At 58.8% G+C, this 54,219-nt stretch carries 62 protein-coding genes and 2 tRNA genes (1 of these 64 only partly in view); 39 read left to right on the top strand and 25 right to left on the bottom strand.

Annotation, left to right across the window (positions count from 1 at the left end; all coding sequences use genetic code 11):
- The 4 genes in view from HK23_RS04745 to HK23_RS04735 are tightly spaced (at most 1 nt apart) and all read right to left on the bottom strand, a layout consistent with a single transcriptional unit that may run on beyond the window.
- Positions 1-113, bottom strand: partial view of a hypothetical protein gene (locus HK23_RS04745; protein WP_086653080.1) — the start only. 217 nt of this gene lie to the left of the window's left edge; 113 of the gene's 330 nt are visible here — the first part of the coding sequence; its start codon is at positions 111-113; its stop codon lies off the left edge, out of view.
- A 1-nt stretch (position 114) separates the two neighbouring features.
- Positions 115-321 (bottom strand): hypothetical protein, encoded by a 207-nt coding sequence (locus HK23_RS04740; RefSeq protein ID WP_086653079.1) that lies wholly within the window; start codon positions 319-321, stop codon positions 115-117.
- Positions 318-635 (bottom strand): hypothetical protein, encoded by a 318-nt coding sequence (locus HK23_RS14220; protein ID WP_143217485.1) that lies wholly within the window; start codon positions 633-635, stop codon positions 318-320. Before HK23_RS14220 ends, HK23_RS04740 begins: the two co-directional genes overlap by 4 nt.
- A complete protein-coding gene (locus tag HK23_RS04735; protein WP_143217484.1) occupies positions 632-823 on the bottom strand; it encodes a Cro/CI family transcriptional regulator in 192 nt (63 codons plus the stop codon). Before HK23_RS04735 ends, HK23_RS14220 begins: the two co-directional genes overlap by 4 nt.
- Positions 824-904: 81 nt before the next feature.
- On the opposite strand from HK23_RS04735, the gene HK23_RS04730 reads away from it, so the two are divergent.
- From HK23_RS04730 to HK23_RS04670, 14 genes are all read left to right on the top strand, one after another.
- On the top strand, positions 905-1,288 hold the full coding sequence (locus HK23_RS04730) for a helix-turn-helix domain-containing protein (RefSeq protein WP_086653077.1): 384 nt from the start codon (positions 905-907) through the stop codon (positions 1,286-1,288).
- A gap of 90 nt (positions 1,289-1,378) precedes the next feature.
- Positions 1,379-1,663, top strand: coding sequence for a hypothetical protein (locus tag HK23_RS04725; protein ID WP_086653076.1), 285 nt, complete (start codon positions 1,379-1,381; stop codon positions 1,661-1,663).
- Between the two features lie 311 nt (positions 1,664-1,974).
- A complete protein-coding gene (locus HK23_RS04715) occupies positions 1,975-2,274 on the top strand; it encodes a hypothetical protein (protein WP_086653074.1) in 300 nt (99 codons plus the stop codon).
- Positions 2,271-2,732 carry a hypothetical protein gene (locus tag HK23_RS04710; RefSeq protein ID WP_143217483.1) on the top strand — a complete coding sequence of 154 codons (462 nt, stop codon included), beginning with the start codon at positions 2,271-2,273 and terminating at the stop codon, positions 2,730-2,732. The genes HK23_RS04715 and HK23_RS04710 overlap by 4 nt, the downstream gene beginning before the upstream one ends.
- A 1-nt stretch (position 2,733) precedes the next feature.
- Complete coding sequence (gene bet, locus HK23_RS04705; RefSeq protein ID WP_086653072.1) at positions 2,734-3,588, top strand: phage recombination protein Bet; 855 nt, start codon at positions 2,734-2,736, stop codon at positions 3,586-3,588.
- A complete protein-coding gene (locus HK23_RS04700) occupies positions 3,585-3,770 on the top strand; it encodes a hypothetical protein (RefSeq protein ID WP_086653071.1) in 186 nt (61 codons plus the stop codon). Before bet ends, HK23_RS04700 begins: the two co-directional genes overlap by 4 nt.
- On the top strand, positions 3,767-4,024 hold the full coding sequence (locus HK23_RS14215) for a hypothetical protein (protein ID WP_143217482.1): 258 nt from the start codon (positions 3,767-3,769) through the stop codon (positions 4,022-4,024). Before HK23_RS04700 ends, HK23_RS14215 begins: the two co-directional genes overlap by 4 nt.
- The gene (locus HK23_RS04695; protein ID WP_086653070.1) at positions 4,021-4,734 is read left to right on the top strand and encodes a hypothetical protein; all 714 of its coding nucleotides are present in this window, start codon (positions 4,021-4,023) and stop codon (positions 4,732-4,734) included. The genes HK23_RS14215 and HK23_RS04695 overlap by 4 nt, the downstream gene beginning before the upstream one ends.
- A 157-nt stretch (positions 4,735-4,891) precedes the next feature.
- Positions 4,892-5,059: a hypothetical protein gene (locus HK23_RS14495; protein ID WP_179193798.1), complete on the top strand. Its 168-nt coding sequence runs from the start codon at positions 4,892-4,894 to the stop codon at positions 5,057-5,059.
- Complete coding sequence (locus HK23_RS04690; RefSeq protein ID WP_086653069.1) at positions 5,052-5,426, top strand: hypothetical protein; 375 nt, start codon at positions 5,052-5,054, stop codon at positions 5,424-5,426. Before HK23_RS14495 ends, HK23_RS04690 begins: the two co-directional genes overlap by 8 nt.
- A complete protein-coding gene (locus HK23_RS04685) occupies positions 5,423-5,794 on the top strand; it encodes a hypothetical protein (protein WP_086653068.1) in 372 nt (123 codons plus the stop codon). Before HK23_RS04690 ends, HK23_RS04685 begins: the two co-directional genes overlap by 4 nt.
- Before the next feature lie 189 nt (positions 5,795-5,983).
- Positions 5,984-6,448, top strand: coding sequence for a hypothetical protein (locus tag HK23_RS04680; protein ID WP_086653067.1), 465 nt, complete (start codon positions 5,984-5,986; stop codon positions 6,446-6,448).
- Positions 6,441-6,785 (top strand): helix-turn-helix domain-containing protein, encoded by a 345-nt coding sequence (locus tag HK23_RS04675; RefSeq protein WP_086653066.1) that lies wholly within the window; start codon positions 6,441-6,443, stop codon positions 6,783-6,785. The genes HK23_RS04680 and HK23_RS04675 overlap by 8 nt, the downstream gene beginning before the upstream one ends.
- Positions 6,786-6,886: 101 nt before the next feature.
- Positions 6,887-7,732 (top strand): tyrosine-type recombinase/integrase, encoded by an 846-nt coding sequence (locus HK23_RS04670; protein ID WP_179193794.1) that lies wholly within the window; start codon positions 6,887-6,889, stop codon positions 7,730-7,732.
- A gap of 108 nt (positions 7,733-7,840) precedes the next feature.
- On the opposite strand, the gene HK23_RS04665 is transcribed toward HK23_RS04670, so the two are convergent.
- From HK23_RS04665 to gatC, 4 genes are all read right to left on the bottom strand, one after another.
- Positions 7,841-7,932: transfer RNA gene (locus tag HK23_RS04665), tRNA-Ser, on the bottom strand.
- Positions 7,933-8,071: 139 nt separating this feature from the next.
- The gene (gatB, locus tag HK23_RS04660) at positions 8,072-9,526 is read right to left on the bottom strand and encodes an Asp-tRNA(Asn)/Glu-tRNA(Gln) amidotransferase subunit GatB (protein ID WP_086653064.1); all 1,455 of its coding nucleotides are present in this window, start codon (positions 9,524-9,526) and stop codon (positions 8,072-8,074) included.
- Entirely contained in the window at positions 9,523-11,007 is a 1,485-nt protein-coding gene (gene gatA, locus HK23_RS04655; RefSeq protein ID WP_086653063.1) for an Asp-tRNA(Asn)/Glu-tRNA(Gln) amidotransferase subunit GatA, read from the bottom strand. Before gatA ends, gatB begins: the two co-directional genes overlap by 4 nt.
- Positions 11,007-11,294 carry an Asp-tRNA(Asn)/Glu-tRNA(Gln) amidotransferase subunit GatC gene (gene gatC, locus HK23_RS04650; RefSeq protein ID WP_061490245.1) on the bottom strand — a complete coding sequence of 96 codons (288 nt, stop codon included), beginning with the start codon at positions 11,292-11,294 and terminating at the stop codon, positions 11,007-11,009. The genes gatA and gatC overlap by 1 nt, the downstream gene beginning before the upstream one ends.
- Before the next feature lie 75 nt (positions 11,295-11,369).
- On the opposite strand from gatC, the gene ruvX reads away from it, so the two are divergent.
- The 4 genes from ruvX to HK23_RS04630 all read left to right on the top strand — a co-directional run bounded on the left by ruvX (position 11,370) and on the right by HK23_RS04630 (position 13,818).
- Positions 11,370-11,837, top strand: a complete 468-nt coding sequence (gene ruvX, locus HK23_RS04645; RefSeq protein WP_086653146.1) for a Holliday junction resolvase RuvX — start codon at positions 11,370-11,372, stop codon at positions 11,835-11,837.
- Positions 11,838-12,080: 243 nt separating this feature from the next.
- On the top strand, positions 12,081-12,563 hold the full coding sequence (locus HK23_RS04640) for a Synuclein family protein (protein ID WP_218777689.1): 483 nt from the start codon (positions 12,081-12,083) through the stop codon (positions 12,561-12,563).
- A 399-nt stretch (positions 12,564-12,962) separates the two neighbouring features.
- Complete coding sequence (locus HK23_RS04635; protein ID WP_086653062.1) at positions 12,963-13,166, top strand: hypothetical protein; 204 nt, start codon at positions 12,963-12,965, stop codon at positions 13,164-13,166.
- 184 nt (positions 13,167-13,350) lie between these two features.
- Complete coding sequence (locus HK23_RS04630) at positions 13,351-13,818, top strand: hypothetical protein (RefSeq protein ID WP_086653061.1); 468 nt, start codon at positions 13,351-13,353, stop codon at positions 13,816-13,818.
- A 133-nt stretch (positions 13,819-13,951) separates the two neighbouring features.
- On the opposite strand, the gene HK23_RS04625 is transcribed toward HK23_RS04630, so the two are convergent.
- Positions 13,952-14,026 (bottom strand) — tRNA-Val (locus tag HK23_RS04625).
- Positions 14,027-14,092: 66 nt separating this feature from the next.
- Here HK23_RS04625 and HK23_RS04620 point away from each other — a divergent pair.
- A complete protein-coding gene (locus HK23_RS04620) occupies positions 14,093-15,016 on the top strand; it encodes an N-formylglutamate amidohydrolase (protein WP_086653060.1) in 924 nt (307 codons plus the stop codon).
- A gap of 28 nt (positions 15,017-15,044) precedes the next feature.
- Here the strand turns inward: HK23_RS04620 and HK23_RS04615 are convergent, their stop codons facing one another.
- Positions 15,045-15,926 carry a glycosyltransferase family 2 protein gene (locus tag HK23_RS04615; protein WP_218777688.1) on the bottom strand — a complete coding sequence of 294 codons (882 nt, stop codon included), beginning with the start codon at positions 15,924-15,926 and terminating at the stop codon, positions 15,045-15,047.
- A 201-nt stretch (positions 15,927-16,127) separates the two neighbouring features.
- On the opposite strand from HK23_RS04615, the gene HK23_RS04610 reads away from it, so the two are divergent.
- Together HK23_RS04610 and htpG are read left to right on the top strand one after the other, a co-directional pair.
- Positions 16,128-16,514 (top strand): putative hemolysin, encoded by a 387-nt coding sequence (locus HK23_RS04610; protein ID WP_256940076.1) that lies wholly within the window; start codon positions 16,128-16,130, stop codon positions 16,512-16,514.
- Between the two features lie 138 nt (positions 16,515-16,652).
- Positions 16,653-18,548 (top strand): molecular chaperone HtpG, encoded by a 1,896-nt coding sequence (gene htpG / locus HK23_RS04605; RefSeq protein WP_086653144.1) that lies wholly within the window; start codon positions 16,653-16,655, stop codon positions 18,546-18,548.
- Positions 18,549-18,608: 60 nt separating this feature from the next.
- Here htpG and mazG read toward each other — a convergent pair whose 3' ends face one another.
- The gene (gene mazG, locus HK23_RS04600) at positions 18,609-19,508 is read right to left on the bottom strand and encodes a nucleoside triphosphate pyrophosphohydrolase (protein WP_086653058.1); all 900 of its coding nucleotides are present in this window, start codon (positions 19,506-19,508) and stop codon (positions 18,609-18,611) included.
- A 244-nt stretch (positions 19,509-19,752) separates the two neighbouring features.
- Here mazG and argC point away from each other — a divergent pair, with 244 nt between their 5' ends.
- Together argC and HK23_RS04590 are read left to right on the top strand one after the other, a co-directional pair.
- A complete protein-coding gene (gene argC / locus HK23_RS04595) occupies positions 19,753-20,673 on the top strand; it encodes an N-acetyl-gamma-glutamyl-phosphate reductase (RefSeq protein ID WP_086653143.1) in 921 nt (306 codons plus the stop codon).
- Positions 20,674-20,714: 41 nt separating this feature from the next.
- Positions 20,715-21,446, top strand: coding sequence for an SDR family NAD(P)-dependent oxidoreductase (locus tag HK23_RS04590; protein WP_063907640.1), 732 nt, complete (start codon positions 20,715-20,717; stop codon positions 21,444-21,446).
- 112 nt (positions 21,447-21,558) lie between these two features.
- Here the strand turns inward: HK23_RS04590 and acuI are convergent, their stop codons facing one another.
- Positions 21,559-22,551 (bottom strand): acrylyl-CoA reductase (NADPH), encoded by a 993-nt coding sequence (gene acuI, locus HK23_RS04585; protein ID WP_086653057.1) that lies wholly within the window; start codon positions 22,549-22,551, stop codon positions 21,559-21,561.
- A gap of 203 nt (positions 22,552-22,754) precedes the next feature.
- Here acuI and HK23_RS04580 point away from each other — a divergent pair, with 203 nt between their 5' ends.
- From HK23_RS04580 to fdhD, 5 genes are all read left to right on the top strand, one after another.
- Entirely contained in the window at positions 22,755-24,071 is a 1,317-nt protein-coding gene (locus HK23_RS04580) for a hemolysin family protein (protein ID WP_062142055.1), read from the top strand.
- Between the two features lie 84 nt (positions 24,072-24,155).
- A complete protein-coding gene (locus HK23_RS04575) occupies positions 24,156-25,484 on the top strand; it encodes a histidine-type phosphatase (RefSeq protein ID WP_086653056.1) in 1,329 nt (442 codons plus the stop codon).
- Positions 25,485-25,621: 137 nt separating this feature from the next.
- Entirely contained in the window at positions 25,622-26,038 is a 417-nt protein-coding gene (locus HK23_RS04570; protein ID WP_086653055.1) for a glycine zipper family protein, read from the top strand.
- Positions 26,039-26,183: 145 nt separating this feature from the next.
- Positions 26,184-26,807: a molybdenum cofactor guanylyltransferase gene (mobA, locus tag HK23_RS04565; RefSeq protein ID WP_086653054.1), complete on the top strand. Its 624-nt coding sequence runs from the start codon at positions 26,184-26,186 to the stop codon at positions 26,805-26,807.
- The gene (gene fdhD, locus HK23_RS04560; protein ID WP_256940075.1) at positions 26,800-27,591 is read left to right on the top strand and encodes a formate dehydrogenase accessory sulfurtransferase FdhD; all 792 of its coding nucleotides are present in this window, start codon (positions 26,800-26,802) and stop codon (positions 27,589-27,591) included. Before mobA ends, fdhD begins: the two co-directional genes overlap by 8 nt.
- Before the next feature lie 163 nt (positions 27,592-27,754).
- On the opposite strand, the gene HK23_RS04555 is transcribed toward fdhD, so the two are convergent.
- The 4 genes from HK23_RS04555 to phoB form a co-directional block, all read right to left on the bottom strand.
- Entirely contained in the window at positions 27,755-29,476 is a 1,722-nt protein-coding gene (locus HK23_RS04555) for a porin (RefSeq protein ID WP_086653053.1), read from the bottom strand.
- Positions 29,477-29,673: 197 nt separating this feature from the next.
- Positions 29,674-30,696 (bottom strand): phosphate ABC transporter substrate-binding protein PstS, encoded by a 1,023-nt coding sequence (pstS, locus tag HK23_RS04550; RefSeq protein ID WP_086653141.1) that lies wholly within the window; start codon positions 30,694-30,696, stop codon positions 29,674-29,676.
- 105 nt (positions 30,697-30,801) lie between these two features.
- The gene (locus HK23_RS04545) at positions 30,802-32,085 is read right to left on the bottom strand and encodes a sensor histidine kinase (RefSeq protein ID WP_086653052.1); all 1,284 of its coding nucleotides are present in this window, start codon (positions 32,083-32,085) and stop codon (positions 30,802-30,804) included.
- Between the two features lie 27 nt (positions 32,086-32,112).
- The gene (gene phoB / locus HK23_RS04540; RefSeq protein ID WP_063907729.1) at positions 32,113-32,805 is read right to left on the bottom strand and encodes a phosphate regulon transcriptional regulator PhoB; all 693 of its coding nucleotides are present in this window, start codon (positions 32,803-32,805) and stop codon (positions 32,113-32,115) included.
- Positions 32,806-33,015: 210 nt separating this feature from the next.
- Between phoB and HK23_RS04535 the strand changes: the two genes are divergently transcribed.
- Positions 33,016-33,288, top strand: coding sequence for a hypothetical protein (locus tag HK23_RS04535; RefSeq protein ID WP_143217480.1), 273 nt, complete (start codon positions 33,016-33,018; stop codon positions 33,286-33,288).
- A gap of 123 nt (positions 33,289-33,411) precedes the next feature.
- Here the strand turns inward: HK23_RS04535 and HK23_RS04530 are convergent, their stop codons facing one another.
- From HK23_RS04530 to trpB, 6 genes are all read right to left on the bottom strand, one after another.
- Positions 33,412-34,701 carry an adenylosuccinate synthase gene (locus HK23_RS04530; protein ID WP_086653050.1) on the bottom strand — a complete coding sequence of 430 codons (1,290 nt, stop codon included), beginning with the start codon at positions 34,699-34,701 and terminating at the stop codon, positions 33,412-33,414.
- 72 nt (positions 34,702-34,773) lie between these two features.
- The gene (locus HK23_RS04525) at positions 34,774-35,979 is read right to left on the bottom strand and encodes an ATP phosphoribosyltransferase regulatory subunit (protein ID WP_082881681.1); all 1,206 of its coding nucleotides are present in this window, start codon (positions 35,977-35,979) and stop codon (positions 34,774-34,776) included.
- A gap of 30 nt (positions 35,980-36,009) precedes the next feature.
- Complete coding sequence (locus tag HK23_RS04520) at positions 36,010-37,494, bottom strand: helicase HerA domain-containing protein (protein WP_086653049.1); 1,485 nt, start codon at positions 37,492-37,494, stop codon at positions 36,010-36,012.
- Positions 37,491-38,771 carry a TIGR03862 family flavoprotein gene (locus tag HK23_RS04515; protein WP_086653048.1) on the bottom strand — a complete coding sequence of 427 codons (1,281 nt, stop codon included), beginning with the start codon at positions 38,769-38,771 and terminating at the stop codon, positions 37,491-37,493. The genes HK23_RS04520 and HK23_RS04515 overlap by 4 nt, the downstream gene beginning before the upstream one ends.
- Positions 38,772-38,790: 19 nt before the next feature.
- Positions 38,791-39,624: a tryptophan synthase subunit alpha gene (trpA, locus tag HK23_RS04510; protein ID WP_063907649.1), complete on the bottom strand. Its 834-nt coding sequence runs from the start codon at positions 39,622-39,624 to the stop codon at positions 38,791-38,793.
- Positions 39,621-40,865, bottom strand: coding sequence for a tryptophan synthase subunit beta (trpB, locus tag HK23_RS04505; RefSeq protein WP_063907650.1), 1,245 nt, complete (start codon positions 40,863-40,865; stop codon positions 39,621-39,623). The genes trpA and trpB overlap by 4 nt, the downstream gene beginning before the upstream one ends.
- Before the next feature lie 230 nt (positions 40,866-41,095).
- Here trpB and HK23_RS04500 point away from each other — a divergent pair, with 230 nt between their 5' ends.
- The 4 genes from HK23_RS04500 to rho all read left to right on the top strand — a co-directional run bounded on the left by HK23_RS04500 (position 41,096) and on the right by rho (position 45,445).
- Positions 41,096-42,046 (top strand): DUF4349 domain-containing protein, encoded by a 951-nt coding sequence (locus HK23_RS04500; protein WP_179193795.1) that lies wholly within the window; start codon positions 41,096-41,098, stop codon positions 42,044-42,046.
- Between the two features lie 148 nt (positions 42,047-42,194).
- On the top strand, positions 42,195-43,370 hold the full coding sequence (locus tag HK23_RS04495) for a magnesium transporter CorA family protein (protein WP_086653046.1): 1,176 nt from the start codon (positions 42,195-42,197) through the stop codon (positions 43,368-43,370).
- Positions 43,367-43,927 (top strand): hypothetical protein, encoded by a 561-nt coding sequence (locus HK23_RS04490; RefSeq protein WP_086653045.1) that lies wholly within the window; start codon positions 43,367-43,369, stop codon positions 43,925-43,927. The genes HK23_RS04495 and HK23_RS04490 overlap by 4 nt, the downstream gene beginning before the upstream one ends.
- A 222-nt stretch (positions 43,928-44,149) precedes the next feature.
- Positions 44,150-45,445 carry a transcription termination factor Rho gene (gene rho, locus HK23_RS04485; protein ID WP_043551267.1) on the top strand — a complete coding sequence of 432 codons (1,296 nt, stop codon included), beginning with the start codon at positions 44,150-44,152 and terminating at the stop codon, positions 45,443-45,445.
- 47 nt (positions 45,446-45,492) lie between these two features.
- Here the strand turns inward: rho and HK23_RS04480 are convergent, their stop codons facing one another.
- Positions 45,493-45,789, bottom strand: coding sequence for a sulfurtransferase TusA family protein (locus HK23_RS04480; protein ID WP_086653044.1), 297 nt, complete (start codon positions 45,787-45,789; stop codon positions 45,493-45,495).
- Between the two features lie 216 nt (positions 45,790-46,005).
- Here HK23_RS04480 and HK23_RS04475 point away from each other — a divergent pair, with 216 nt between their 5' ends.
- The 4 genes from HK23_RS04475 (at position 46,006) to HK23_RS04460 (ending at position 49,804) form a co-directional block, all read left to right on the top strand.
- Positions 46,006-46,428: a Fur family transcriptional regulator gene (locus HK23_RS04475; RefSeq protein ID WP_143217489.1), complete on the top strand. Its 423-nt coding sequence runs from the start codon at positions 46,006-46,008 to the stop codon at positions 46,426-46,428.
- On the top strand, positions 46,425-47,273 hold the full coding sequence (locus HK23_RS04470; protein ID WP_086653043.1) for a GNAT family N-acetyltransferase: 849 nt from the start codon (positions 46,425-46,427) through the stop codon (positions 47,271-47,273). Before HK23_RS04475 ends, HK23_RS04470 begins: the two co-directional genes overlap by 4 nt.
- A 147-nt stretch (positions 47,274-47,420) precedes the next feature.
- The gene (gene lnt, locus HK23_RS04465; protein WP_086653042.1) at positions 47,421-48,983 is read left to right on the top strand and encodes an apolipoprotein N-acyltransferase; all 1,563 of its coding nucleotides are present in this window, start codon (positions 47,421-47,423) and stop codon (positions 48,981-48,983) included.
- Positions 48,984-49,348: 365 nt separating this feature from the next.
- Positions 49,349-49,804 carry a helix-turn-helix domain-containing protein gene (locus HK23_RS04460; RefSeq protein ID WP_086653140.1) on the top strand — a complete coding sequence of 152 codons (456 nt, stop codon included), beginning with the start codon at positions 49,349-49,351 and terminating at the stop codon, positions 49,802-49,804.
- Between the two features lie 61 nt (positions 49,805-49,865).
- Here HK23_RS04460 and HK23_RS04455 read toward each other — a convergent pair whose 3' ends face one another.
- Positions 49,866-50,645, bottom strand: a complete 780-nt coding sequence (locus tag HK23_RS04455) for a DUF2076 domain-containing protein (protein WP_086653041.1) — start codon at positions 50,643-50,645, stop codon at positions 49,866-49,868.
- Positions 50,646-50,875: 230 nt separating this feature from the next.
- Between HK23_RS04455 and HK23_RS04450 the strand changes: the two genes are divergently transcribed.
- Entirely contained in the window at positions 50,876-51,760 is an 885-nt protein-coding gene (locus HK23_RS04450; RefSeq protein ID WP_086653139.1) for a glycine--tRNA ligase subunit alpha, read from the top strand.
- A 4-nt stretch (positions 51,761-51,764) separates the two neighbouring features.
- Positions 51,765-53,825 carry a glycine--tRNA ligase subunit beta gene (gene glyS, locus HK23_RS04445; RefSeq protein ID WP_086653040.1) on the top strand — a complete coding sequence of 687 codons (2,061 nt, stop codon included), beginning with the start codon at positions 51,765-51,767 and terminating at the stop codon, positions 53,823-53,825.
- 146 nt (positions 53,826-53,971) lie between these two features.
- Here the strand turns inward: glyS and HK23_RS04440 are convergent.
- A partial coding sequence (locus tag HK23_RS04440) for a tRNA-binding protein (RefSeq protein ID WP_143217479.1) occupies positions 53,972-54,219 on the bottom strand: 248 nt, incomplete at its 5' end.

Raw genomic sequence — 54,219 nt, 5'->3', positions numbered from 1 at the left:
TTCGGAACTCTGGTCCACTGTCGGACCGCCTCCCTTGAAACTCCAATAATACGAGCGATTTCAGCAGCCGCACCATATGTTTCCGCAATCCGCGCTTTCAGATCGTCGCTCACGCTATCTTGCCCTCACATAAATAACATCCTGACCACCCGGCGCGCCGTATTGCAGCCACACGTCCGGGTCGATGCCGGCACACCGCTCCAGATAGGCCGGGGCGCGAGGCTGAGTGCCGAACGCAACCCATTCGCTTTCTCCGCACGGGCGGGCGTAGGCGAGCTTGAAACCGGCTGGCGGATTGGCGGATTTTTTGGCGAGGGTCATAGCATCGCCCCTCGTGCGTTTGATCGGCATGTGGCGCACATGCGTAAGTATGGGCTTTCGACTGCTATCTTTGCGTTGCAGCAGAGGCAGTGGCGATGGAAGCGTTCAACCTTGCGCGTGCTGTTATGCGCCTGACTTCCCAACTCAGCTGCCGCAGTCACGTAGCTTCGGGCTGTATGAGGATTTACGCCCAGCTTCTGGGCGATCTTCGGGAAGCTCAGGCCTTCCTTGCGCAGATCAGCCGCAAGCGTAATACGGGCATTCCGCGCGATACGATGCGGCGCATTAGCTGTTTGGGAACCCTGATAGCTCACGACCGCACCTCCTGCTGGGATTGGGTGCGTTTCAGGATTTTGGCGACCGCATCCCCAAATCCCTTCGCGTGGCGCTCCGGAACCTTTTTCCACTGGCTGACCGCCGCCTGCGAGACCCCGCAAGCCTCAGCGATTGCCTTGCCTCCCCCTCGGCGGGACAGGACTTCATTCAAAAGTGTTTCCCTCATGAAAATATCCTTAAGCGGCTTAAGGATCATTTGCAAGCAAATTAAGGATGCCTCCCGAAAAATGGACTGCAACAATCCAGCATGAGCAAAAATCCTCCTAAGCGCATTGAAGATAGAGACCCCAAGAAGGTTGCCTTTGGCGTTCGTGTAAGAACGAAAAGAGAACAAAGGGGCTTCACACAAGCCGAGCTTGGGCGCATGATTGGCCTATCGGAAAACTCCGTCGTCCAATACGAAACGGGCCGTGCTGTTCCGAAAAGCGCCAATTTCCAACGTTTAGCGGAGGCTTTGGGGGTGTCATCTCGATATCTTCTTACGGGGGACGCACCCGATGAAATTACAAAAGCTCAAACCGAGCCGGAATTAAAAGCCCTCGAGATTTTGCGAGGCGTCCCGGCCACCCAGCAGGGCGCTGTTATTGATGCTCTGCGGGCCATAGCCGGGGCCATCGCTCCTAAAAAATAAAAAATCTTAAGGCGCTTAAAGTTTTCTCTTGCATCATTTTCCTTAAGGCGCTTAAGGTAGGCCCATCACAACGCAACAGGCGGATGGGCAATGACACAGACGGTCGAGCGGCAGGCTCCCTCTCTCCGAGAAGAAATTGAAGACGGCATCGTGGTCGTCGCATATGTGGCGGCTGAAATCTGGTGGACGGTTTATGACAGCGAGATCTGTCGAGGCCTGTTCTGCGCTGTGCTTCTGATTGGCGCGGCTGCAGGCGTATTCACAGACACCGGGTCTCTGGTAACTGGCGACCTGATCGCTGCCCTTCTCTGTACAGTAAATGCCTTTGCGGACCTCTTCGGCCTGCCCCGGATTGATGTTGGGGGGATGGTTTGATGGATGGCGACCAGAAGTTTTGGTTGGGGTTGTGGGCAATTGTGGCGACAACAATTGTCTCAATAGTTCTCATGATCTGCATCGCTGCAACGTACGGTAGCGCAAAGCAATGGAAGACTTTGCAGGAAATGGTCAGAAACGGCGCAAGTCCTATGGCCGCAGCATGCGCAATCGAAGGAAAAAATGGCAGCGATAATCAATACCCCATCGCTTGCTCAAAATACCCCTAACACCCCCGCGTCACCCGGTTTGCGGACCGGGCTTCGTGGCCGTGTTACCGGCATAATGTTCTCCAATCAGGAGTTTTTGAAATGTCTGAAACGCTAGAGCGTCCATTCATGACGGTGCGCCTCGAACCCAATCCAAATATCGATCCCATGCCTGTTCCGTATTGCGCTGCAATGGAGCGTCATGCGAGGGCTGATGAGGCTGAGTTGGTGAAATTCAGCGACATGCTCAAGGAGTGCCATAAGTTTGGCATGAAGCTCATGAGCGACTTGTATTTTGCCAAAGAGTTCGATGGCCTGCCAGAGAGCGTGCAGGCTTTGGCAAATGCCATTGCGGACACTGACAAGTCCGACATCCCCTATCTTTGGGATTTCATGTCGTGAGCGACCCCATCCTAACCGCAGTCAATCGTGTCTATGCCAAGTATCTCCATCAGGAAATCAGCGGCGTGAACCAGTGCATGAAGTCAATTCGTGCGCCGGGCGCGAACACAGACGGGCAGGCTCTGGAATTGATCGGCGTTCTGGAAAATATGGAACGGCGGGCGAAGCATGCACGGGATTTGCTGCGGGCAGAGTTGTCCAACCGGATGCAGGCAGATGGCGTCGTGTGCCTGGAGTCAGCCAACTGGAAAGCTACCGTGATGCGTCCAGCGCCAACAGCGCACATCACGGACGAAAAGGCTCTCAAGGCTGCCAGACCTGAGTTGTGGAAACCGCAGCCAGACAAGCTGGACCGAACAGAATTGAACAAACAGGTGCGCAACGGGCCGGTGCCCGGCGCAGCCCTCACGAATGGTGGTGCCCCCGCATTGCGGGTGAGTGCCCGGAAGGATGTTTGAAATGAGCAATGCTCTCGAAGTGCGCCAAGAGCAGGAACGCGAACTGATCCATGTTTTGAGGGATAGTCTTTATCCCGGCGCGACGGATGACAGCATCCGTATGGTAATTGGATATTGCCGGGCAGCATCGCTCGATGTGATGAAAAAGCCTGTGCATATTGTGCCCATGTGGGACAACAAGGCGCGGTCAATGCGTGATGTTGTCATGCCGGGGATTGCTCTTTACCGCATAGAGGCATCCCGCACAGGCGACTACATCGGCAAAAGCGAGCCAGAATTTGGCCCCTTGCAGAACGCCGAACTTGGCGGTGTGCGTGTTCGTTTCCCTGAGTGGTGTCGGATTACCGTTCGCCGCTTGGTTCATGGTCGGGAATGTGAGTTTACGGCCAAGGAATACTGGATCGAGAACTATGCCACAGCCAAGAAGGACACCGACGCACCCAACGCAATGTGGAAGAAGCGCGCCTTTGGTCAGTTGGCAAAGTGTGCTGAGGCTCAGGCGCTACGCATGGCCTTCCCCGAGCAGACTGGCGGCACAAATACAGACGATGAAATGGACGGAAAGTTTCTTGGCCCTGTTGTGGACGTTACGCCTCAACAGCCGCGTGTTGAACAGACCAGACCGCCAGTTGACCACATCGCGCTTTTCCGTGACCGCCTCACAAAATGCGATGACCTGCGCAGCGTCGATGGGGAATGGGGCCGCTGGCAGACAACCATCAAACGCGCCGAAGAGGCCGACCGCGCAATCAGTGAAGAGGTGCAGTCTGCCGTGCAGGACATGATTGCAGAACGCCGCGCCGAACTGGAAGCAACTGCCGCGCAGACACCCGTTGAGGAGCTTGTGGACGCATGATCACCAAAGAAAACGCCAAGAAGTATGACAACGCTCTTGCAGACGTCCTGTGCTGGCTGAATGGGCTTGAGGACGCGGCAACATTAATGGACCGGCGCATCAATGGTATGCCGTCTACCGACACTCTCAAGCGCCTGCGCGATGAGCTTGGTGCCATTGCTTATGACGGGGAAACGGCATGACCCAAAAAACCAAACTAAAAATCATCGGCGAGTATCGCGAGGACCATCCGGGGCCGTTTTGTACGCGGGATGGGAGGCCGGTTCGGTTGCTGACAAAAACTGATGGGCACCCAAACTTCCCCATTGTTGGCTTCAATGGGGCAGAAAAAACCCCGACTACTTGGTGTGCAAACGGACGCTTTATTGGCAATTCCCGCAAGGATGGCTGGAACCTCATGTGCGTCCGCGAAGTCCTGCCGGGAGAAGGCGCATGAGCGACAAATCCCAGACCCCCACAGGCGTTTTCGTGCGGTTGCCGTTGAGTGAGGATAGGGCACATGTATTCCTGAAAGAAAGCAGTCACACATGGGACGAGTACAATGGGGCGTCCGACGCTCTTGCTTGTGAAGCTGGCCTTATTGCCATCGGCACTCCTGTTGCGGGCGGTGAGTTTTATCCAGTTGGCTACATCGCTGAAGAAGCAATCGGCGGCCTTGCAGCCGGCATCTACCAGTCGGCATCTATCTTCCGCGATGAGGATAAAGAGCACCACGATATTGTTGCGCTAGTGCGATTGGAATACGCCCAATCTGCCCTTGCCGCTGCGCAGGCGGAGATTGTGCGGTTGCGCGCAGAGAATGAGCGCGAGGATAAGGCGCATACTCAAACAATCACTGAGCGCGATACTGCCGAAGAAATTATTGCAGAGATGTACCAGGCAGTTATGGGCGAGCCGCCAGAATGGCGCAGCAGTTTTGGATTTCGCGATGCTATTGATGACATTGTGGATTATGTGCGTGCCCTGCGCGAGCACCCTTTCCAAAAATTCCCTCAAATCCACTTAAACAACATCGCAACACTTACTGAGAGGGCGCGAAAAAACATCTCTATTGCTCACGGCGGCCGAAAAATGGCCCGTACTATTTCTCCTATTTTGGATGAAATTGATGCGGAAATCACATCCCTGAAAGGCCCGGAAGCATGAGCGAGGAATATATTTGGTCCTGCGATGATAAAGATTCACGCGGTAATTGCTGCAATCCCCACGGTTGTCATTGTCGTGAAATCACAGAGTTGGTCAGAGTCCGCGACCAACTCTTAGAGAAGCTCGAAAAACGGAACACCCGCGCAGGAGAGATGGCGTGAGCAGTAATTTTGAAAAATGGCTTTCTGATCTCAGTGCCATCTTTGCCGAAGAATGGGATGCCCCTGATTACGTTGACAGCACCGGTCATGAAGCTTGGGTTGGCTACTGGGAAGATGGTTATACCCCGCGTGAAGCCTTCAATGATGAGGCGTCCTATGCCTGATAATGCAACCACCAACTGGCCCAACCCCGAGCGGCCCGGTGTGCCGATGTTTCCTGAGCGGGATGGGTGGCATTGGCTGTCAAATAGGCCGAATGACGACCCGTTCCCTGCAGAATGGAGCCATGAAGATTACTGCAATGCAGAAACTGAATGGTCCTGGGATATGGGGGAAGAGCGGGAAGATGCTTACGAAATGAAGGGGCTTTACTATCACGGCCCCTGCCTCACCCCCACCCAGATCAGCGAGATGCTGGCGGGGGAGCGGGAGAGGTGCGCCACGGCATGCGATAAACTTGCAGATGATTTCTTGCCCTGTCACCCATCAGAATATGCGCGGGAAATCCGCAACCTAGGAGCCGCGTCATGAGGGCGAGAGAGGAGCAGATTGCAGATTTGGCAAACCTGTTCGGAGAAGAAGGCACATTTTCATTTGTGGACGATCTGGACGCTGCAACTAAACACATCCTCGAAGCCGAACGCCGCGCAGAAGAGCGCGTGAGGGCGGAGATTGCGCGGGATATCGAGAAAGCCTGCGAATCTGTGATGGGAATAGAAACGCCCATGATGCGAGGTGATAATCTAGCAGTAACACTGTGCAGTTACTTCGAGGATATGGAGGGAGAGGCCGATGACAACGGTTGGCACCCAAGGGCTATTGAAGGCCATGACCAAGTTCAGCGAGCTATCGAGACGCATTTTCTCAAAGCCATCGACGCAGCGCGGGAGGTGGGGTGATGCTGACAGCAATAGCGCCATACATTCTGGTTCTCTGGGCATATTCGCACGGGATGAAAACAGTAGAAATCCCCCAAGCAAGCGAAAGCGCATGCGAGAAGAATGGGCATCATTTTACGAGCGAACTGGGGTGGTCGGGAAATTGGGACGGCTACCAGTGCATCTCCACGGGATACAAGGAAACTCCCCATGACTGACCCGAGGATTGAGGCGGCTCTTGAAGCCGCATGGAGCCATACGACACAATACGCTGGTGGCATGTCCTTTGCTCAGTATGAGGACAAAAGCCTATATGAGGCTAATGAGTTTCGCAGGGCTATCGTGGCTGCCCTCGCAGCGGCAGATGCAAGCGACCCCCTTACCAACATCAAAGGCGTGCTCTGGTGTGTCATTATAACCGGTCCGGACGAAGTTCATGCCGTGCAGGATTACGCGACAGGCGTTCGTAAGGCGCGTGAACTGAACGAGTGGCTGGCCCGAAACAATAAGCCGGATGATGGCGCTCCGGTGATCTACGCACTCGTTGATGAATGGCCATGGGACGAAGAATCACACGCTAAAGATTTAGTGCGGCAGGAGAAGGAAGAAGCCGCCATGCAAAACCGGCGCGAGGAAAGGCGCATCGCTGAGCTGGAGGACAGGAAGGATGGGTGAGACGCTGCCTGCTATTGCCCGCGTTGATGCTGGCGAGGTCGCGGCCATGCTGGGCGTGCCGAAGCGCACCATTCAGACTATGGCTCAGCGCGGTGAAATCCCAGCCGCAAAGGTAGGGCGTCGCTGGACCTTTAGCCGGGCAAGAATTCAAGACTGGATTACGGAAAGAGAAAACAAAAACCTATGTCGCAGCCTCCCAAAAAGCGAAATAAAGCACAAGCGCCAAAAAACTGCTTCCTTCGCGGAGAAATTTGGTGGGCAGAAATTGTTGTCGGTGGCAAGCGCCACAGAGAGAGCCTACGCACAACTGATGCACGGGAAGCTGAAAGACGCATAAAAGCCATCAGGACCAAGATCGAAAGGACGGCCATTGGCGTCCCCGACGAAGAGTCCTGGCAGGAGGCCGTGGTGCGGTGGGCAACTGAGGGTCTGTCAGGCGTGAAGCCCTCGGTCCGCACCCGCTACCTTTCCAGCATCCGTAATTTCAATGATCGGTTTGGCTCCCTCCTAATCGCTTCCATCGGGACACGCGAGATCGCTGAATGGGTGCGGAGCCGGAAAGCGACCAAGAAAGTAACCCGGCTGGAGTGCGGAGAGGAAATATCCAACTCCTCCATTCAGCGAGATTTGACAGCCCTTTCTCGCCTCATGAGCTTCTGCTGCTCTATAGGCTGGCGCACCGACAATCCCGTCCAGTCTTTCGACAGGACCATTCTGCGCGTACGTAGGCAGCCCAAGCGGCCCCCTACCCTGCAAGAGATCGACATTGTCATGCAGGCCGCGCCTGCGGGGGTAGCTGGCGTCCTTGGTATCCTCGCCACAACAGGGATGAGGCTGGCCGAGGCCGTAAACCTTGACCGTGATCAGGTGGATTCCCGTAAGCGCCAAATCCTGCTCACCAAGACCAAGACGAGCAGGCCCCGCGCCATTGCGTGGGCAACGCCCGGCGGCGACGCCACGGCCTATCTAGAGGCCGGCAACAAAGAGGGGCTGCTCTACCCGAGCGAAACCACCCAACTTGCCTATGCGAATTTCTCGTCCAATGTCGGACAGGTTCAGAGGCGCATCCTGAAAGAGAATCCGTTCTTCCAGCGTTTTGGGGTCCATGACCTACGCCATGCTTTTGCCGTGCGCTGGCTCAAGGCTGGAGGGAACATCTACCGACTTGCTCGCCATCTTGGGCACAGCAGCGTCAAAGTCACGGAGCAAAATTATCTTGGGTATTTGACGGTGGAAGAACAGGAGCGCGTCCAGTTCAGTTCCGAGCAGGGTGCGCTTGATTGAGCGCCTCCCCACAAAATCCCCCACAGAAAGACTTTTCCATGTGGGGAGATACCCCACAATAACCGTTAGATTATTTTGAAAATAAACCAGAGAAATCAGGGATTTATGTGGCGGAGGGGATGGGATTCGAACCCACGATACAGTTTAACCCGTATAACGATTTAGCAAACCGTCGCCTTCAGCCTCTCGGCCACCCCTCCGCAAGAAGAGTATGAAGTTTACACGACGTTTGCAGGGATGCTTTTAGGGGGTTCTGAGCGTTCCGTCAAACCCCCTAAAAGACTTATTTGCAGGTTATTTTAACGCTCTGCAAAATTTTATGCGCCAGACCGGGGAGCCTTAAGCGTCCAGTTTGGACTTAAGTGCTCCGTTCACCAGCGCGGGGTTTGCTTTCCCCTTGGTTTCCTTCATCACCTGCCCGACAAAGAATCCGAACAGCTTGTCCTTACCGGAGCGATATTCGGCCACTTTGTCTGCATGTTTGGTCATGACGGACTCGATGGCGGCATCAATCACACCGGTATCGGTCACCTGACGCAGACCTTTTTTCTCCACAATGGCTTCCGGGCCTTCACCCGTTTCCACCATGTCTTCAAACACCTCTTTGGCAATCTTGCCGTTGATGGTGCCATCTGCAATCAGGTCCAGCATCTTGCCCAGTGCGTCTGCGCTGACAGGGCTGGTTTCAATGGTCTTGCCGGTGCGGTTCAGGGCCGCGAACAGGTCCCCCGTTACCCAGGAAACAGCCAGCTTGCCGTCACGCCCTTTGGCCACGGTTTCATAGAAATCCGCCACAGACTGCTCGGCCACCAGAACGCCGGCATCATAGAACGGAATGCCATATTCAGACTGGAAGCGGGCACGCTTGGCGTCCGGCAGTTCCGGCAGAGCGGCCTTCAGTTCGTCCACCCATGCCTGCTCAATAACGAGCGGCAGCAGGTCCGGGTCCGGGAAGTAGCGGTAATCATGCGCGTCCTCTTTGGAGCGCATGGTACGGGTTTCACCACGGGCAGGGTCAAACAGGCGCGTTTCCTGATCAACCTCGCCACCGCTTTCCCAGATTTCAACCTGACGGGCGGCTTCCACCTCAATCGCCTGCATGACGAACCGGATGGAGTTAACGTTCTTGATCTCGCAGCGCGTACGGAACGGCTCCCCAGCTTTACGAACGGACACGTTCACGTCCGCACGCATGGAGCCTTCTTCCATGTTGCCGTCACAGGTGCCCAGATAGCGCAGGATCTGGCGCAGCTTGCGCAGATAGGCCCCGGCTTCTTCCGGTTCCCGGATGTCCGGCTCGCTCACAATTTCCATCAGCGCCACGCCAGACCGGTTGAGGTCCACCATGGACTTGGTGGGATCCTGATCGTGAATCAGCTTGCCCGCATCCTGCTCCATATGCAGCCGCGTAATGCCGATTTTCCGGATTTCACCGTTGGACAACTCAATGTCAATCGTGCCTTCACCCACAATCGGGTGGGCAAACTGGCTGATCTGGTAGCCCTGCGGAAGATCCGCATAGAAGTAGTTTTTCCGGTCAAACCGGCTTTCCAGATAGATGCGGGCGTTTAGCCCCAGCCCGGTCCGCACGGCCTGCGCCACACATTCTTTGTTGATCACCGGCAACATGCCGGGGAATGCGGCATCAACCAGACTGACCTGAGAGTTTGGCTCAGCCCCGAATGTGGTAGACGCCCCGGAGAACAGTTTGGATTTGCTGACAATCTGGGCGTGGACTTCCAGCCCCACCACAATTTCCCAACTGCCGGTTTTGCCTTCAATCACGTAGCTCATACGCCTGCCTCCGCATGCAGGGTGGGCTTGTGGGCAAAGCCCGCAGCCGCTTCCAGCGCGCCGCCAACGGACAGCACGGTTTCTTCATCAAAATGTCGGCCAATAATCTGCAATCCAAGCGGCAGACCTTTGGAATCCAGCCCCACCGGCACGGACAAAGCCGGAACCCCGGCCATGCTGGCAGGCACGGTGAAGATGTCGTTCAGATACATCTGCACGGGGTCATCCATATTCTCACCCTGCGCAAAGGCGGCACTCGGTGCGGTGGGGGTCAGCAGCACATCGACCTGTTCAAACGCCTGCACAAAGTCACGCTTGATGAGCGTGCGGACTTTCTGGGCTTTCAGGTAATAGGCATCGTAATACCCGGCGGACAGCACATAGGTGCCCATCAGGATACGGTTACGTACTTCCGGGCCGAAGCCTTCCGCACGAGTGCGTTCATAAACACCATCCAGCGTGGCCGCATCCTTACGCTCACCAAAGCGAATGCCGTCGTACCGCGCGAGGTTGGAGGAGCATTCTGCCGGAGCAATAATATAGTAAGTCGCCAGACCATATTTGGTGTGCGGCAAAGAGACATCGACCACTTCACACCCGGCCTCACGCAGCCAGGCAATGCCCTGCTCCCACATTTTGGCAATTTCTTCCGGCATGCCAGGCGCGCGATATTCTGCCGGAATACCAACCCGTAGTCCCTTCACGCTCTTGCCAACAGCCTTGGAAAATGCCGGCACCGGGCGGTTGGAGCTGGTGCTGTCTTTTTCATCAAAGCCAGCCATGGCTTCCAGCATCAGCCCGGCATCTGCCACGCTGCGCGTCATGGGGCCTGCCTGATCCAGAGAGCTTGCGAAGGCAATTGTGCCCCAGCGGCTGCATCGGCCGTAGGTCGGCTTCAGCCCGACGATCCCGCAGAATGCGGCAGGCTGACGAATGGACCCACCCGTATCCGTGCCGGTTGCGGCCAGTGCCAGACCAGCCGCCACAGCAGCCGCAGAGCCACCGGAAGAACCACCGGGCACTAGAGCCGCATCATCACCCTGACGTCTCCACGGGTTCAGCACAGAGCCGAACGCGGAGGTGATGTTGGCGGACCCCATGGCAAATTCATCGAGGTTGGTTTTGCCCAGAAAGACCGAACCGGCGTCCAGCAGGCGAGCCGTTACGCTGCTTTCATAAGGCGGCACAAAATTGGCCAGCATTTTGCTCGCCGCGGTGGTTTTTACACCCTTTGTGCAGAACAGATCCTTCACGCCAACCGGCAGACCGTCCATCAGGCGGGCTTCACCCTTGGTATAGCGGGCATCGGCGGCATCAGCAGCGGCCAGCACATCCTGCTCGGGCAGAACCGTAATATAGGCGTTCAGCTGCGTATTCAGGCGGCCAATGGCGTCCAGATGCGCCTGAGCAAGCTCACGGGCAGAAAATTTACGGGCTTCAAGCCCAGCACGCGCTTCGGTGAGCGTCAGTCCGGTCAGCATTATTCAACAACCTTGGGTACTGTATAGAAGGGGCCGGATTTTTCCGGCGCGCAGGAGAGGATGGCGTCCCGGCAGTTGCCGTCCGTCACCACATCGTCACGCTGGCGCAGGGCCTCTGTCTCGGTGCCCACCATGGGGGGCACGCCCTCAACATCCACCTCAGAGAGCTGATCAACCCAGCCCAGGATGCCATCCAGCTTCTGGCGGACGGTTTCAAGCTCCGCATCTTCAAGGCCGATGCGGGCCAGTTTTGCAATACGTCGGGTGGTCGCGAGGTCGAGCGACATGAAAGCAGACTCTCTTCAGCTATGGAGGAAAAAAGCCCTAGCATAATCGGGCGCAAGGCAACATACCGTGCAGACATGGCTCTGTTCAACCTTACCGACCTCGCCGCCACTCTGGCCCGTGAAGCGCGCCTGCTGGGCATTGACCCCGGCCGCAAACAGGTGGGGCTGGCGCTGTCCGATGTCTCACGCATGGTGGCGACCCCGCTGGAGACCGTCAAACGCGGCAAGCTGGGGGCCATGGCGGAGCATATCCGTGCGCTGGCGGCAAAGCACGGCATTGGCGGAATGGTGGTGGGCATCCCCCTCTCACTGGACGGCTCCTTTGGCCCAGCGGCACAGGCCAGCAAGGACTGGGCCTCTGCCCTCTCCGACCAGACCGGCCTGCCCGTCTGCCTGTGGGATGAACGGCTTTCCTCCTCCGCCGTTAATCGCATGCTGATTCAGGAAGCCGACCTTTCCCGCAGCAAACGCAATGAAGTCGTGGATCAACTGGCCGCCGCCTATATTCTGCAAGCAGCTCTGGATTGCCTGCCACGCACTTGAAACCTTCTAACGCTTCAATGCGTTATGGCCCCGGAACAGACAATGAGGTCGCGCCATGCCCCCGGCACGGGCCGATCTCACATTTGCCATAAAGCCACGGCAAGACATTTGTAACGTAGCAAAAGACGTATGGAGGCCATTTTAATGACGTTTGCGACATTCCGGATCGCCCTGACCACAATGCTGGGGGCTGCTGCCTTCACGCTCAGCCTGCCCGCAGCTCATGCTGAAGATCAGGACCCGGTGAATCGCGCGTGGAACAACACGCGTCAGGCCACAGATACGGCGTGGGATAAAACCAAGAACGGATCCGAAAAAGCCTGGAACAAGACCAAAGAGGGCACCAATAACGCCTGGGATAAAACCAAGAACGGAACCGAAAAAACCTGGGACAAGACAAAAGAAGGCACCAATAACGCCTGGGATAAAACCAAGAACGGGTCCGAAAAAGCTTGGGACAAGACCAAAGAGGGCACCAACAACGCTTGGGATAAAACCAAAAACGGGTCCGAAAAGGCGTGGGATAAGACCAAAGAGGGCACCAACAACGCCTGGGATAAAACCAAGAACGGAACCGAAAAGGTCTGGGACAAGACAAAAGAAGGCACTTCTGACGCCGCTAAATCCACCAAAAACTGGGGCAAGCGGACCGGTAAAGCCATTGGCAACTGGGGTGACAAGGCTGGCAAAGATATCAGCAACACCTTCTCTGGCGACAGCAAATAAGCGCTTGGTGTCAGGGGTTTTGGCCCCTGCGCTTTACAAAAAAGCCCTGTCCTCTTTTGGAGGCAGGGCTTTTTTTGTATGCAGCACAATAAACGAGCGGCTCCCTATGAACAGGCGCGACGAGCCCCACGCCGCTGCGCCACCCGTGCCCGGGCTGACGCGCGCATTTTGCGGACAATAGCTTTCAAAGCCAGCCAGTACGCCCAAAATGCTGTCATGATAGCCTCCCAATACTGTGATATCACAAAATAATTAACAATAATGGCTCCAGTATGACGGCCATTCTCCAAATAGTCACAAAACGTTTTCCCTACATTTCATGGAAACGTCACATCTTGTCCGGTTGAAGGGTGCTAGAACGCCGTCAGTTCCGCTCACAAACGGCAGAAGACATTTGCTATGAAACGCTCTCTGACTCCCGTCGGCACAACGCCCTCCAATGAAAAATGGCGTGAAGCCGTGCATGAAACACTCCGTAAAACCTTGCTCTACATCTGGGAACAACCGGATTACACACCCCTTCAGGCACGTCGGGACGCGCAGAAGAGCAAGAACTGCTCTGCCTCCCCGACTCTTGCTCTGGCCAGCCATACCGGAGGCTAACGCACCGGGTGCGGTAGAGTTGGGCAGTCAGGTTTAAAGAATTTCCAAACTCCCGCAGCATACCCTGCGTGACGACAGCTTTATCTGTCCGCTACTCCCCCATGTGGGGAACGAAAGACCTCTCCAGACGTCTCTATGCGAACATGCGTGGACTGGACGCAGTCTGAGAGAGGAGAAGTTTCAGATGCACCATTTATCCCGCATCACATTTGCAATTGGCAGTATCATGCTGATGGTTCTGGCAGTGCTTCTGGCTGCCTTTGGTATGTCAGGACTGGTACAAACCCTTCTGCACTCCTGGCAGGACGGCCAGAAGGCAGTGGTGCATGCCATTAGCTATGTCGTGATTTCCATGGCCGTCTTTGACGTTGCCAAATATTTCATGGAAGAAGAAGTTATTCTCTCTCGCGGCAAACAGACGCTGGGGGAAGCCCGCACCAGTCTGACAAAATTCATCACTTCCATCATTATTGCGGTTTTTGTGGAAGGGCTGGTGGGAATTTTTGAAACCAACAAGGAAAATCCGGTCACCATTCTCTACCCGGCATCCCTGCTGCTTGTCGCTACCGGCATTGTGCTCGCTCTTGGCATTTATCAGAGACTGAGTGTCACAGCAGAACGTGAAAAGAAGCAGGAAAATCTAACGGACTAACGCGCTGGAATGCGTCCCCAGCTTTTAACCAGTCCAGATGCAATTCTGCCGATGAGCCACACACGCGTGCTTCTCTTCCTGAAAATTTCTTCAGAAAATTCGCCAAATGTAATGGAAAATCACCGGTCAAAGATGGTGGGCGCAACAGGGATTGAACCTGTGACCCCTACCATGTCAAGGTAGTGCTCTACCGCTGAGCTATGCGCCCATCTTTGACCGTGGGCCGCGTTCTATCGCGCTTGCGTTCAAAGTGCAAGCCCTCAATGATGGTCCGATGAAAAATATTACGCATAGCCTGATTCACCGGGGTCTGGCCCGTGTTTTGCCGGGCGTGCCAGCCAGCGTTCCAGAGGGAGCAGACCGCGTGCAGGCGCCCTCCCCCGTGCGGGTGTCGGGCCAGCCTTTAACCCCCGTCGTGCTGGCCTCCCCCCATTCCGGGCGCTTTTACCCGGAGGCCTTTGTGCAGGAGAGTCGCCAGCCTCTTGCCATTCTGCGCAGTGGGGAAGACAGCTATGTGGAAGAACTGGCCGCTGAGGCGCACACGCTGGGGCCGATGCTGGTCCACGCGACTTTCCCGCGCGTCTTCTGTGACGTAAATCGGGCGGCATGGGATCTGGACCCGCGCATGTTCAACACACCGATTCCCGCCTTTGTACGCGCCACGCATCGGGGGCTTGCCGGTCTGGGGTCAGTCCCGCGCATTGTCGCGGATAACCGGCAGATTTATCGGACGCGCATGCCGTTTATGGAGGCGGCGCTCCGAATCCGGGATTACTGGATGCCGTATCATGCCGCTCTGGCAGCCGCCCTGCGCGAGACCCACGCGCAACATGGCACGGCCCTGCTGCTGGATCTGCACTCCATGCCGGACGCGCCAGAGGCCGGAAATCCGGATTTTGTTCTGGGTGACGTCCATGGCGCAAGTTGCGCCTCTGCTCTGGCTAACACAGCGGAAGTGATTTTGCAGGATCTGGGTTTTAAAACGTCCCGCAATACGCCCTATGCAGGGGGTTATATTACGCAGCATTATGGCCGCCCGCGTGAAGGACTACATGCCCTTCAGATCGAAATGCGTCGCAGCCTGTACATGGATGAAAAAACACGCGAAAAAAACGGTGATTTTTCCATCCTTAAACAGACCATTTCTCGGCTCACAGAGGGGATGATAGCAACACTACGCACGCGGGGCGCCCCGTAATCCCTAATCCTTTCCAGACAGGCGGTGTTTAAAACGCCTTCAGAAAGCGATCCGGGATTCTGTGCAGGTCACTTTCCCCACCGGCCTCCACAAGGCTGGCCAGATCAAGGTCGGCCAGAGAAGTTTCTGAACGTGTTGCCTGAAATTTTCTTAGAAAATTGATCATACTCCGGTCAGGCACCCGATGAGACACCCCATGCTTCAAAGTGCGGGCGCGGGCACTCCATTGCAAAGACCGCGTGACACCGAGGCGCTGGAGAAGGTGAGTCTGATCAGCATATTTCAGGTGGAACATCCATAACGCTGTGTCCAGCGTGGCGGGTTCTTCGCACTCATGGAACCCTGCCGTCCACGTCAGCGGCACAGAGGCAAGCAATGTCTTACAGGACCAGGACCGCACCGCTCCGTAAGGGCGCTGAGCCAGCACCGGTTTGTCCCATTGCACAGGCGGCAGGTCGAGCGCGTAATCGATGACATCCACCCCTACACACCGGATGGCGGTATGCTGAGCGCGGGCAACATAGTCACCCAGCGACCGGTAGCGCGCAGGGTCAGCAACCAGAAATTCATCACAATCGGTGAACAGAACGTAGTGATACGATTCCAGAAGTTTCTTCTGGAACGCTTCAATCTGCGCACAGCGATCAACTTCGTCCAGTTCTTCCCGTGGGATGGGAACAATCTGACATCCCGGCAAATCCGGCAGGCTGTCGCTTCCGTGATCCAGCACAAAAAGATTTCCGGCTCCGGCCTGCCTGCGATAATAATTCGCCCACAACGGCAACATGCGATCTTCATTATAGACCATCGTAAACACGGCCAGCGGCTGACGGGTATCACGCGCCTTAAGACCGAACAGTCGCCTGAAGAGGCGTTCCCCGGTGGCCCGTAATCGTGTCCATCCCGTCATCATCGTATCCTTCCCTTCTGGGTTTGACGGGCAATGTATCATATTGCCTCGAGTGTACCTTTGCCCAATGATACCCCAACCTCACAAACGGGTCCTTCTGGTGACTTTTGGCGACCAGAAAGACTGGGGTGTTTGCATCCCTCTCGCCTGCTCATCGTGCATGGCGTGACCCAACATTCTCTTGCAGGAGACGACAGGCCTATGACCGGATCATTGTTCACACCGCACATGCCTTTTCATAAAAAATCCTCTGGCATGGCAGCCCTGAGTCTTGCCCTGCTGGGTCTGGCCGCATGCCAGCCTGCTCCGGCCAGCACAGCACTTCCCCACGGCCTTACTCCCCCAGGCAGCACGCCAGCAGCCACCACAGAGACGCCCTCCGCAAGCTCCCCGCAGCGGAGCAAGCTGATTGGCATGGCCAACCCTGCCTCTGTCCACTGTGTAAACGCAGGCGGCAAACTGGAAATCCGCACCGGATCCTCTGGCGGACAATATGGCGTCTGCCACATGCCGGACGGCACCAGTTGTGAGGAATGGTCCTTCTTCCGCACTGGCCAGTGCAAAGCGGAAACGCTGCAAAACCGATAATGTTCTGCTCCGGGAGATATTGAAAAATTCTCCCGTTCATCTCATGTCTTAAATGATGCAGGAGGTGGCAGCGTTTGGCCTGAGGGCAAAGGCTGCTGCGCTCATGATGCAGTGTCACGCATGAATGCGGGGAATGAGATGACTGAAACAGCCACGGGCGCCACGCCCGCACAGGGCAGCGAAACACGGGAATTTAGCGCGGAAGTCGGGCGGCTGCTCGATCTTGTGGTGCATTCGCTCTACTCCGAGCGGGAAATTTTTCTGCGCGAGCTGGTAGCCAACGCGGCCGACGCCACGGACCGCCGTCGCTTTGAGGCGCTGACCGATGGCGCACGCGCCCTGCCGGAAGATGCCAAGATCCGCATCAACCCGGAAAAAGATGCCCGCCTGCTGACCATCAGCGATGATGGCGCTGGCATGAGCAAGGAAGAGCTGGTGTCCAATCTGGGCACCATTGCCAAGTCCGGCACCCGTGCCTTTGGCCAGAAGCTTGAAGATGCAAAACCGGAAGACCGCCCGAACCTGATCGGCCAGTTTGGCGTGGGCTTTTATGCCGCGTTCATGGTTGCCGATAAGGTGGATGTCGTCTCCCGCCGCGCTGGCTCGGGTGAAGCCTGGCGCTGGACGTCTGACGGCAAGGGCTCCTACACGCTGGAACCCGCCACGCGCGAGAAAGCCGGGACTGATATTACCCTGCACATCAAGGAAGATGCTGACGAGTTCCTTGATAGCTGGCGTCTGGAAGCCATTATCCGCAAATGGTCTGACCACATTGCCTGGCCTGTCACCATCATCAAGGATGGCAAGGAAGAAGCCGCCAACGAGGGCACAGCCCTGTGGCGCAAGCCGCGTAGCGAAATTACGGACGACCAGCTGAACGAGTTCTATCGTCACCTCACCCACAATTTCGATACACCGTGGGACACGCTGCACTGGCGCGCAGAAGGGACGATTGAATTCTCGGCCCTTCTGTTCATTCCGGGCAGCCGTCCATTTGAATTTGCCGAGCAGACGCGTGAGAGCCGGGTGCGCCTGCATGTCCGCCGCATGTTCATCACGGACGAAGCCGAGATCCTGCCCTCATGGCTGCGCTTTGTGCAGGGTGTGGTGGATACGGAAGATCTGCCGCTTAACGTCTCGCGTGAAATGCTTCAGGCCACCCCGGTTCTGGCCCGTATCCGCAAGGCCGTAACTGGCAAGGTGATGGGTGAACTGAAAACCCGCGCCAAGGACGAAGAAGCCTATGCCGGCTTCTGGGAAAACTTCGGCCCCGTGCTGAAGGAAGGCATGTGGGATGATCCGGCACACCGCACGGAAGTGGCGGCACTCAGCCGGTTCCGCTCCAGCGCGGTAGACGGCCTGACCTCTCTGGACGCTTACATCAGCCGCATGAAGCCTGAACAGGACGCCATTTACTATCTGACGGGCGACAACGCGGAAACACTGGCAGCTTCTCCGCAGATTGAGGGTTTCAAGGCCCGTGGAGTGGAAGTCCTGCTGCTGTCTGACGCAGTTGATTCCTTCTGGCCGGAACGTCTGGGCACGTATGAAGGCAAAGCGCTGCGCAATGTCGCACAGGGTCAGACGGACCTTGAGAAATTTGGTGCTCCGGCAGAAAGCGACGCTGAAAAAGCCGATATGGACACGCTGGTGCCCGCGCTGAAAACAGCTCTGGGTGACACAGTGTCCGACATCCGCGCCACAGACCGTCTGGTGAACAGCGCCATGGTGCTGACCGCGCCGGAAGGCGGCCCGGATCTGCAACTGCAAAAGCTGATGCAGCGGAGCGGCCAGAACTTGCCGTCCGTCACCCCCGTGCTGGAACTCAACCCCGCGCATCCGATTGTCCACCATCTGGCGGGCCTCGTAAAAGCCGGGAAGCCGGTTGATGCGCTGGCTCACATTCTGCTGGACGTCGCCAGCATCCAGAATGGTGAAACACCTAAGGATGTTAACGCCTTTTCCCGCAGGCTAATGGACTATCTGGCTGGCGGTGTTGAAACCAACAGCACGGCAGAACCTGCCAAAGACTGATCAGAAAACCGGCTCCTTCAAGAGAGGGAGCCGGTTTTTTTTATGCTTTAGAGGCTGGGGTTAGCCATCACGCTTTTTCACGCGGTTCCAGACCTCGTCCAGATACGCAACGGGCTCGTCCTGCATGGAGCGGCCCTCTTCCGCCAGACAGGCTTCAACCGCCTGAAAGCGCCGGGTAAACTTATCACAGGCCTGCCGCAGACAGGCTTCCGGGTCCAGATCCAGCCGCCGGGCCAGACTGGCGAGCGAGAAGAACACGTCTCCCAGTTCATCCTGCATTTTGGCACGGTCATTTGCCTGCATTTCTACGGCAAATTCTTCCATTTCCTCATGCACTTTGGCCACAACGCCCTGCACATCCGGCCAGTCGAACCCGACACGGGCCGCACGAGACGCAATTTTGGAAGCCCGAAGCAATGCGGGCAAAGCAGGCGGAATGCCCGCCAGCGCACTGGATTTCTGGCCCGGCACGGTCAGCTTCTGGCGTTCCTTTTCTTTCAACTGTTCCCACTGCCCCGGCATGGCCGCGGAGGTTGTCTGTCCGGAAGCGGGAGCAACGGCATCCCCCTGTGTGCCCAGCACATCCGGCCCGAACGTAACATGCGGGTGGCGGCGGATCATTTTTTCCGTAATCAGACGGGCGACGGTCGCAAAATCAAAATGCCCTTCCTCTTCCGCCAGACGGGCCTGATACACAACCTGCAACAGCAAATCGCCCAGCTCATCAGGGAAGGCCTGCCAGTCCTGCTTCTGGATGGCGTCCAGAACCTCATAGGCTTCTTCAATCGCATAGGGCGCAATAGTCTCGTGCGTCTGCTCCCGGTCCCATGGGCAGCCATGCTCTGGATCACGCAGGCGGGCCATCAGCGCGACAAGGCGCGTCAGTTCACGGGCCGCATCTGTCTGCCCGGCTGTTTCGGCCAGCGTGGGTGCCGCAGTGGCTGTATGTTTTGCAACCATAAGATCCCGTGTTCCCTTTCAATCCTTTGTGTTTTCCCTCAGCCGGTCCGCAGAGCTATGCTCTATGCAGCTTCCCCGCATGTCAGCCCTGCACCGGTATGGTGTTTTTCGCGCATCCCCCTTCCGCCACAAGGGACTTACCCCGTATATGCGGAAGCAGAGAGACCGAACAGCCCACGCGCCACAGAACCGGGTGCCGGGCGAAGACAGGGAGCCTCCCGTTATCCGGGTGGAGTATGAAGGCATGACACAGCAGCCCGTTATTTTTATCGATGGGGAAGCCGGAACCACCGGTCTGGGTATTCGGGACCGCCTGTCTGCCCTGCCCGTAAGCATCCATTCAGTTGACCCGGCCCACCGGAAGGACCCGACAGCCCGTAAGGACGCCATGGCCGCAGCAGATCTGGCTGTGCTGTGCCTGCCGGACGATGCCGCGCGCGAGGCTGTGGCTATGGCGGAAACGCTCGGCCAGAACGCCCCACGCATTCTGGACGCCAGCACGGCGTTCCGCACAGCACCCGGCTGGGTCTATGGTTTTCCGGAACTCTCACCGGCGCAGAGTGAGGCCATTCAGGGCGCACCCCGCGTTTCAAACCCCGGCTGCTACCCCACAGGAGCCATTGCCCTGCTGCGCCCGCTGATTGATGCGGGCATTATGGAGCCGCATTATCCTGTCTGCATCAATGCTGTCAGCGGGTATTCGGGCGGAGGCCGCGCCATGATTGAGGCGCATACGCGCGACGGTGGTCCGGCCTTTGAGCTCTATGGGCTTGGACTGGAACATAAGCATGTGCCGGAAATCCATTTGCATGCCGGGCTGACCCGTCGCCCGGTTTTTGTGCCGTCCGTCGGGCATTTTGCGCAGGGCATGATTGTCTCCATCCCGCTGCATCTGGATGACCTGAACGGCGGCGTAACGGGGGATGACCTGCACACCGCACTGGCTGGCCGCTATGCCGGGCAGGACCGGGTGCATGTTCTGTCCGCAGAACCCAAACTGTCTGCGGAAGCACTGGCTGGCCGTGACACTATGGAACTGCGTGTGCATGGCAACCCGCATTCCCGACAGGCTGTGCTGACAGCACGGCTGGATAACCTCGGCAAAGGCGCATCCGGGGCCGCCTTACAAAATATTGCCCTGATGCTCGGGCTGCCACAGGCCTGAGCCTTTCCTTAATCAATCGCTTTTAACAGGACTTTCTAAGCATGACACAACGCGTAGCACTGGTAACTGGCGGCAGCCGCGGCATTGGGGCCGCCATTGCGGAAACACTGGCCAAAGATGGCTTTGATATTGCTCTGACCTACGCCCGCAATGCAGACGCAGCAGAAGCCGCCGCCGCCAAAGTGCGGGCACTGGGCCGTAAAGCTCTGAGCATTCAGGCTGATGGCACGACGGTTGAAGGCAATCAGGCTGGCATTGCCGCAACGGTTAAAGAATTTGGCCGCATTGATACACTGGTCTGCAACGCTGGCACCTATCCCTATGGGCCCATTAGCGAAATGAGCGTGGCTCAGATTGAGCATGTGCTGAACCTGAATGTACGCGCCGTGATGGTGGAAACCATGGAAGCCGTGAAGCACATGAAGGAAGGCGGCCGCCTGATTTTCATCGGCTCCGCTTTTGGGGCACGCGCGCCCTTCCCCGGTATTTCACTCTATGCTGCCACCAAGGCTGCTCTGCGTGGTTTTGCACAAGGGGTTGCGCGGGATCTCGGCCCCAAAGGCATTACCGTGAATGTGGTGGAACCCGGCCCCATTGATACGGACATGAACCCCGCCACCGGGGATGTGGCAAAACTGATCAGCAGCTTTGTGGCAACGGGCAAATACGGCACAGTGCACGACATTGCCAACATGGTGTCCTTCCTTGCCAGCCCGAAGGCTGGTTACATCACCGGGGCGGCTCTGCCTGTGGATGGTGGTCTGGAAGCCTGATTTCCTGATCTGACACTCCTTTAAAAACCGGAAAAACATCGTTTTTTCCGGTTTTTTAGTATCTTTCGTTTGTTCATCACGCGCGTGAATTAACAAGACGCCTCAGGCAGTCTTACCGGGACCCTGCCAGCCGGACCAGAATGCGACCCCGGATCTCTCCGTCCAGCAAATCAGAAGCCGCTTTTTTGACCTCGGAAAGCGAAATTTCCGTAATAATGCCGTTCAGTTTTTCCGGATCAATCAGCTGCGCCAGTTGCTGCCAGGCTGCAAGGCGCTCCTCTTTGGGGCAGTGGACGCTATCAATCCCAACGAGTGTGACGCCGCGCAGAATGAACGGCGCAACCGTTGCAGGGAAGTCCATCCCGGCAGCAAGACCGCAAGCCGTCACCACCCCCTGATACTGCATGGATGCACACAAGGCGGCCAGCACAGCGCCCCCGGCAACATCCACAGCCCCGGCCCATTGGGCTTTTTCCAGCGGGCGGGTCAGGCGTAACAAAGCCTGTCGCGGCAGAATGTCCGTAGCTCCCAGTTCCCGCAAAGCGGGCTCTTCTTCGGGGTGGCCGGTAATGGCTGTCACCTGATAGCCCAACCGGTTCAGCAGCATCAGGGCAACACTGCCCACGCCACCGGAAGCCCCCGTCACCACAATCGGCCCACTTTTGGGCGTGACACCCTCCCGGATCAGGGCGCGTACGCACAACATGGCCGTATAACCGGCTGTTCCCAGCGCCATGGCCTGACGCGCACTCAGCGCAGAGGGCAGAGGGACCAGCCAGTCTCCCGGCACCCGTGCCCGTTCCGCCAGACCGCCCCAATGGCTTTCCCCTGCTCCCCAGCCATTCAGCACGACGTGCTGGCCTACAAACAGACCGGGGTGAGAAGACGCCTCAATCGTCCCGGCAAAATCAATACCCGGCACCATCGGGTAGGAGCGGACAATCGGCCCCTTGCCGGTTATAGCCAGCGCATCCTTGTAATTCAGGCTGGACCACTCCACCCGCACCGTGACATCGCCCTCCGGCAGTTGGTCCTCTGCCAGAGAATGCTCATGGACGACCTGATCTCCATCGGCGTTTTTTTCGATCAGCAAGGCTCGGAACATCGACTGTCTCCTTCAGCACTCCCAACGCCCCTCTTGCGCCGGAGATCATCCCCCTACGCCATTTTTGAGAAATCGCTGATCACAAAGACGCGGGCCGGCCCGGAGCTGCTCGGCCAAGTTTGGGAAAATAAATTAGGATTTTAAAAAGGCAGCAGATATAACCTTGTCCAATAAGCTATTTCTTATTGAACTCCGAGCGTGTCTTGATTCTTTTTCTTACCGGTTTTCTCGCCCTCTTTCTGCTGATTGCGGTCAGCATCCTGATTTCTCTCTCCGAGATTTCCTTTGCCGCCGCCCGTGATGTGCGGCTTCGGTCCCGGGCAGAAGCGGGCGATAAACGGGCACAGGCTTTTCTGGCGCTGCGGCGCAACAGTGGTCAGGTCATTACCGTTCTCCAGATCTGCCTGAACGGGGTTGGGATTCTGGGCGGTATTGTCAGTTCAGAAATGCTGTCCCCGCCCTGCGGAGACCTGCTGCGCTACTGGGGGCTGCCGGACGGACTGGCGGAAAAAACCGGCTCGGCCATCAGCTTCATTATGGTCACCGGCCTGTTCGTGCTGTTTGCCGACCTGTTGCCCAAACGTGTGGCCATGAACGCGCCGGACAAAGTGGCACTCTCCATTGGCTGGTTTCCCAAGCTGGCCCTGCGGGTGTTGTATCCGTTTGTGTGGATTTTTTCCAAGGTGTCTGACGCCGTTCTGCGCGCCATGAAAATCCCGGCAGCCTCCGCCGTGGAGCCGGTCACCCCGGAAGACCTGCGGGCCATTCTGGCCGCCGGCACCGCCTCTGGCGTGCTGCTGGAGCAGGAACACCAGATGATCCAGAACGTACTGGGCCTGCAGGACCGCTCGGTGACCTCCGCCATGACCCCGCGGGACGAGATTGTGTATCTGGACGTGCAGGACAATGCGGAGAACAATCACGAGAAGGTCCGAGCCAAACCGTATTCCCGTTACCCGCTGTGTGATGGCGGGCTGGATAAGGTGATTGGCTCCATCCGTGCGGAAGACGTTCTGGCCTCGGTTGTGGACCCGGCCAGCATTCCGGAGGGTCCGGCCCTGCGTGGCAACCCGATTTTCCGCATGCGGCGGGATGTGCTCTCCGTGCCGGAAACGCTCAACCTGTGGGACACACTGGCCCAGTTTGATACCCACGGTGTGGGCTTTGCCCTGATTGTGAATGAATACGGGCTGGTCGTCGGGTTGATTACCTTCAAGGACATCATGGGCGCGCTCATGGATGGTCTGGCTAATCCGTTTGAAGAGCAGGCTATTGTCCGGCGCGATGAAAATTCCTGGCTGATTGATGGCGCCGCCCCGATTGGCGACGTGATGCGGGAACTGCATATCATCGAACTGCCTGACAGTGCTCAGTTTGACACCATTGGCGGCTTTGTCATGCACCGCCTGCGCCGCATGGCCCGCAAGGCCGACCGCGTGGATGCCGGCGGATTCCGGTTTGAAGTCGTGGACGTGGAAGGCTTCCGCATCAACCAGTTGCTGGTCACCCGCCTGACCTGACTCGTCCCGCAGGCTTGTGCCCCTGTAAGAGCGGAGGCCATGCCTGCATTCTCCCGAAGCAGACCGCCTGTGCTATGCAGGCGCATGTTTCGTATCCGCTTTCTCTCCTGTATGTTTCTTTCCTGCTGCTTTGCGGGTCTCGCCGCGCCTTTAGGTGTTCGTGCTGAAACGGCCCGACCAGTTCCGGCCCCGGCTGCCTCTGGCGCTGTTCTGGAAAAAGTCCTGCTGGTCTCCCGGCATGGCATCCGCAGCCCGACCAAACCGCTCGCCACACTGGAAAAAAAGACAGGCCGCACATGGTCGGCCTGGCCTGTGCCGCCGGGGGAACTGACGGACCATGGCCGGGCAGATCTGGCCCTTATGGGGCAATTTCTCCAAAGCTGGTATGCGCCCCTCCTGCCGCAGGCCTCGGCACCCTGTGCCTCGGCCAGAGCAGTTTTTGTCTGGGCAGATTCTGCGGACACCCGTACACGCCAGAGCGGCGACATTCTCACCCATGCCCTGACGCAAGGCTGCACCAGCACGGCACAGAGTTTACCTGCCGGCCGGCATGATCCGCTATTTAATGCACTGGCCGCCGGGCGGGAGCATCGTGACCAGCAGCGCGTCATGCGGTCCCTCACGCGCGCTTTTCAAGAAGACACCGCACCGGGCAGGCCCGGAGCACAGGCTGCCTCTGCCCTGCAAGCCGTGTTTGCGCCCACTGGATGCCAGCAGCAGAAAGGCCCCTGCTTTTCTGCCCCGACTGTTCTGTCCTGGAAAAAAGGTCTGCCGCATGCGGAAGGCGGCCTGAACCTGAGCGCCTCGACTGCGGAAAACCTGCTGCTGGAATATGTGCAAGGTTTGCCTTCCACGGTTTTTGACGACGCACGAACTGCACCGGACAACAATGCCGCCAGAACACGCCAGCTTCTGGAGGTCGTGCTGCCCGCCCATGCTTTACAGAGTGACAGATTGAGACGCCTACCTGCCCTCGCCGTTCCACGTGGGCATGTTCTGGCTGAAACACTCCTCGTCGCGCTGGCAGAGCAGACTGTCGCGCTCCCGGATGGCTCCACACTCCCGCCGTCTGCCCGGCTGATCCTGTTTGCCGGGCATGACACAACGCTGGACATGCTGGCCACGCTCTTCGGGCTGGACTGGGCCTTTGCTGACCAGCCGGATCGCACCGCACCAGACACCACGCTGGCCTTTGAACTCTGGCGGCGGCCTGATGGGCAAAAGGACGTGTGCTTCCGGGTGTTCCACCAGTCTCTGGAGCAGCTACGGCAGACGCAGCCCATGAGCCGCCAGATCGGGCAAGGCGCGCCCCAGTTGCTCCACAGCCGGTTCTGCCCCGCCCCAGCACAGGCGGCCTGCACTGTGGAGGACCTGACCCTCAGCCTGAATAAGCTCAAAGAACAGGATCTATGATTTCTTGAAGAAGCCGCCAGAAAAGCCGTCAAAAGCCTCCCTCACGCGGTCTGTGAATTAAAAGATTTTCGCCCGTTCCAAAAAATGCCAGAATTGGGCGCTTAACGAGTATCCCATTTCTAACAAGAGTGTTTGTCATGAGCTTCAAAAAAGCGTCTCTCTTCCTTCTCCCGGCGCTTCTGCTGGCAGCCTGCGCAGAAACACCAATGGGCCCGACCGCCATGGTTCTGCCTGGCCCGGGTAAGGATTATGCCACCTTCCAGCAGGAACAGAATTTCTGCCGGTCTCAGGCCACTGCCGCTGTGCAGGGGCAGGCTGGTAGCCAGAATCGTAAAGCTCTTTATGGCGGTCTGGCTGCCACAGCGCTGGGCGCTGGTCTGGGTGCCGCAGCTGGCGGCGGTGCTGGTGCCGGTATTGGCGCCGGGGCTGGCGCGTTGGGTGGCGCGCTGGGCGGTGGTGCTTATTCCAACAACCGGAACGGTGACATTCAGACCCAGTATAACAATGCCTATGTGCAGTGCATGGTGGCTTACAAGAACGTCCTGCCCCGCTAAAAACGGCCGACATTCTCCTTACTGTGTGCGTTCAGGTGGTTCGCTTCGGCGGGCCACTTTTTTTATGCAAAGCACGGGTTTTCCTGCCCCGGCAGTGACGTAAAAGCTCTTGCCACACCCCGGCAACAGGTCGATGCTCCGCTGCATGAGCGCCTCTCCTTCTCTCCCCCGTATTGCCGCCCTTGTTCTGGCAGGTGGTACCGGCTCCCGCATGGGCGGGTGTGACAAACCCCTTCTCCCTCTTTCCGAAACCGGGACGGTTCTGGATAATGTGCTGGCAGCACTCCGCCCCCATTGCGCAGCACTTGCTATTAGCGCCAATGGGGATGCTTCCCGCTTTGCGGCATGGAACCTGCCGGTTCTGCCCGATACGCTCGCGGATAAAGGGCCTCTGGCTGGTATTCTGGAAGGGTTACGCTGGGCGGAAAGCCAGAATTGCTCAGTTCTGATCACCGTGCCGGGAGATACCCCTTTTATCCCGGTGGATCTGCCACAGCAGTTATTACCAGCCCCGGCTGTCGCGGTGTCGGATAACCGGCAGCATCATCTGGTTGCCAGCTGGCCCACCACGTGTCGTGCGGCGCTGGAAGACTGGCTTAGCCAGCCCGACCATAAAGACAAGCTGCGCATTCGCTGTTTTGCCGCAACGCTGGGTGTGCACGATGTTGTCTTTCCTGCGCGCACGCCTGATCTGTTTTTCAATATCAACACACCCGATGACTACGCTTATGCCCGCAAGGTGGCCGGTGGAGGCCTGACCCATGTCTGATTTTGTCATGACCCGCTGGCCTGTCGAGCGTTTTACGGATGAAGATGCAGAGACCACCACACTGGCCATTGCTGAGGAAACCCCCATCAGCTTTGTCTATAACAGCGTGCCTTATGCTGTGATGATGGGTACGCTTCAGGATCTTGAAGATTATGCTTATGGGTTTTCCATTACGGAACGCCTTGTATCTAATGCAGCATCCATCCGCAGTGTTCGGACGGAACTGGGGGACGATGGCGTTACCCTCTCACTGGATATCGCGGGGGAGGACTTTCGCCGTCTGCTTCAGTCCCGTCGCGCCATGACAGGCCGGACAGGCTGTGGTGTGTGTGGCAGTGAAGATCTGAAAAGTCTCCACACCGCCCTGCCCGCTGTACCGGCTATGCCCCCGGTGCCGCTGGCCGCCATACGGCAGGCTGTAAAAACGCTGGCGGACCATCAAACTCTGAACGCGCAGGTGCATATGGTGCATGGCGCGGCATGGTGTGGCGCAGATGGCAGGATCCACATGATACGTGAAGATGTGGGCCGCCATAACGCGCTGGATAAATTGATTGGTGCCGGTCTTCGTCAAAACGTCTGTTTTGCAGAGGGATTTTGCCTGATTACCAGCCGGTGTTCATTCGAGATGGTGCAAAAAGCCATTCTGGCAGGTTTCTCCACACTGGTCGCCATTTCCGCCCCCACCACGCGCGCCTTGCGTCTGGCGCAGGAGGCAGGCCTGACCATTGTGGCACTGGCACGGCGGTCTTCCCAGCATCTGTTTACAGGGGCTGTTGGCTAAAAATCTTTAACCAGACACTCTGTTTTATCCTGCTCCACACAGGATGGCGCACCATGAAAAACCCCTTTCAGACTAATCTGGAAGGGGTTTTTTCATCATATCAAAGCAAACTTTCTGAAAAGAGGCCGCTCAGACCTCCTTCAGAATGATGTTGGGACGGAGCTTAGAAGCCTGCCTGAATACGGGCGGCAACGGAGTTACCCGTGCGGCCATAAATGTTGGTGGCCTGCTCGCTACGAGACACGATGAAGTGGCTGTAATCGAGCATGAGGCGGAAGTGGCGGTTCGGATACCAGTTCAGACCACCCGTCCACACCGTCTGCTGGCCGCCGCGGATCACGTTCTTGGCGTTCGCGTCGTTCAGGCGGCTGTTCAGATCAATCACGCTGTAATGGCCGACAACTTCCAGCGCACCCCAGTGGTTACGGGCGGGATCAAATTCTTCAGCTTCCGGAACGCCCGGCGCACCAAAGGCCCCTTCTTTTTCATTATACAGACGCGGATTGCCGAACAGCGTATAGGCTGCGGACCCATACCAGCCCTGGAAGCCAGCAGACTTCAGGCCCGGCGCATCGCGCTGGACGCCAACGTGATAGTATTCACCCTTCACAATCAGGCGTTTCCAGCGGACACCCAGTTCCGGACCAGCTGCCCAGACCTGTGCCGCGTTGCTGATGCCACCGGTTGCTGCCAGATTGGCTTCCCCAATATCGAACTCAGGACGCTGACCAAAAGACGTCGAGCGAGAGCAGGACGTGGCTGATGTAGAGTTACACGCCAGACGGAATGCGGAAATACCGGATGCGCCCATGTGGACATCCCAGTCTTTCGTAGCAACCGGACGACCAGCAACACGCAGCGTCGCACCCGTCTGGCTGTCCATGGTCGTGCCGCTGCCGCCGCCGTAATAGGTGCTACTCATATCAGAGGCGTTGCGATGACCCCACTCCTGACCTGTGAAGTAACCTGCAATCCACCAGCGTTTTTCATAATGCAGACCACCAACACTGAAGCGAGCATCACCCGCAGCGATGTTACGCACCATGTCGGTGATGCTCGGACGTTCGAGCGTAAAGAAGTCGTTGGAGCTTTCGGAATCTTCTTCCGTCACACGCGGCTGGAAGTAACCAACCGTCAGGATGGTGTTATGCAGACCGGTGTAGTTCAGGTTGCCTTCATACAGGCCAACGTAACCATCGTTATGGTTTGCGCCAAAGTCAGGTGTGACGGCAGCAACCCAGTTTTTATAGCGGAAGGTGAACGGAATACGCAGGCGGCGCATGTTGGTGGTAAAGCTGTTGAAGGCGCCACGTCCTTCACCCGCACGCGGCCCGGAGTTGAAGAAGCCACCGAAATCCTCATGGAAGGCCAGACCGATGGACAGGCCATAAGCGCCATCTTCAGACGCCACCGTAAAGCGGCCCTTCGGGAAGCCGACGATCATGCCGCCGACATGCACGTTCTCATCACTCTTTGTGGCAGCGCGGAAAGATTTCCAGGACATGACATCGCCACGGTCCGATGTCGGGGTGCCTGCGTTGGCCAGATGGATGCGCGTCGCGGAGGCTGGCGGTTCATTAAACTGCACGCTCGGATCTACCGGGCCGGAGGCAATCTCATGATGGCTGGTGGCGCGACCGCCATGAGCTGATGCGGTGCTCATGCGGTCCTGCCTGCGCGAAACAGTTTCGGTCTTGGCCAGCCGGCTTTTAAGCGTGGTGATCTGCCCCATCATCTCTTTGCGCATCTGCGCCATTTCAAGGCGGAGAGCACGGATCTGTGCGTCTTCAGCAGATGATGCCATTGCGACAGGTGCCGCGCCACCCATCAGAAAAGAAGCAAACGCGAGAGATGAAATAACCGGTTTACAGCGCATCATTGCCATTCCAGAGGAGAGAAGATGAACGCTGAATATCCCGCCCAACGCCTTTTGTGCGTGATGGTTTCGTGATGCTTTCGTTACAGTTATATGACAGAAAAGGCGGACTGAATGACTCAGCCCGCCTTGCTTATAAAAAGACTTTTTTAAGAAGGAATTCTCAAAAAGTATTCTCAAAGGTATTTATAGAATAATAGAGTTTCTTATTTTGCAATTTTCCATGCAGACAGAATGCTGGTTTTCACAGACTGCGGCAGAGCCACATAGTCCAGCTTCTGCGCAGTGGCATCACCGTTTTCAAACGCCCAGCTGAAGAACTTATGCACGGCTTCACCGCGTGCAGCATTTTTCGGGGCAACCGGGGTCAGCACGTATGTGGCAGAAACGATCGGCCATGCGCCTTTACCCTGCGTGTCCAGCAGATTCACCGCAAAGTGAGAAGCGTGCTGCCAGTCGGCTGCTTCTGCGGCATGCGCAAAGCTGGCCTGGTTTGCGGCAACATCTTCACCCGCACGGTTGTGCAGCTTAACAGTCGTCAGATGGTTGCGGCTGGCATAGGCATATTCAACATAGCCAATAGCGCCTTCCGTATTCTGCACAGTTGCTGCAACGCCATCATTCCCGCGGGCACCCAGACCACCGGGCCAGGAGATGGACGTGCTTGCACCCAGAGAATCATGCCAGGAGGCAGAAGACCCGGACAGATAAGACGTGAAGACAAACGTGGTGCCGGAACCGTCTGCGCGGTGCACGGGGGCCACAGGCATGTCCGGCAGGGTCACACCCGGGTTCAGAGCAGCGATTTTCGGGTCATTCCATTCCGTGATTTCACCGGAATAAATACCAGCCAGCACCGCACCGCTCAGGCGCAGCGTGTCAGCTTTCATGCCCGGAATGTTAATGACGGGAACAATGCCGCCCATCACGGTCGGGAACTGAAAAAGACCGGCAGATTCAATCTTTTTCGCATCCATCGGTGCATCGGATGCCCCGAAATCAACCGTTCCTGCCAGAACCTGATTCTGCCCGGCGCTGGAGCCAACACTCTGATAGTTTACCGTGACGCCTGCGGCTGTCTTGGCGGTTTCACTCCAGGCTTCGTAAATCGGAGCGGCAAAGCTGGAACCCGCGCCAGTGACGCTTTCGGCCCGGGAGGCGCTCGGCAGTGCAGCGGTCAAGCACGTTGCAGCAAGCAGACACAGAGCAGGCCTGAAGGAAAGACGCATTTCGGTTTTATCCCTGGACATCATAAATAACGACGTAACTCGCCACGTCGGGGACAACCCTTAACGGGTTTGGCGCTTTCCGCGGATGACATGTTGAAGACTGTTTTATGAAGGTTTTATGACAGCCGTTGCAGCCGCACACGGCAGCCAGATTTTACAGGTTGTGCCCTGCCCCACCGTGCTTTCCACCACAAAACGCCCCCCGTGCCGGGTGACGACATGCTGGACAATGGCCAGCCCCAGCCCGCTGCCCTGCACCGTGGCCGCAGTTTTGGGCACGCGATAGAAATGCTCCGTCAGGCGGGGCAGATGGCGCGCGGCAATCCCCGGCCCGTTATCCGCAACGCTCAGCACCACCCCCGGCACGGCGGGCCAGCGAGAATCGGGCGGCGCAGGCGTGCAGGACACCGTAACCTGCAAGGATGGAGCCCCCGCTGCATCCGGCAAAGTGCCGTATTTAAAAGCGTTTTCGATCAGGTTGATGAGAACCTGCACAAGCTGACTGGTATCCGCCGCCACGCATAAGGCGGGGTCGGGCACAGGCTCAATTGTCAGTTTTGCTTTTTTCAGGCGGAACAGAGCCTGAGACTCGGCCTTCAGGCGACCAAACAGGTCCTTGATTGTCACAGAGCCACGCGGCCGCTGATGTTCCACGCGCTGCACACGGGACAGATAGAGCAGATCATCCAGCAGATGCTGCATCCGCTTCCCCTGTGCGGCCATGATACCAAGAAATTCCTGCTGGGCTTCCGGGTCATCCGCCGCCGGGCCTTGCAGTGTTTCCACAAACCCCATCAGCGCGGCCAGCGGTGTGCGCAGTTCGTGACTGGCATAGGCCACAAAATCCGTATGCTGGCGCTCGGTATTGTCCGCTTCTGTTTCATCACAGAGCGCGACAAACACCAGCGCATGCTGGGAGCGGTCAGACGAGACGCTCAGGCCTCTGGCCCCTGCGAATAATGTGGCGGGGAGAACATGCTGCTGGAACCGGGCGCTGATCACCCGGTGATGGGGAACATCCAGCACAATACGGGCTGTTTCTGAGCAGACTGGTGCATCCACGCCTTTTTCAACCAGCCGGTCCAGCGCTGTCTGAAAGGCCGGGTGGCGTTTGATGCTCCCCAGATTATCTTCAAAAATCCGGTATGCTTCCGGCGAGGCATAATGCAGCCGCCGTTCCTCATCCAGCACCATCGTGGCGGCGGGCAGACAGGCCATGACCTGCTCCACCCCTTCCGGCACGGCTGTTCTGGAAGAGGCCGGGCTTTCTTCCTGATGATAGCTCGGGATCTCTATTTTTTCGGGCCGCAGGCGGGCCGCAAGCAGGCTGGCTGTCAGCCCGCTGCCCACAAGGATGCCCGCAACAGCAACGAGTGCCTCATGCATCATCAGGCACTCCGTCGCGCCAGAACGGCCTCAATCCTGTGGCATATCAAGCGCATATCCCCGGGCACGGACGGTTCTGATCAGGTCTTTCTCATCCCCTGCGTTCAGCGTTTGCCGCAGCCGTCTGATATGCACATCCACTGTGCGTAATTCCACACAGGAGCTGCGCTCCCATGCCTGTTCCAGCAGTTCCTCGCGCGAGAAAACCTGACCCGGATGCGTCATCAGGAATTCCAGCAGGCGATATTCCGTTGGCCCCAGCGGCAGGAGCCGCCCGTTGCGCTCCACCTTATGGGCCACACGGTCCAGCACCAGTGAATCAAACTTCAGCACGTTGCCAGACGGCGGCAGCCGACGCAGCATGGCCTTGACCCGCGCAAAGAGCGTTTCCATGCCGAAGGGTTTGATCAGATAATCATCCGCCCCAATTTCCAGCCCGCGCACGCTGTCAGTCTCCTGCCCGCGCGCGCTGAGCATGATGATGGGTATGGACTTTGTTTTTGGCTGTTCTCTCAACTGCCGGCAGACTTCCAGCCCCGAAATACCGGGGAGCATCCAGTCCAGCAGGACCAGATCAGGCGCACGGCGGCTAATCTGATCGAGGGCTGTGTGACCGTCTCCGGCCAGACGCACATCGTAGCCCTGTTTTTCCAGATTATAGCAGATCAACCGGGACAGTGCCGGGTCATCCTCAACAACGAGAACGCTTGCATTGTGTGTCATGAGCATCCCATAGCGGTTCGCGGCGCAGGATAAGCTGGAGGCCACAGAAAAAACAACCAGTGTCATAAAAGTTACACACTTTACGACCCTTGCTTGGAAAGCTCTGCTGGCCTGCAAAATCCCGCTATGCAAAAGCCAGAATTCTGGATTATGGAGCGCTCAGGAGCTGGACCGGCAATTGTGCCGGATGCACCTCCAGGAAACGCTCGCATGAGTATTTTTCGCACTCTTCTGCCGCAAACCTGCAGAAGCCTTCCCCTGTCCCTGAAAACGCGCTTTCAAACGCTCCAGAGCCAGATCTCCCGTTCCTTTTCTGAACGTGGATTACTCGAGCTGGGGATGCTGGAAGGCATTTGCACCACGCTGGAAAACAAGGCGCAGAAGGAGCGTATTCGTGCCCTGTATCCTGCCGCGGGTGTTTTTGGGGCGTTTGCCGAAGGCGACACCGCCACGGCCATGCAGCAGAATCCGCTGAGCCACTAAATCCGCGACGCTCGGCCCGCAGCACCAGCGCAAAAGAGGCGAAAACAAAAAGACCCGCCTTGTGGCCCTTTGTTAAAGGATCACAAGGCGGGTCTGAATGCCATCTTAAAGACGGGTGTTTAATCAGTCTTCAAACGGGTCGCGCATCAGGATGGTGTCATCACGATCCGGGCTGGTGGACAGCAGGGTGACGGGTGCGCCAACCAGCTCTTCAATACGCCGGACATATTTGATGGCCTGTGCCGGAAGGTCCGCCCAGCGGCGTGCGCCGTGCGTGGTTTCTTTCCAGCCTTCCATGGTTTCAAAAATCGGCTTGATGCGCGCCTGTGCTGCCGGAGAGGACGGGAACCGGTCGGTCTTTTTGCCGTCTAGTTCATACCCTACGCAGATGCAGATTTCATCCAGACCATCCAGCACGTCCAGCTTGGTCAGTGCCAGACCATTCACGCCACCCACGCGCACGGCGTGACGCACCAGAATGGCGTCAAACCAGCCACAGCGACGCGGACGACCCGTCACTGTGCCAAATTCATGCCCGCGTTCACCAATCTTGCGGCCAATATCGTCAAACAGTTCGGTCGGGAACGGCCCCTCACCCACGCGGGTGCAATAGGCTTTGGCAATGCCGAGCACGAACCCGGCAGCGTTCGGGCCCATGCCCGCGCCGGTGCCGGCATTGGCGGCAACCGTGTTGGAGCTGGTGACGAACGGATACGTTCCGTGGTCCACATCCAGCATGACGGCCTGAGCGCCTTCAAACAGGATACGGCGGCCACCCCGACGGGCATCATCCAGAATGTCCCATGTGGGAGCCATGAACGGCAGAACTTTGGGGGCGATGTCCGTCAGGAAGGCCATCAGCTCTTCCTTCTTGAACGTGTCAGCGCCCAGACCGGCCAGCAGCGTGTTGTGGTGCAGCAGCAGTTCGTCCAGCTTCCAGTCCAGCGTTTCCGGCTCGGCCAGATCACACAGGCGGATGGCACGGCGGGCCACCTTATCTTCATACGCCGGGCCGATGCCGCGGCCTGTGGTGCCAATTTTACGGTCGCCACGGGCCGCTTCACGCGCGCGGTCCAGCGCGCCGTGCACCGGCAGGATCAGGGGGGCGTTTTCTGCAATTTTCAGGGTGTCGGGGGTCACTTTCAGACCCTGTTCCTGAATACGACCAATTTCAGCCAGCAGCGCCTGCGGGTCCACCACCACGCCGTTGCCGATAATGCCCAGCTTGCCGCTCACCACGCCAGAGGGCAGCAGAGAAAGCTTGTAAACCTGATTGCCGACAACCAGCGTATGCCCGGCATTGTGGCCGCCCTGAAAGCGCACAACAATGTCTGCCCGGCTGGCCAGCCAGTCTACAATCTTACCTTTGCCTTCATCGCCCCACTGGGCGCCGATCACCGTGACGTTGGACATAAACGGTCTGCTCCTGGAAAATCTGCCTGAAAACCCTGCCGAGAGGCGACCCTGCCCCTCTGCCGCACGTGGTTAGTCAAGCTTTGTGCACGTTGCACCAGAAAGAATGTGGCTGCACCCCAAACGCAGCGCCTCGGCCCGGTCATGCTCCGGGCCTGTAAGGTGGGGGGTGCCAGATGGCAGGGCGGCCAGCGTGGCGTGCCCTTCTGCCCGCAGACGGGCCGCACTCTGTGCGTCCGCATCCGGGGCGAGATAAATGCGCTGCCGGGCCTGCGCAGGCGGAATGGTGCGGAACAGCACATCCGGCCGGAAAGTCAGGCCACAGGCGGGTTCATTATCACTGGAAAGATAACGCCCACCGCGCCCGAGTTCCTCCGCACGGCCTACGGCAAAAACCGTGACGCACACGCCGGTATGGTATTTCCAGCCGCGGAATTCGACCGGATCGACCGTCAGCCGCAGCGCGGGATTGGCTTTGCGCACGGCGGCAACCGTTGCGGCCAGACGCTCACTAAAGGCGCGGGCCCGTGGCGGCAGGCTGATATGGGCAAGCTGCTCAAGCGCCTGCTCGGCCGGACCAGCAGCGCGCAAGAGGGCGATCAGCGTGTCAGACAGTGTCCCACCCAGTTCAGCCACAGCCGCCGCATCCTTGCGGTCCAGCGCACGCATCAGAACGGGGCGGACACTGGCGGAAATATTAGCTTCTTCCAGCAGAGCGGGAACCAGCGGCGGCATGGTGAGGTCAAACGAGACCTCCGGCACACCCAGTTGCGCCAGTGCTTCTGCCCCAACGGACATCACTTCGGCATCAGCCTGCGGGCTGTCCGGGCCGATCAGCTCGATCCCGGCCTGCATGATCTGCCGCCCGCTTTCTTCCGCTGCCGCAGGCATAACCACCACGCACGCCCCGGCATAGGACACACGCAGGGGGCGCGCTGCGGCACCAAGCCGAGTCGCTGCCATACGGGCAATCTGGGGGGTGATGTCAGGCCGCAGGACCATCATCTTGCGGGTATCCGGGTCCATCACGCGGAAGCTCTGGTCTGCCAGAGTCGCGCCGGAACCTGCCAGCAATGTGTCTTCAAACTCCATGAGCGGCGGCCGCACACGGTCATACCCGTGTGAGGCGAACACGCCCATAAGCGTAGCAACCCCTTCTGCCTCGGTCCGGGCATCGGGGGTCAGGAGGTCAACAAAGCCAGCCGGCAGCAAAGCCGGGCTAAAGGGCGGGTCATCCGTCATGCTTCGGCCTATAGCACCGCAGGCCGCGCCCGTCATGCCCGCAAACCTGCACTTTTTTAACGGTTCTCACCCCTGCGGGGTGCCGGGCAGCGTCTCCCAGCCTGGACCGATGACCGTAATGACCCTCCGGCCCATGCCATCCGCACGCAGGACGATGATGTTCTGGTCTTCCAGCCATTCCACCAGACGGCGGGCGCGGCCTTGCGAGACGGTGCCATACACACGCGCAATTTCTGCGTCCGACGGGCACGGCAGGCGGCCAATGGCGGCGCGGGCCAGAAACAGGAAAACCGATTGCAGATCTTCCGGCAGGGCATTGGCCAGCCCCTCCGCCTGCTGCCAGTCCGGCGAGGCTGACATATCCTCACTCACGCCACTGCGGGCCGTAGCCAGAGCGCGGTTAAAGGCCTTCAGATCCAGCGCATTGCGGCCCAGCCCGGCAATACGGCAGCGCACCAGAAAATCCTGATACAGCACGGCGGATGCACGGAAGGAGGTTTCATCATCCGTCAGCATATCGCGCAGGATGGCGTTCATGCGGGCTTCCCGCTCAGCCTGATCTTCCGGGGGCTCTTCCTGCTGCTGCTCTTCCTGCGAGGCCGCAGCCTGTGCCTCACCGTGGGCGGCAAGCTGGGTCAGCAGATCGGGCTGCGGCGTGGCAGGCGCTTTTCTGGGGCGTGCCACAAAGTCTGAAACCGGCACCGGGGCAAGAATCAGATCATGCACCGGGGCGGAAGGCGGCTCAAACGGCGTCAGCACGGGTCCGGCAGAACGACTTTCCGTCTCCACCGTGCCAATCCGCACCGGCGTCGGCCTGCGGCACATAGCCGGGCCAAGGGCGACAAAGGTGCCCCGAGCCAGATCGCGGAAGGCTTCGGCCTGCCTGCGTTCCATGCCCAGAAGGTCCGCCGCGCGGGCCATGTCGATGTCCAGAAAGGTACGGCCCATCAGGAAGTTGGAGGCTTCCGCCGCCACGTTCTTGGCCAGTTTGGCCAGACGCTGGGTGGCGATAATACCGGCCAGACCACGCTTACGGCCACGGCACATCAGATTGGTCATAGCCCCCAGCGAGGCACGGCGCGCTTCATCCGAGACCTCACCAGCGGCAGCAGGAGCAAACAACTGGGCCTCATCCACCACCACCAGCACGGGATACCAGTATTCTCGCGGAGCCTCGAACATGCCGCCCAGAAAGGCGGCGGCCCACTTCATTTGCTGGTCCGCGTCCAGACCTTCCAGATTGAGCACCACAGAGGCGCGGTGCATCCGCATCCGCTCCCCGGCGGCATGCAGCGCCATGTCCGAGCATTCGGCCCCATCAATCACCAGATGGCCAAATTTTTCCGCCAGACTGACAAAATCCCCTTCCGGGTCAATAATCGCCTGCTGCACCATACGGGCGGACTGCTCCAGCAGACGCCGCAGCAGGTGCGATTTACCAGAGCCGGAATTGCCCTGCACCAAAAGCCGGGTGGCCAGAAGTTCGGCAAGGTCCATGCGTGCCGGGCCACCCCCCGGCACATCACCCATCACGATCATGTTGCTGCTCATAGGGGCATCCGATACCGCTCAGGATGGGTGTCCCGCAACCATGCAAGCGCCCCATGTGCCGCACTGCGTCCAGTTGCAAGGCATGCGTGCAGCAGATAGCCGCCGGTTGGGGCCTCCCAGTCCAGCATTTCTCCGGCCACAAAAACACCGGGCAGCGTGTGCAGCATCAGCCGCTCGTCACAGGCGCCTTCTTCAACGCCTCCGGCTGTGGAGATGGCGCGGGCCAGCGGTTCCGGCCCTGTCAGCCGCACCGGCAGCGCCTTCAACCGTGCCGCCAGAGCAGATGTAGAGGTGGGCACAGGACCAGCCTCTCGCAGCAAGGCGACCGCTACTGGCGGCAGGCGGAGGGCTTTGCGCAATTTGTTGGACAGACTCTCACGCGGGCGCACGGCAGCCAGCCGCTTTGTCAGTTCTTCCACAGAGAGATCGGGCCGAAGGTCACACAAAAGGTCCGCCGTACCATGCTGAGCCAGATGCTCGCGCAACGGGGCCGACAGCGCGTAAAGCGCGCCGCCTTCCAGCCCGGACTCCGTCACGACCAGTTCCCCGCGCACGGTCCTGCCCCCAAAGGTCAGAGCCACGGGCTTGAGCGGCGTTCCTGCAAACCGTTCTCTAACCGCTTCCGACCACGCGACCTGAAATCCGCAGTTGGCCGGGCGCAGAGCAGACACGGCAACGCCGCGTTGTTCCAGCAGGGAAACCCAGCCGCCATCACTCCCCAGACGCGGCCAGCTTGCCCCGCCTAAAGCCAGAATGACGGCATCAGGCGTTGGGAACAGCGAAGAGGCGGCCCCACCCTCCGACGCTCCAGCCGCTGGCACCTGAGAGGAAGACTGCGAAAATGTCAGGTGCCCCGCAGCATCCCAGCCGGTCCAGCGAGTGCGGGTATGGAGGGTGACGCCCTGCGCGCGCAGCCGCGCCAGCCATGCCCTTAACAAGGGCGAGGCCTTCATCGCACGGGGGAAAATACGGCCAGAGGAGCCGACAAAGCTCTCCTGCCCCAGGTCGTCCATCCACTGCCGGATTTCTTCCGTGGTCCATGCTGCCAGAAAAGGCGCAAGCCAGGGCGCAGCGTCCGCATAGCGGGTCAGAAATTTTTCCGGGGGTTCGGAATGGGTGATGTTCAGCCCACCGCGCCCGGCCATCAGAAATTTGCGGCCGAGGCTGGGCATAGCTTCCACAACCTGCACCGCGCAGCCTGCGGCAGAAAGAACCTCGGCGGCGGCCAGTCCTGCTGGGCCGCCGCCGATAACAACAACACGAAACGGGTTGCTCATACCTGCGGGGACGGACGCATCATCCCGCCTTTTTCTCCCCGGCACGCACAGCAGCGGCGAGGTCTTTAATCTGGTTCAGCACACGCGGCAGGGTCTGGTCGGTCGCCTTGCCTTCCGCGTCCAGCGTATCCGCCAGCGTGGAGAGCAGCGCGGACGCCACGACGGCCCCATCTGCAATGCCGGCCGCCGTAGCGGCCTGTTCCGGCGTGCGGATACCAAAGCCAATGGCAACCGGCAGGTCCGTTGCGGCGCGGAGGCGCGGAAGGGCTTCCTGCAACGCTTCAGCACTCGCCGTGCGTGTGCCGGTAATGCCGGTGATGCTCACGTAATAGACAAAGCCGGATGCGTGCGAGAGCACGTAACGCAGGCGCTCATCCGACGTGGTGGGCGCTACCAGACGGATGATATCAAGCCCGGCATCCTGCGCGGGCTGTTCCAAGATATCCGCTTCTTCCGGCGGCAGATCGACCAGAATCAGGCCGTCCACACCGGCTTTGGCGGCATCCGTGCAGAAGCGGGCATGGCCGTATGCTTCCACGGGGTTGAGATAGCCCATCAGGATAACGGGGGTTTCCTGATCCTGCTCACGGAAGGCGGCAATCATTTTCAGCACACCCGGCAGCGTGGCCCCGGCTTTCAGCCCACGGCGGGCGGCAAGCTGGATGACCGGACCATCGGCGGAGGGATCAGAAAACGGCATACCGACTTCAATCAGATCCGCCCCGGCAGCAGGCATGGCCTTCAGCAGCGCCAGAGAGGTTTCCAGATCCGGGTCGAACGCTTCCAGATACGGGATGAGTGCACCGCGCCCCTGTGCGGCCAGTGTTTTGAAACGGGCGGCAATACGGCTCACAGCTTCACTCCCAGATGCTCGGCAACGGTGAAAATATCTTTATCTCCCCGGCCTGAAATATTGACGACCAGCAGCGTCTCTTTCGGCAAGGTGGGGGCAATTTTGGCGGCATAGGCAATGGCATGGGCGGATTCCAGCGCGGGGATAATGCCCTCAGTGCGGGTGCAGAGCTGGAAGGCTTTCAGCGCCTCATCATCCGTGGCGCCGACATATTCCGCGCGGCCAATATCGCTCAGCCAGGAATGTTCTGGCCCCACACCAGGATAGTCCAGACCGGCACTGATGGAATGCGCCTCGTCAATCTGACCGTCCGCATTCTGCAAAAGATAAGTGCGGTTGCCATGCAGCACGCCGGGGCGGCCACGCTCGATGGAGGCTGCCGTCTTGCCGCTATCCAGACCATGACCCGCGGCTTCCACGCCGATCAGCCGCACAGAGGCGTCATCCAGAAACGGATGGAAAATCCCCATGGCGTTGGAGCCGCCGCCAATGGCCGCCACAATCACATCCGGCAGGCGGCCTTCCTGCGCCTGCATCTGCTCTTTGGTTTCCTCGCCAATCACGCTCTGGAAATCACGCACCATGGCCGGATACGGATGCGGGCCTGCCACGGTGCCCACCAGAAAATAGGTATCCGCAATGTTGGCAACCCAGTCGCGCATGGCTTCATTCATGGCGTCTTTCAGCGTGCCAGCCCCGGCGGTGACCGGCACAACCTCCGCACCCAGCAGACGCATGCGGAAAACGTTGGGCTTCTGCCGCTCAACGTCCGTGGCTCCCATGTAAATGACGCATTGCATCCCAAACAGCGCACAGACAGTCGCCGTTGCCACCCCATGCTGGCCGGCCCCGGTTTCCGCTACAATACGGGTACGCCCCATACGGCGGGCCAGCAGGATCTGCCCCATAACGTTATTGAGCTTGTGGGAGCCGGTATGGTTCAGCTCTTCGCGCTTCATGTAGATTTTCGCGCCGCCCAGCTCTTCCGTCATGCGGCGGGCAAACCAGAGCGGGCTGGGGCGACCAACATAATCACGCAGGTAGAAGTCCAGCTCTTTCTGGAAAGCCGGGTCCGCCTTCGCGGCGTCGTACGCCGTGTTCAGTTCCAGCAGCAGCGGCATGAGGGTTTCCGCCACAAACCGGCCACCGTAACGGCCGCCAAAGTGGCCACGCTCATCCGGTCCGTGCCGAAGAGAATTGGGCTGTGCTGCTGCGCTGTGCTGTTCTGCCGGGTCCGCCATGGGTGGTTCTGCCGCTCCTGATTTTTGCGTGATGTGCCGGGTCGCCCTGCCCTAAAAAGCAGGCATCTGGCTTACCAGAAGCCGAACGCACTTGCACAGAGGGCACGGAGTCTAAATTTCACCCGGCCCGCACCACGCAGGCCGCTTGCATATTCCAGAACACCACGACAAGAATGGAGGGCCTTATTTTAGCGCAACCCCTCCTGATTTCAGCAAAGCATTCTCACGCCATGCCCTATAATCCGCTTAAAACGTCTGGTTTCTTTTTGGGCCGCCGCCCATCACGCTCCCTTCTGCCACTGTGTCTGGCTTTGCTCGCTCTGAGCGGGTGCAAGGAAGAAAAGCACCACAAGCAGCCTGAACCCATGGTTGCCTCACCGGCTCCGGCACCCAGCGTTGCAGACGCAGCAGGCGGTGCGGGCTCCGCAGCCACGCGACAGGCCAGTCTGGCTTACAGCCACAGCATAACGGTTCGGGTGCCGCTGGGCTCTTTTGATAAGCACTATGCCGATCTCAGGGATGCCTGCCTGCACGACCAGACGCTGCATTGCCTCCTTCTTTCGGCCCTCGTCGAACATGATGGTGCTGACGATCAATCGCCCATAGCGCATGTCGAGGTGCGGCTGCCTCATGATCAGGTCGCGGTCTTCATCGCCCGCGCACTGCACCCGCTGTCCGGCGAGAAACCCGGCGATGTGCTGGCTATCCGCCAGTCCACCCGAGCGGAAGATCTGTCTCAGCCCGTTGCGGACGCCACCACGCGCAATGCCGAACTTGAGAATTACCGCAACCGACTGACAGAGCTGAGCAAGAGGCCGGACACCAAGGCGGCTGATCTGATCCAGATTGAGCGCGAACTGGCCCACACGCAGGCAGAGATGGACAATAACGCCACAACTCTGCGCGACATGACTACGCGGATTGATACGGAGAGCCTCTTTATCGCTTTCCAGAGCATCGCTCCGCAAAAAGAGAACAAACCCGTCAGCCCCATCCGCGAAGCGCTGGCACAATCCGGCTCTCTTTTTACTGACAGCATTGCTGACGTCATCCGGTTTGTCTTCGGCGCCTTGCCATGGGTGCCGGTGATCCTCGGTGGAGCGGCCATCCTTCGCTTTGCGGGGCGGAGGTGGAAACGCGCCCCCTTCCGCTGGCCGTGGGACCGTACGCCACGCGCTTAAATCGCAGCCCTACAAGAGCAGGGGGAACGAGGCTTTTCCGCTATTCAGGACTGTCACTTGTCACTACGCGCCGGTCTGGTCATATTTCCTGCGCCCGTGTGTCAGCGGTTTGCAAGAGTAACAAAACGATACGCCTGAGGAGAATTTCATGTTTCTGGCCCACAAGCCCGGCGCCCCCGCACGGGCGATTGAGAGTGAGGCCGACGCACACGGCGTAGCATGGATTGATCTGCTGAACCCTACTCCGGAAGAACAGGATCTTGCCGCCCGGATCTGCGGCCAGCCCTTGCCCACGCTGGATGACCTGAACGAGATTGAGAGTTCCTCCCGCATCAGCGTGCGCAATGGGGCTGCGTTTCTCTCTACTCCTCTGCTCAAAAAAACGGGGCTGGAATTTGAGGCCTTCCCGGTAGGATTTGTGCTCACGGCGGAACGGCTGATTACCATTCGCTACCAGCCCTACCCCTCTTTTGAGAATGTGGCGCAGCTTGTGGCCGAGCACACCCTGCCACCCGCGCCCGCTACCACGCCTGCCCCCAGCGGCATGGTGCTCACGCCCGCGCAAAGAGAGAGTGAAGCCACAGAAACCGCCGGACAGCCCCAGTCTCCGGAACCAGCTCCCATTGGCCCCGGCGAGGTACTGGTGGCGCTGATTGAAACCATTGTGGACCGGCTGGCTGATATTCTGGAAAGCGTTGGCATGTTGCTGGACAAGCTTTCCAAAGACATTTTCAAACGGCGGCAGAACATGCCTAAGGTGCGCAGCGTCGCGGCATGGCAACGCGAACTGCTGGAGCGTGTGGGCAGTTCGGGCGACCTTTGCTCCCGCGTGCGGGACTCCCTGCTGGGGCTGGAGCGCATCACCATTTTTCTGAGTGAGAGTAAAAAGGACGCCATGGCCCCGGCCTCTGGCCTGCCCATTACCTCCCGCCGTTTTGAGGCTGGTGTGACAACCATCCCGACCGAAAATGCACCTTATGCGCTGTCCGGCGCGCTGCGGTCCCGCATGGCAACGGCCAATCGCGATCTCTCTTCCCTGAGTGATTACGTGTCTCAGGCGGCCAGCAAGGTGGAGTTTCTGCTGGATGCCACGTTGGGCTTTATCAGTATTGAACAGAATGGCGTGATGAAGGTGCTGACCGTTGTCAGCTTTATTGGCGTCGCTCCGACCCTGATTGCCGGGGTGTATGGCATGAACTTCAAGGATATTCCGGAACTTAACTGGTCCTTTGGCTATTGGTATTCACTGGGGCTTATGACGGCCTCTGTCGCCTTGCCGCTCCTGTGGTTCTGGCGCAAAGGATGGCTTGGAGGCATTAAATGACACATCGCACCCTGTTTTCCCGCCTGCGTGGCCTGCTGCCCGTGGGCGCAGCCTGTCTGCTCGGCCTTGCCGCAAGCCAGACCGGGCACGCTGCCGAAATCAAGACAAACCCTGCCATCAGTCAGGCTGGCTATCAGGCGATGTTCAATCAGCTGAGCGCAGAACCGCTGCGCTACGGTGGTTTGTCCTCCGTGCACACCCGCCGCATTCTGGTCGGCCTGCATCAGACAGGTCCGGGCACCGTGGCGGGTGAGATGATGCGGCTGGATTCTGCCATGCGCCCGGTGGATGCCGGACCGGTAACTGGCACGCTGACACCCCCCACCTCCGCTCAACTGGGCCACTGCCACCTGAAAGTCACCCTGTCTGACCGGGATATTCTGCTGGACGGCCCCTGCTCCGCCACGCTGCTATCAGGTGCGCTGACCTCCCACCCCAGACCGAGCCAGCTCTGGTCTCAGGTGACAAACTTCATCTCTCCCGATACCTCGGTCTCGCAATACTGGCTCAGCCGGGACACATGGCAGGCGGCTATCACACCTGCGCCAGCCCGCTAAGCACCTGTAAAGTCTGGTTGACGAACCAGACTTGCGGATTTATCCTCCGCCCCCAGAACTGGCTGACTTCACCTGTCCAGTGCTTTCCCTCATGTCAGGATCATCCTGCTATCCGGGCCGCCGTGGCGCACCTCTGCTGTGACACGCCGTGTTTTCGGGCTTTGCGCAAGACTGATCCGGACCTCCCCATTTCTGAACTACTGCCAGTCAGGGCATTCCTAAATGCATCTTGCGGAACTCAAGGCCAAATCTCCGGCCGATCTTCTGGCCTGTGCCGAAGACCTGAATATTGAAAACGCATCATCCCTGCGCAAACAGGATATGATGTTCGCCATTCTGAAGGCGCTGGCCGATAACGACCAGGCGATCTACGGTGATGGCACACTCGAGATCCTGCATGACGGGTTCGGTTACCTCCGCTCTCCCGAATCAAACTACCTCCCCGGTCCGGACGATATTTATATCTCCCCCGCTCAGGTGCGCCGCTTTGCGTTACGCACGGGTGATACGGTTGAAGGGCAGATCCGCGCCCCGCGGGATGGCGAACGCTATTTCTCGCTGCTGAAAATCAACAGCATCAATTTTGAAGCGCCTGAAGCCGTCCGGCACCGCATCAATTTTGACAACCTTACCCCGCTCTACCCTGAGCGCCGCCTGCAGATGGAAGTGGAAAGCGCTGCCCCGCCGGTGAGCGAGACCAAGGGCAAAAAGGGCAAAAGCACGCAGGACTTCACGCCCCGCGTGATTGATCTGGTCGCCCCCATCGGTATGGGCCAGCGTGCGCTGATTGTCGCACCGCCGCGCACCGGTAAGACGGTCATGCTGCAAAGCATTGCCTCTTCCATCTCCGCCAACCATCCGGAATGCTTCCTGATCGTGCTGCTCATTGACGAGCGCCCGGAAGAAGTGACCGACATGGCCCGCTCCGTGCGGGGTGAAGTGATTTCCTCCACCTTTGATGAACCCGCCCACCGCCACGTGCAGGTGACGGAAATGGTGCTGGAAAAAGCCAAGCGTCTGGTGGAACACAAGCGCGATGTGGTCATCCTGCTGGATTCCATCACCCGTCTGGCCCGTGCCTACAACACTGTTGTGCCGTCATCCGGCAAGGTGCTGACCGGTGGTGTGGACGCCAACGCGCTGCAGCGGCCCAAGCGCTTCTTCGGTGCGGCCCGTAACATTGAAGAAGGCGGCTCTCTGACCATTATCGCCACGGCGCTAATTGATACCGGCAGCCGCATGGATGAAGTGATCTTTGAAGAGTTCAAGGGCACGGGTAACTCCGAGCTGATCCTTGACCGTAAGCTGGCTGACAAGCGCACCTTCCCCGCGATTGACATCACCAAGAGCGGCACGCGTAAGGAAGAAATGCTGGTAGACCGCGCCACCCTGTCCAAAATGTGGGTGCTGCGCCGTATTCTGGCTCCCATGGGCACGATGGACGCCATGGACTTCCTGCTGGACAAGCTCAAATACAGCAAATCCAACAACGACTTCTTCGAGGCCATGAACAACTAAGTCTCAGGCCCCGGGACCGTTATCAGACCCCGCATTGGCAGCTGTGTTCAGCCTGCTGATGCGGGGTCTTTTTTCAGGATGGTCAGCACCACACTGCCGTCCTCTTCCGCCTGCTCGGACAGCACGGCATGGCCCAGCGCCAGCACAGAGCGGCGGACATTTTTATGGGGTTCCTCCCCTTTCAACCGCACGGCAAGCAGGCTGCCGGGTGCCATGCCATCCAGCGCCAGACGGGTGCGCACAAACGTCATCGGGCATTTTTCATGCGTAATATCCAGCATCCGCGTTTCTGGATGGGACGAATCCGCTGGCAGGATCTCTGACGGATCTGATGGGGTGTTCATGAAGCATTCTCCGCAGGGCCACCGCGCTGGTGGCAGAAACCATTTGAAATCAGAGCTTAAAAAACCTGTGTGTGTGTGTAAAATTGGACAACCTCTCCCCTTTTCGGCTACCTGATGTTTCATGAATGCAGGTGGTAACAAGCAGGATTTGCGCCCTTGAAATCACAGTCGACAGAATCGCGGATTGCGCAGCTCTGCATCGAACATGGCCTGAAAATGACGGGGCAGCGCCGTGTCATTGCACGCGTTCTGTCGGACGCTGATGACCATCCCGATGTAGAAGAACTCTACCGCCGCGCCTCAGCGCTGGATTCCCGCATTTCCGTAGCCACGGTGTATCGCACCGTACGGCTGCTGGAAGAAAAGGGCATTCTGGAACGGCGTGACTTTGGCGGGGGACGTGCCCGCTATGAAGCCACCGAACATGGCCGCCACCACTATCATCTGATTGATGTGGATAATGGCAAGGTGATTGAGTTTGAAGATCCGGAGCATGAAGAGCTGATGCGGCGCGTTGCAGAACGGCTGGGGTTTGACTTTGTGTCCATGCGTCTTGAATTGTTTGGCAAAAAGCGCCCGCAGGCCCAGCAGGCAGCCAAGACGGCGCAGGCCGCAAAACGCAAAGGAGCAGCCTCATGAGCGCGGATCAACTGCCCGCCGGCTCTCTCTCCACTCTGGATCTGGAACGCAAGGGCTTTCCTGAACTCCGTGGTGGCAACCTGAGTGTGCGCATTGCCGCCACTGATGATGAGCGCGATGCTGCTCAGGCCCTGCGGTACCGCGTGTTCTATGAAGAAATGGGCGCGCACCCGGACGCTGAGACCCTGCGCCGGAAGCGGGATATTGACGAGTTTGATGCCGTCGCCGACCATCTGCTGGTGATTGATCATGCCATTGCCTCCGATGCGCGTGGCGTGGTGGGCACCTACCGGCTTGTGCAGGGCGATGCTGCGGCAAAAATTGGCCGTTTCTACTCCGCAAGCGAATACGATATTTCTCCCCTGACGGAATTTCCGGGGCGCCTGCTGGAAGTCGGTCGCTCCTGCGTGGACAAGAACTACCGTGGCCGGGCCGCCATGCAGCTTCTGTGGCGCGGCATTGCATCCTACATTTTCCTGCATCGCATTGATGTGCTGTTTGGTTGCGCCAGCCTGCCGGGCACAAACCCGGACGCCATTGCGAACGAGCTGACCTATCTCTACCACAACCATCTGGCCCCTCCGGCCCTGCGGGTGAAGGCCCTGCCGGAACGGCGCGTGGACATGCTGCGGGTCGACCCGCATTCCATCGACTTCCGCAAAAGCCTGGCGCGTCTGCCGCCTCTCATTAAAGGCTATCTGCGGCTGGGCGGTTATGTGGGTGATGGCGCAGTGATTGATACCCAGTTCAACACAACAGACGTTGCCGTGCTGGTGAAGAGTGAACTGCTGGCTGACAAATATTACCGCCATTATGAACGCCGCCTGCGCGATGCGCTCGACTGAGCGGCTTTTTCAGGCGGACATGGCATTTCCCACACCGTGCTGAGGCGTCGTCTGGCGTTCTGGCGCACGTCTCCCTCACCCGCGGCTGACGAAGCACAGGCGGGGCGACGGCAGAACCGGGCCGCACGATGGCGTCAGGCTGGCCTGATGCTCGGCATGGGCGCGCTCTCAGCCCTTGCCCTGCCACCCGTCCACTTCCTGCCGATCCTGCTCATCACCTTCCCCGCTCTGGGCCGGGTGCTTAATAGCGCACCAAGCTGGAAAAATGCGGCCTGGGCCGGAGCGTTGTTTGGGTTCGGTTTCTATGCCGCCAACCTCTACTGGCTGATCAACGCCGTGATGATCCGGGCAGAAGAGTTCTGGTGGTTTGTGCCATTCCCCTCTCTGGGTTGCGCGCTGATTCTGGCCCCGATGGTCGCCGCCCCGGCGGCGCTGTGCCGTCTGGCCCCGGCTGGCCCTCGCCGGATTCTGACCTTTGCGGCAGGCTGGACCCTGTTTGATATGGGCCGCGTCTTCCTGTTCAGCGGGTTTACGTGGAATCCGTTGGGCAGCAGTCTGGCAATCCCCGGCACGGTGGGCGATGTGCTCATTCAGCCTGCTGCATGGATTGGCGTGGATGGCCTGACTTTTTTTGTGGTTCTGGGAGCCCTGTTTGGCGGCGCAGCGTTACAGGATGCCTTCCGGGCACGTACTGGTCGCCCCTGCCAGCTTTTCCCGCGCTGCGTTGACCGCATACGGGTGGCAGCGTGTGCTGCGCTAGTCATCAGCATCAGCCTGACGGCCAGTGTGATCCGCCTGAAAACTGTGCATCCCGCTGGAGAGCCGGGCCCGGTGACCGTGCTGGTGCAGGGCAACGTGCCGGAAACAGAAAAAGTCGGCCATCTCAATCCGCGCGATATTTTCATGCGCTACCTGCATCTGACAGCGGATGGCGTGCTGCAAGCCCGTGACCAGCGCCCCCACCCCACCTTCCCCGATGCCATAACCCGCCCAATTGTCTTTTTATGGCCGGAAACCTCCTTTCCCGGTTCCGGCCTGTTGCAGGACAGCCCCCGCGCCCGCCAGATTATTATGGAATGGGCACCGGGTGCGGATGCAGGCCTGATTGGCGCTTTGCGCGTAGGGGAAGATGGCCGCTACCGGAACTCGGTGCTGGCTCTCGCACCCAATGGCGATATTGCCGCTTTTTACGACAAGGCCCGACTGGTTCCCTTTGGCGAATATCAGCCCCCCTTCATCCCGCTGCAAATTGTCCCGCAAGGTGGCATGGCGGCTGGCCCGGGTGCGCAGACATGGCATCTGCCCGGCATCCCGCCTGTAGGACCGCTGGTCTGTTATGAAGTAATTTTCTCCGGCCTGACGGTGGACGAGCATGACCGCCCCCGCTGGCTGGCCAATGTGACGAATGATGGCTGGTTTGGAGACAGCGCAGGCCCCCGGCAACATCTTTCTTCCGTCAGGCTGCGCGCAGTGGAAGAAGGGCTTCCCATTGCCCGCGCCGCCAATACCGGCATTTCTATTGCCTATGATGGTTTTGGGCATGAGCTGGGCCGCCTTGGCTGGGGAAAAACCGGAACGCTGGTGGAGCCTCTGCCCGCGTCACTTCCCGCGCCTCTGTTCGCACAGTTCGGTCGCAGCCTTCCTGCTCTTCTCAGCCTCGCTGTTTTTCTGGCAGCATTTGTTCGTCCCAAACGGAAGGAGGGAATATAATAGAGATGAAATAATTTTTTATTTAGCGTTAATTCTATTTTCTAATAAATTTCCTTTTCTTTGCACTTTATTACAATAATTACATTATAAAAATTTCTTAATGATAATAATATTATGATTGAGATTCCAAAATATAAGATTTAATATTGATCTTATATTTTTTATTATTATGTATGGAAAATATATTTTTCCAAATTTTATGATCGTTACGTAAGAAACTCTGGAATCTTTAATAAACGGTTTATAAACAGTTACCAACTGGTTTATAAGGCGCTCTCCTTTCTTCGGTGAGAAACTGCGTGACAGAAACAGCCTCCCCCCTCTCTGCCCCAAAGACCTCTACCCCGCGGGCGGGTTTGGTTGACATGCATGTCGGGCGCCGTATCCGGCTCCGACGCACGCTTTTGGGGATGTCTCAGGAAAAACTTGGGGAGGCCCTCGGCATTACGTTTCAGCAAGTACAGAAATATGAACGCGGAGCCAATCGTGTCGGGGCATCCCGCCTTTATGATCTGGCTTCCGCGCTGGACGTACCAATCAGCTTTTTCTTTGATGATATGCCCGCTTCTGGCCAGACCGCAGACCACAAGCCCCCCACCACATTCCATGGAGGCTTGTCCCAGACCCGGAAGCCTTTTGAGACCCCATTTCAGACCGGAACAGCCTCGCTGTTCTCAGATCAGGAAGCCTCTCTGTTTTCCCGTAAGGAAACCATTGAACTGATCCGCGCCTATTACCGCATCCCCGATGCCGTCGTTCGTAAACGGGTGCTGGAACTGGTGCGCTCCATGGCGCCGCCAGCTGAAGCCGACCCATCATAAACGCACGCTCGTCTGAACAAAAAAAAGAGGCGACCAAAGCCGCCCCTTCCGGGTCTATGTCTCAGAAGTCCTGATCGCCGCCCCATTCGCCCCCGCCGGCGTCTCCACCAGCATCGCCACCCCAGTCGCTGCTTCCGGCATCAAAGCCCTGATCCGCTGAGGTTCCGGCTCCGGCAAACGGGTCTGCTCCGGCACCATCCCCGTAATTATTGTTGATCACGGTCTCGCTCGGCTGGCCTGCGCCCCACCCGCCATCAGCCCCGCCACCATGATGGCCACTGAACAGGTCTGTCAGCGCATTGGCCGCCAGCATACCGCCAGCGACACCTGTAGCGGTTGAAAGAGCGGAGCCAAGAAAGCCCGAACCACTGCGGAACATGCCCGGCTGCGCCCCATAAGGGAGCGGCTGCGGCTGATACTGCGGCGGCGCGGCAGGGCGACCACCCCAGCCCGGAGGAGCCGACTGCTGTGGCTGAGCCTGCGCTCCACGCTGCCCACCACCGAACAGGCCACCGAGGAAACCACCGCCACCAGCGGGAGCCTGCTGCGCCTGAGACTGTGCCTGCTGCAGCGCCTGCTGGGCTTGCTGAAGCTGGAACTGGAGCTGCTGAATGCGGTTCTGTGCTTCAACCAGCGCCATTTCCTGCACCACAGCCATCTGGGTAATACGATAGCGGGCTTCCGGGTACTGCTGGAATTCCTGTGCCAGAAACTTGTCCGCTTCCGGATCTATCGGCGGCAGATTAGGCTTCGTGCTGGGCACGCTCCCAAAGCCGGACTGGGACGCACCGCCCACTCTGGCTACAAATTTCGCAATGAGGTCGCGTTCCTCGTTGGTCATCGTCTCTTTTCCCTGCCTGCGGCATGTACTGCCAGCCTGATGCACTGGTGTGCATAAGATAGCACTAGTCTGTCCAAGATGTGGCAAGGCGGCAAGAGCGTTGCAAGAGGAGAGCTGCAGGGAGTTGCATGCCTTCTCTTCCTGAATGTGCAGCGCACCTGTATGGTGTGCCCCGCCGTGCGCGCTCTGCGCACATCCTGACTGTCATACTGCGGAGTTTCACCCTGACCATGGACCCGGCGTCTCCCCGCCCTACCGAGCGGCCTCTTTCCTTTCAGGACCTGATCCTGACCCTTCACCAGTTCTGGTCAAAACAGGGGTGCGCCATTCTTCAGCCCTATGACCAGGAAGTTGGCGCGGGCACGCTTTCCCCCCACACCACCCTGCGGGCTCTGGGCAGCACGCCGTGGAAGGCCGCCTATGTGCAGCCCTGCCGCCGCCCGTCTGATGGCCGCTATGGGGAAAACCCCAACCGGCTCCAGCATTATTACCAGTATCAGGTGCTGCTGAAGCCCACTCCGGAAGAAAGCCAGAAACTCCTGCTGGACAGCTACCGCGCCATTGGGATTGACCCGGACCGGCACGATATCCGCTTTGTGGAAGATGACTGGGAAAACCCGACCATCGGCGCATGGGGTCTGGGCTGGGAAGTCTGGTGTGATGGTATGGAAGTCACCCAGTTTACCTACTTCCAGCAGGTCGGTGGGATTCCGGTGGTTCTGCCCTCCACGGAGCTGACCTACGGGCTGGAACGTCTGGCCATGTATGTGCAGGGCGTGGAGAACGTCTATGACCTTGATTACAACGGGACTGGCCTGACCTACGGCGATGTCTTTCTGCGCGCCGAGCAGGACTACTCCCGCCACAACTTTGAGCTGGCGGATACGGAACTCCTGTTCCGCCATTTTGCCGATGCAGAAAAAGAAAGTGCAGCACTGGCGGAAGCCGGTGTGGCACAGCCTGCCTATGACCAGTGCCTGAAGGCCAGCCATCTGTTCAACCTGCTGGATGCGCGCGGCGTGATCAGCGTGAGTGAGCGCGCCGCCTATATTGGCCGCGTGCGGACACTGGCAAAACTGTGCTGTGAGACCTGGCTGGCTGGCGAGGACAAATAAGATCATGCCCGAACTGCTGATAGAACTTTTTTCAGAAGAAATTCCCGCCCGCATGCAGCAGCAGGCCGGAGAAAACCTGCTGCGCCTGCTGTCTGACGCACTGGCCCCGCTGAACCCGAAAGACGCTGTGGCCTATACCGGCCCGCGCCGTATTGCGGCCTCCTGCACGCTGGACGCCAACGTGCCCGGCCGCACGGTGTCTGAACGCGGCCCGCGTGAAAGCGCGCCAGCAAAAGCACTGGAAGGCTTCACCCGCAAACATGGTGTGACGCAGGACGCCCTGACCCTGCAAAACGGCTTCTGGGTGCTGGAGCGGGAAGAACCTGCCATCAGCGCCACGGCACATATTGCCGCCATCATGCCGGACCTGCTGCGCCGCTTCCCTTGGCCGAAATCCATGCGATGGGGCCAGGGCAGCGCGTTTACGTGGGTGCGCCCGCTGCGTCGCATTCTGTGCATTCTGGATGGTGAGACTGTACCGTTCTCTCTGGCGCAGGGTGAGGATAACGGCCACAACCTCCAGTCTGGCAACCTGACGGAAGGGCATCGCTTCCTCTCCCCCGGTGCGATAGCTGTCAGCAGCGCTACGGAGTGGCAGGACACGCTGAAGGCCCGCCACGTGCAGGTGCATGCGGCAGCTCGCCGGGAAACCATCGTCACGGGTCTGACGGCCCTTGCCTCCTCCGAAGGGCTGGCGCTTGTGCCGGATTCAGGGCTGGTGGATGAAGTCGCCGGACTGGTGGAATGGCCGGTGCCGTTCCTTGGCCGGATTGACGAGAAATACATGGATCTGCCCGCCGAGGTGATGCAGGTCTCCATGCGCGTCAACCAGCGCTATTTTGCCCTGCGCAACGGTGATGGGTCCGCGGCCCCGCGCTTTGCCTTTGTGGCCAATATTGTCCCCGCGGATGACGGCACTCTGATTGTCACCGGTAATGAACGCGTGCTGCGCGCCCGCTTTGCGGATGCCCGCCATTTCTGGGATCTGGACCGCAAGCAGACCCTCGCCTCTCGCCTGAGCGCGCTGGATGCCATCACCTTCCACGCCAAACTGGGCAGCCAGGGTGACCGTACGCGCCGCATGGTGCGTCTGGCTGGACTGATTGCCCCGATGGTTGGGGCCTCCAAAGCGGACTGTGAACGCGCTGCCGAACTCAGCAAAACGGACCTGACGACCGGCATGGTCGGGGAATTCCCGGAACTGCAGGGCGTGATGGGCGGCTATTACGCGCAGCATGACGGGGAAACGCCTGCTGTCTGTCAGGCCATCAGCGAGCAGTATATGCCGCGCGGCCCCGGTGACACGGTGCCGACTGCTCCGGTTTCTGTCGTGCTGGGTCTGGCTGACCGGTTTGACATGCTGGCCGCGTTCTTCGCCGCGGGTGAAAAACCGTCCGGCTCGGGCGACCCCTTCGGTCTGCGTCGCGCGGCTCTGGGCATTATCCGCCTGATCCGTGAGAACGGTCTGCGGCTGGATCTGGTCAAGCTGTTCCTGCTGGCAGCGGAAGCCCTGCCGGAATCCCTGCGCGATGCGCCGGATCTGGCCCTGCTGCCGCAGTTTATGGCGGAGCGCCTGCGTGTTCAGCTGCGCTCGGAAGGCGCACGGTATGACTGCCTTGCCGCCATTTCCACCGGCAATACCGACACGGACATCACCCGCCTTCTGGCCCGCGCACAGGCGCTGGAAACCATGCTGGAAACGGAAGACGGCAAGAACCTGCTGGCCGCCACCCGTCGCGCTGCCAACATCCTGCGGATTGAAGACCGCAAGGATGGCCCGCATGAAGGCGCGCCGGACCCGGCCCTGTTTGCCCAGCCGGAAGAACAGGCGCTTGCCGCAGCGCTGGACCGGGTTGAACCGGCAGTGGAAACGGCCTTTGCAGAAGAACGCTTTACCGACGCCATGCGCGAGGCCGCCAGCCTCCGTGCGCCGCTGGACAAGTTCTTTGAGGACGTTACCGTTAACGCACCGGACGCTCCGCTGCGCCTGAACCGCCTGCGGTTGCTTGCGCGTCTGGGTCGCATGATGCGTCTGATTGCAGATTTCAGCCAGATTGAAGGGTAAGCGCTCTTCCTTCTGAATGGACGCTAACCAGAAAGAGAGAGACGTGGCGTTTTGCTGCGTCTCTCTTTTTTATGAGGCACCGCGTGTATGGGCCACTGAGACTTTATCGCTCGAACGGCTGCGTACAGCGGGCTTTTAGCGCGCCTTCAACTGAGCCGGGTGCCGTTAGGTACGGGTCTTTCCAGCGCCGCCAGTACAACGCCCTCTTCCGTTTCAAACCCTGAGAGCAGAAACTGAGACCGAAAAGGGCCAATCTGTTTTTCGGGAAAATTGATAATGCCGATAATCTGCCGCCCGATCAGCATTTCCGGTGTGTAGAGACGTGTAATCTGCGCACTGGTTTTGCGCTCTCCATATGGCCCAAAATCCACCCAGACTTTATAGGCGGGGTTTC

The organism is Acetobacter malorum (assembly GCF_002153605.1).
Lineage (GTDB): Bacteria > Pseudomonadota > Alphaproteobacteria > Acetobacterales > Acetobacteraceae > Acetobacter > Acetobacter malorum_A.
This window is presented reverse-complemented; position numbering and strand designations above follow the sequence as displayed.

Bases quoted from the DNA above. Each gene is read 5' to 3' on its own strand.
- HK23_RS04620 (WP_086653060.1), top strand. From the start codon at position 14,093: ATGAAAAATATTACGCATAGCCTGATTCACCGGGGTCTGGCCCGTGTT.
- HK23_RS04555 (WP_086653053.1), bottom strand. From the start codon at position 29,476: ATGGCAATGATGCGCTGTAAACCGGTTATTTCATCTCTCGCGTTTGCT.
- HK23_RS04685 (WP_086653068.1), top strand. From the start codon at position 5,423: ATGAGGGCGAGAGAGGAGCAGATTGCAGATTTGGCAAACCTGTTCGGA.
- HK23_RS04520 (WP_086653049.1), bottom strand. From the start codon at position 37,494: ATGAGCAGCAACATGATCGTGATGGGTGATGTGCCGGGGGGTGGCCCG.
- gatB (WP_086653064.1), bottom strand. From the start codon at position 9,526: ATGAGCTACGTGATTGAAGGCAAAACCGGCAGTTGGGAAATTGTGGTG.
- ruvX (WP_086653146.1), top strand. From the start codon at position 11,370: ATGGCTCTGTTCAACCTTACCGACCTCGCCGCCACTCTGGCCCGTGAA.
- mobA (WP_086653054.1), top strand. From the start codon at position 26,184: ATGAGCGCCTCTCCTTCTCTCCCCCGTATTGCCGCCCTTGTTCTGGCA.
- lnt (WP_086653042.1), top strand. From the start codon at position 47,421: ATGCTCGGCATGGGCGCGCTCTCAGCCCTTGCCCTGCCACCCGTCCAC.
- HK23_RS04545 (WP_086653052.1), bottom strand. From the start codon at position 32,085: ATGATGCATGAGGCACTCGTTGCTGTTGCGGGCATCCTTGTGGGCAGC.
- HK23_RS04500 (WP_179193795.1), top strand. From the start codon at position 41,096: ATGCCCTATAATCCGCTTAAAACGTCTGGTTTCTTTTTGGGCCGCCGC.
- HK23_RS04570 (WP_086653055.1), top strand. From the start codon at position 25,622: ATGAGCTTCAAAAAAGCGTCTCTCTTCCTTCTCCCGGCGCTTCTGCTG.
- htpG (WP_086653144.1), top strand. From the start codon at position 16,653: ATGACTGAAACAGCCACGGGCGCCACGCCCGCACAGGGCAGCGAAACA.
- HK23_RS04635 (WP_086653062.1), top strand. From the start codon at position 12,963: ATGAAACGCTCTCTGACTCCCGTCGGCACAACGCCCTCCAATGAAAAA.
- argC (WP_086653143.1), top strand. From the start codon at position 19,753: ATGACACAGCAGCCCGTTATTTTTATCGATGGGGAAGCCGGAACCACC.
- HK23_RS04675 (WP_086653066.1), top strand. From the start codon at position 6,441: ATGGGTGAGACGCTGCCTGCTATTGCCCGCGTTGATGCTGGCGAGGTC.
- HK23_RS04740 (WP_086653079.1), bottom strand. From the start codon at position 321: ATGACCCTCGCCAAAAAATCCGCCAATCCGCCAGCCGGTTTCAAGCTC.
- HK23_RS04455 (WP_086653041.1), bottom strand. From the start codon at position 50,645: ATGACCAACGAGGAACGCGACCTCATTGCGAAATTTGTAGCCAGAGTG.
- glyS (WP_086653040.1), top strand. From the start codon at position 51,765: ATGCCCGAACTGCTGATAGAACTTTTTTCAGAAGAAATTCCCGCCCGC.
- HK23_RS04690 (WP_086653069.1), top strand. From the start codon at position 5,052: ATGCCTGATAATGCAACCACCAACTGGCCCAACCCCGAGCGGCCCGGT.
- HK23_RS04700 (WP_086653071.1), top strand. From the start codon at position 3,585: ATGATCACCAAAGAAAACGCCAAGAAGTATGACAACGCTCTTGCAGAC.
- HK23_RS04610 (WP_256940076.1), top strand. From the start codon at position 16,128: ATGACCGGATCATTGTTCACACCGCACATGCCTTTTCATAAAAAATCC.
- HK23_RS04490 (WP_086653045.1), top strand. From the start codon at position 43,367: ATGACACATCGCACCCTGTTTTCCCGCCTGCGTGGCCTGCTGCCCGTG.
- pstS (WP_086653141.1), bottom strand. From the start codon at position 30,696: ATGCGTCTTTCCTTCAGGCCTGCTCTGTGTCTGCTTGCTGCAACGTGC.
- HK23_RS04680 (WP_086653067.1), top strand. From the start codon at position 5,984: ATGACTGACCCGAGGATTGAGGCGGCTCTTGAAGCCGCATGGAGCCAT.
- gatC (WP_061490245.1), bottom strand. From the start codon at position 11,294: ATGTCGCTCGACCTCGCGACCACCCGACGTATTGCAAAACTGGCCCGC.
- HK23_RS04475 (WP_143217489.1), top strand. From the start codon at position 46,006: ATGACGGGGCAGCGCCGTGTCATTGCACGCGTTCTGTCGGACGCTGAT.
- HK23_RS04575 (WP_086653056.1), top strand. From the start codon at position 24,156: ATGTTTCGTATCCGCTTTCTCTCCTGTATGTTTCTTTCCTGCTGCTTT.
- HK23_RS04450 (WP_086653139.1), top strand. From the start codon at position 50,876: ATGGACCCGGCGTCTCCCCGCCCTACCGAGCGGCCTCTTTCCTTTCAG.
- HK23_RS04495 (WP_086653046.1), top strand. From the start codon at position 42,195: ATGTTTCTGGCCCACAAGCCCGGCGCCCCCGCACGGGCGATTGAGAGT.
- phoB (WP_063907729.1), bottom strand. From the start codon at position 32,805: ATGACACACAATGCAAGCGTTCTCGTTGTTGAGGATGACCCGGCACTG.
- fdhD (WP_256940075.1), top strand. From the start codon at position 26,800: ATGTCTGATTTTGTCATGACCCGCTGGCCTGTCGAGCGTTTTACGGAT.
- HK23_RS04630 (WP_086653061.1), top strand. From the start codon at position 13,351: ATGCACCATTTATCCCGCATCACATTTGCAATTGGCAGTATCATGCTG.
- HK23_RS04615 (WP_218777688.1), bottom strand. From the start codon at position 15,926: ATGACGGGATGGACACGATTACGGGCCACCGGGGAACGCCTCTTCAGG.
- HK23_RS04725 (WP_086653076.1), top strand. From the start codon at position 1,379: ATGACACAGACGGTCGAGCGGCAGGCTCCCTCTCTCCGAGAAGAAATT.
- HK23_RS04530 (WP_086653050.1), bottom strand. From the start codon at position 34,701: ATGTCCAACGTCACGGTGATCGGCGCCCAGTGGGGCGATGAAGGCAAA.
- HK23_RS04460 (WP_086653140.1), top strand. From the start codon at position 49,349: ATGCATGTCGGGCGCCGTATCCGGCTCCGACGCACGCTTTTGGGGATG.
- HK23_RS04715 (WP_086653074.1), top strand. From the start codon at position 1,975: ATGTCTGAAACGCTAGAGCGTCCATTCATGACGGTGCGCCTCGAACCC.
- HK23_RS04730 (WP_086653077.1), top strand. From the start codon at position 905: ATGAGCAAAAATCCTCCTAAGCGCATTGAAGATAGAGACCCCAAGAAG.
- mazG (WP_086653058.1), bottom strand. From the start codon at position 19,508: ATGGTTGCAAAACATACAGCCACTGCGGCACCCACGCTGGCCGAAACA.
- rho (WP_043551267.1), top strand. From the start codon at position 44,150: ATGCATCTTGCGGAACTCAAGGCCAAATCTCCGGCCGATCTTCTGGCC.
- HK23_RS04480 (WP_086653044.1), bottom strand. From the start codon at position 45,789: ATGAACACCCCATCAGATCCGTCAGAGATCCTGCCAGCGGATTCGTCC.
- HK23_RS04525 (WP_082881681.1), bottom strand. From the start codon at position 35,979: ATGACGGGCGCGGCCTGCGGTGCTATAGGCCGAAGCATGACGGATGAC.
- HK23_RS04735 (WP_143217484.1), bottom strand. From the start codon at position 823: ATGAGGGAAACACTTTTGAATGAAGTCCTGTCCCGCCGAGGGGGAGGC.
- bet (WP_086653072.1), top strand. From the start codon at position 2,734: ATGAGCAATGCTCTCGAAGTGCGCCAAGAGCAGGAACGCGAACTGATC.
- HK23_RS04470 (WP_086653043.1), top strand. From the start codon at position 46,425: ATGAGCGCGGATCAACTGCCCGCCGGCTCTCTCTCCACTCTGGATCTG.
- HK23_RS14215 (WP_143217482.1), top strand. From the start codon at position 3,767: ATGACCCAAAAAACCAAACTAAAAATCATCGGCGAGTATCGCGAGGAC.
- HK23_RS04535 (WP_143217480.1), top strand. From the start codon at position 33,016: ATGAGTATTTTTCGCACTCTTCTGCCGCAAACCTGCAGAAGCCTTCCC.
- trpB (WP_063907650.1), bottom strand. From the start codon at position 40,865: ATGGCGGACCCGGCAGAACAGCACAGCGCAGCAGCACAGCCCAATTCT.
- HK23_RS04695 (WP_086653070.1), top strand. From the start codon at position 4,021: ATGAGCGACAAATCCCAGACCCCCACAGGCGTTTTCGTGCGGTTGCCG.
- gatA (WP_086653063.1), bottom strand. From the start codon at position 11,007: ATGCTGACCGGACTGACGCTCACCGAAGCGCGTGCTGGGCTTGAAGCC.
- acuI (WP_086653057.1), bottom strand. From the start codon at position 22,551: ATGTTCCGAGCCTTGCTGATCGAAAAAAACGCCGATGGAGATCAGGTC.
- HK23_RS04515 (WP_086653048.1), bottom strand. From the start codon at position 38,771: ATGAGCAACCCGTTTCGTGTTGTTGTTATCGGCGGCGGCCCAGCAGGA.
- HK23_RS04590 (WP_063907640.1), top strand. From the start codon at position 20,715: ATGACACAACGCGTAGCACTGGTAACTGGCGGCAGCCGCGGCATTGGG.